The 55934-nt window shown below is 67.4% G+C and carries 56 protein-coding genes, 1 tRNA gene and 2 pseudogenes (1 of these 59 running past the window's edge); 34 read left to right on the forward strand and 25 right to left on the reverse strand.

Annotated features, from left to right (window positions below):
• Positions 1-52 precede the first annotated feature (52 nt).
• Entirely contained in the window at positions 53-475 is a 423-nt protein-coding gene (gene arfB, locus F6X51_RS19725; protein ID WP_407658653.1) for an alternative ribosome rescue aminoacyl-tRNA hydrolase ArfB, read from the reverse strand.
• 35 nt (positions 476-510) lie between these two features.
• Positions 511-795, reverse strand: coding sequence for a BolA family protein (locus tag F6X51_RS19730; RefSeq protein WP_150965391.1), 285 nt, complete (start codon positions 793-795; stop codon positions 511-513).
• A 115-nt stretch (positions 796-910) separates the two neighbouring features.
• Here F6X51_RS19730 and F6X51_RS19735 point away from each other — a divergent pair, with 115 nt between their 5' ends.
• The 3 genes from F6X51_RS19735 (at position 911) to cobT (ending at position 4816) form a co-directional block, all read left to right on the forward strand.
• On the forward strand, positions 911-1534 hold the full coding sequence (locus F6X51_RS19735) for a J domain-containing protein (RefSeq protein ID WP_150965392.1): 624 nt from the start codon (positions 911-913) through the stop codon (positions 1532-1534).
• Positions 1535-1785: 251 nt separating this feature from the next.
• Positions 1786-2769 (forward strand): cobaltochelatase subunit CobS, encoded by a 984-nt coding sequence (cobS, locus tag F6X51_RS19740; protein WP_150965393.1) that lies wholly within the window; start codon positions 1786-1788, stop codon positions 2767-2769.
• Positions 2770-2905: 136 nt separating this feature from the next.
• Positions 2906-4816 (forward strand): cobaltochelatase subunit CobT, encoded by a 1911-nt coding sequence (gene cobT, locus F6X51_RS19745; protein ID WP_150965394.1) that lies wholly within the window; start codon positions 2906-2908, stop codon positions 4814-4816.
• A 108-nt stretch (positions 4817-4924) separates the two neighbouring features.
• Here the strand turns inward: cobT and rpmB are convergent, their stop codons facing one another.
• Positions 4925-5233: a 50S ribosomal protein L28 gene (gene rpmB, locus F6X51_RS19750; RefSeq protein WP_150965395.1), complete on the reverse strand. Its 309-nt coding sequence runs from the start codon at positions 5231-5233 to the stop codon at positions 4925-4927.
• A 294-nt stretch (positions 5234-5527) separates the two neighbouring features.
• On the opposite strand from rpmB, the gene F6X51_RS19755 reads away from it, so the two are divergent.
• The 8 genes from F6X51_RS19755 to F6X51_RS19790 all read left to right on the forward strand — a co-directional run bounded on the left by F6X51_RS19755 (position 5528) and on the right by F6X51_RS19790 (position 14122).
• Positions 5528-6421, forward strand: a complete 894-nt coding sequence (locus F6X51_RS19755; protein ID WP_150965396.1) for a DUF3108 domain-containing protein — start codon at positions 5528-5530, stop codon at positions 6419-6421.
• An 8-nt stretch (positions 6422-6429) separates the two neighbouring features.
• Positions 6430-6792 (forward strand): hypothetical protein, encoded by a 363-nt coding sequence (locus F6X51_RS19760; RefSeq protein ID WP_150965397.1) that lies wholly within the window; start codon positions 6430-6432, stop codon positions 6790-6792.
• Between the two features lie 106 nt (positions 6793-6898).
• Complete coding sequence (locus F6X51_RS19765) at positions 6899-10342, forward strand: helicase-related protein (protein WP_150965398.1); 3444 nt, start codon at positions 6899-6901, stop codon at positions 10340-10342.
• A gap of 10 nt (positions 10343-10352) precedes the next feature.
• Positions 10353-10658: an RNA-binding S4 domain-containing protein gene (locus tag F6X51_RS19770; protein WP_150965399.1), complete on the forward strand. Its 306-nt coding sequence runs from the start codon at positions 10353-10355 to the stop codon at positions 10656-10658.
• 253 nt (positions 10659-10911) lie between these two features.
• Positions 10912-11250, forward strand: coding sequence for a ferredoxin FdxA (fdxA, locus tag F6X51_RS19775; RefSeq protein ID WP_150965400.1), 339 nt, complete (start codon positions 10912-10914; stop codon positions 11248-11250).
• 463 nt (positions 11251-11713) lie between these two features.
• Positions 11714-12310, forward strand: a complete 597-nt coding sequence (locus F6X51_RS19780) for a CarD family transcriptional regulator (protein ID WP_150965401.1) — start codon at positions 11714-11716, stop codon at positions 12308-12310.
• A gap of 298 nt (positions 12311-12608) precedes the next feature.
• The gene (locus tag F6X51_RS19785) at positions 12609-13484 is read left to right on the forward strand and encodes an RNA polymerase factor sigma-32 (RefSeq protein ID WP_150965402.1); all 876 of its coding nucleotides are present in this window, start codon (positions 12609-12611) and stop codon (positions 13482-13484) included.
• A 377-nt stretch (positions 13485-13861) separates the two neighbouring features.
• Entirely contained in the window at positions 13862-14122 is a 261-nt protein-coding gene (locus F6X51_RS19790) for a hypothetical protein (protein ID WP_150965403.1), read from the forward strand.
• Between the two features lie 18 nt (positions 14123-14140).
• Here F6X51_RS19790 and F6X51_RS19795 read toward each other — a convergent pair whose 3' ends face one another.
• Entirely contained in the window at positions 14141-15445 is a 1305-nt protein-coding gene (locus F6X51_RS19795) for an MFS transporter (RefSeq protein ID WP_246696906.1), read from the reverse strand.
• A gap of 159 nt (positions 15446-15604) precedes the next feature.
• Here F6X51_RS19795 and F6X51_RS19800 point away from each other — a divergent pair, with 159 nt between their 5' ends.
• Positions 15605-16357 carry a 4'-phosphopantetheinyl transferase family protein gene (locus F6X51_RS19800; RefSeq protein ID WP_246696907.1) on the forward strand — a complete coding sequence of 251 codons (753 nt, stop codon included), beginning with the start codon at positions 15605-15607 and terminating at the stop codon, positions 16355-16357.
• A 95-nt stretch (positions 16358-16452) separates the two neighbouring features.
• Positions 16453-16529 (forward strand) — tRNA-Pro (locus F6X51_RS19805).
• Between the two features lie 107 nt (positions 16530-16636).
• Here the strand turns inward: F6X51_RS19805 and F6X51_RS19810 are convergent.
• Positions 16637-18118: a site-specific integrase gene (locus tag F6X51_RS19810; protein ID WP_150965405.1), complete on the reverse strand. Its 1482-nt coding sequence runs from the start codon at positions 18116-18118 to the stop codon at positions 16637-16639.
• A gap of 555 nt (positions 18119-18673) precedes the next feature.
• Here F6X51_RS19810 and F6X51_RS19815 point away from each other — a divergent pair.
• Positions 18674-19255, forward strand: a complete 582-nt coding sequence (locus F6X51_RS19815; RefSeq protein WP_150965406.1) for a metallophosphoesterase — start codon at positions 18674-18676, stop codon at positions 19253-19255.
• 36 nt (positions 19256-19291) lie between these two features.
• Positions 19292-19771 carry a hypothetical protein gene (locus tag F6X51_RS19820; RefSeq protein WP_150965407.1) on the forward strand — a complete coding sequence of 160 codons (480 nt, stop codon included), beginning with the start codon at positions 19292-19294 and terminating at the stop codon, positions 19769-19771.
• On the opposite strand, the gene F6X51_RS19825 is transcribed toward F6X51_RS19820, so the two are convergent.
• From F6X51_RS19825 to F6X51_RS19860, 8 genes are all read right to left on the reverse strand, one after another.
• On the reverse strand, positions 19772-20176 hold the full coding sequence (locus F6X51_RS19825) for a hypothetical protein (RefSeq protein ID WP_150965408.1): 405 nt from the start codon (positions 20174-20176) through the stop codon (positions 19772-19774).
• Positions 20173-20865, reverse strand: a complete 693-nt coding sequence (locus F6X51_RS19830) for a hypothetical protein (RefSeq protein ID WP_150965409.1) — start codon at positions 20863-20865, stop codon at positions 20173-20175. The genes F6X51_RS19825 and F6X51_RS19830 overlap by 4 nt, the downstream gene beginning before the upstream one ends.
• Positions 20866-20889: 24 nt before the next feature.
• Positions 20890-21105 (reverse strand): hypothetical protein, encoded by a 216-nt coding sequence (locus F6X51_RS19835; protein ID WP_150965410.1) that lies wholly within the window; start codon positions 21103-21105, stop codon positions 20890-20892.
• Positions 21106-21416: 311 nt separating this feature from the next.
• Complete coding sequence (locus tag F6X51_RS19840) at positions 21417-21599, reverse strand: hypothetical protein (RefSeq protein ID WP_150965411.1); 183 nt, start codon at positions 21597-21599, stop codon at positions 21417-21419.
• Complete coding sequence (locus F6X51_RS19845; protein ID WP_150965412.1) at positions 21596-21976, reverse strand: hypothetical protein; 381 nt, start codon at positions 21974-21976, stop codon at positions 21596-21598. The genes F6X51_RS19840 and F6X51_RS19845 overlap by 4 nt, the downstream gene beginning before the upstream one ends.
• A gap of 56 nt (positions 21977-22032) precedes the next feature.
• Positions 22033-23853, reverse strand: coding sequence for a ParB/RepB/Spo0J family partition protein (locus F6X51_RS19850; RefSeq protein WP_150965413.1), 1821 nt, complete (start codon positions 23851-23853; stop codon positions 22033-22035).
• A 72-nt stretch (positions 23854-23925) separates the two neighbouring features.
• Positions 23926-24225 carry a hypothetical protein gene (locus tag F6X51_RS19855; RefSeq protein ID WP_150965414.1) on the reverse strand — a complete coding sequence of 100 codons (300 nt, stop codon included), beginning with the start codon at positions 24223-24225 and terminating at the stop codon, positions 23926-23928.
• Entirely contained in the window at positions 24216-24488 is a 273-nt protein-coding gene (locus F6X51_RS19860; RefSeq protein WP_150965415.1) for a transcriptional regulator, read from the reverse strand. Before F6X51_RS19860 ends, F6X51_RS19855 begins: the two co-directional genes overlap by 10 nt.
• Before the next feature lie 235 nt (positions 24489-24723).
• Between F6X51_RS19860 and F6X51_RS19865 the strand changes: the two genes are divergently transcribed.
• Together F6X51_RS19865 and F6X51_RS19870 are read left to right on the forward strand one after the other, a co-directional pair.
• Positions 24724-25446 carry a hypothetical protein gene (locus F6X51_RS19865; protein ID WP_150965416.1) on the forward strand — a complete coding sequence of 241 codons (723 nt, stop codon included), beginning with the start codon at positions 24724-24726 and terminating at the stop codon, positions 25444-25446.
• A gap of 95 nt (positions 25447-25541) precedes the next feature.
• Positions 25542-26312: a hypothetical protein gene (locus F6X51_RS19870; protein ID WP_150965417.1), complete on the forward strand. Its 771-nt coding sequence runs from the start codon at positions 25542-25544 to the stop codon at positions 26310-26312.
• A gap of 77 nt (positions 26313-26389) precedes the next feature.
• On the opposite strand, the gene F6X51_RS19875 is transcribed toward F6X51_RS19870, so the two are convergent.
• On the reverse strand, positions 26390-26701 hold the full coding sequence (locus F6X51_RS19875; protein WP_150965418.1) for a hypothetical protein: 312 nt from the start codon (positions 26699-26701) through the stop codon (positions 26390-26392).
• Positions 26702-26915: 214 nt separating this feature from the next.
• Positions 26916-27284 (reverse strand): hypothetical protein, encoded by a 369-nt coding sequence (locus F6X51_RS19880; RefSeq protein WP_150965419.1) that lies wholly within the window; start codon positions 27282-27284, stop codon positions 26916-26918.
• Positions 27285-28246: 962 nt separating this feature from the next.
• On the opposite strand from F6X51_RS19880, the gene F6X51_RS19885 reads away from it, so the two are divergent.
• The 4 genes and pseudogenes from F6X51_RS19885 (at position 28247) to F6X51_RS19900 (ending at position 32472) form a co-directional block, all read left to right on the forward strand.
• The gene (locus tag F6X51_RS19885) at positions 28247-28828 is read left to right on the forward strand and encodes a DEAD/DEAH box helicase family protein (RefSeq protein WP_150965420.1); all 582 of its coding nucleotides are present in this window, start codon (positions 28247-28249) and stop codon (positions 28826-28828) included.
• Positions 28829-28880: 52 nt separating this feature from the next.
• A protein-coding gene (locus F6X51_RS19890; RefSeq protein ID WP_246696908.1) for an IS3 family transposase occupies positions 28881-30232 on the forward strand; the annotation gives its coding sequence in 2 pieces (ribosomal slippage) (positions 28881-29225 and positions 29228-30232; 1350 coding nt in all).
• A 73-nt stretch (positions 30233-30305) separates the two neighbouring features.
• A pseudogene (locus tag F6X51_RS19895) lies at positions 30306-31130 on the forward strand (MBL fold metallo-hydrolase); the annotation flags it as partial.
• A gap of 1087 nt (positions 31131-32217) precedes the next feature.
• Positions 32218-32472: a hypothetical protein gene (locus F6X51_RS19900; protein ID WP_150965423.1), complete on the forward strand. Its 255-nt coding sequence runs from the start codon at positions 32218-32220 to the stop codon at positions 32470-32472.
• A gap of 101 nt (positions 32473-32573) precedes the next feature.
• Here the strand turns inward: F6X51_RS19900 and F6X51_RS19905 are convergent, their stop codons facing one another.
• Both F6X51_RS19905 and F6X51_RS19910 read right to left on the reverse strand, forming a co-directional pair.
• Positions 32574-32933 carry a hypothetical protein gene (locus F6X51_RS19905; protein ID WP_150965424.1) on the reverse strand — a complete coding sequence of 120 codons (360 nt, stop codon included), beginning with the start codon at positions 32931-32933 and terminating at the stop codon, positions 32574-32576.
• A 272-nt stretch (positions 32934-33205) separates the two neighbouring features.
• Positions 33206-33406: a hypothetical protein gene (locus F6X51_RS19910; RefSeq protein WP_150965425.1), complete on the reverse strand. Its 201-nt coding sequence runs from the start codon at positions 33404-33406 to the stop codon at positions 33206-33208.
• A gap of 369 nt (positions 33407-33775) precedes the next feature.
• Between F6X51_RS19910 and F6X51_RS19915 the strand changes: the two are divergent.
• The 4 genes and pseudogenes from F6X51_RS19915 to F6X51_RS19935 all read left to right on the forward strand — a co-directional run.
• A pseudogene (locus tag F6X51_RS19915) lies at positions 33776-34171 on the forward strand (alcohol dehydrogenase catalytic domain-containing protein); the annotation flags it as partial.
• 545 nt (positions 34172-34716) lie between these two features.
• Positions 34717-34881 carry a hypothetical protein gene (locus F6X51_RS28070; RefSeq protein WP_191970185.1) on the forward strand — a complete coding sequence of 55 codons (165 nt, stop codon included), beginning with the start codon at positions 34717-34719 and terminating at the stop codon, positions 34879-34881.
• Positions 34882-35429: 548 nt separating this feature from the next.
• On the forward strand, positions 35430-35900 hold the full coding sequence (locus F6X51_RS19930; RefSeq protein ID WP_210250325.1) for a PAS domain-containing protein: 471 nt from the start codon (positions 35430-35432) through the stop codon (positions 35898-35900).
• 126 nt (positions 35901-36026) lie between these two features.
• Positions 36027-36434, forward strand: a complete 408-nt coding sequence (locus tag F6X51_RS19935; RefSeq protein ID WP_246696909.1) for a helix-turn-helix domain-containing protein — start codon at positions 36027-36029, stop codon at positions 36432-36434.
• Between the two features lie 174 nt (positions 36435-36608).
• Here the strand turns inward: F6X51_RS19935 and F6X51_RS19940 are convergent, their stop codons facing one another.
• A complete protein-coding gene (locus F6X51_RS19940; protein ID WP_150965427.1) occupies positions 36609-40691 on the reverse strand; it encodes an FG-GAP-like repeat-containing protein in 4083 nt (1360 codons plus the stop codon).
• 545 nt (positions 40692-41236) lie between these two features.
• Here F6X51_RS19940 and F6X51_RS19945 point away from each other — a divergent pair.
• Positions 41237-41605 (forward strand): helix-turn-helix domain-containing protein, encoded by a 369-nt coding sequence (locus F6X51_RS19945; protein WP_246696910.1) that lies wholly within the window; start codon positions 41237-41239, stop codon positions 41603-41605.
• Between the two features lie 208 nt (positions 41606-41813).
• Here the strand turns inward: F6X51_RS19945 and F6X51_RS19950 are convergent, their stop codons facing one another.
• The 3 genes from F6X51_RS19950 to F6X51_RS28705 are packed head-to-tail and all read right to left on the reverse strand — an operon-like array spanning position 41814 to position 42822.
• Positions 41814-42095, reverse strand: coding sequence for a hypothetical protein (locus F6X51_RS19950; RefSeq protein WP_150965428.1), 282 nt, complete (start codon positions 42093-42095; stop codon positions 41814-41816).
• Between the two features lie 32 nt (positions 42096-42127).
• Complete coding sequence (locus F6X51_RS19955; RefSeq protein ID WP_150965429.1) at positions 42128-42343, reverse strand: hypothetical protein; 216 nt, start codon at positions 42341-42343, stop codon at positions 42128-42130.
• 14 nt (positions 42344-42357) lie between these two features.
• A complete protein-coding gene (locus tag F6X51_RS28705; protein ID WP_246696911.1) occupies positions 42358-42822 on the reverse strand; it encodes a hypothetical protein in 465 nt (154 codons plus the stop codon).
• A 162-nt stretch (positions 42823-42984) separates the two neighbouring features.
• Here F6X51_RS28705 and F6X51_RS19965 point away from each other — a divergent pair, with 162 nt between their 5' ends.
• A complete protein-coding gene (locus tag F6X51_RS19965; RefSeq protein WP_150965430.1) occupies positions 42985-45684 on the forward strand; it encodes an excinuclease ABC subunit UvrA in 2700 nt (899 codons plus the stop codon).
• Positions 45685-46020: 336 nt separating this feature from the next.
• Here F6X51_RS19965 and F6X51_RS19970 read toward each other — a convergent pair whose 3' ends face one another.
• A complete protein-coding gene (locus F6X51_RS19970; protein WP_150965431.1) occupies positions 46021-47163 on the reverse strand; it encodes an ImmA/IrrE family metallo-endopeptidase in 1143 nt (380 codons plus the stop codon).
• Positions 47141-47569 carry a hypothetical protein gene (locus F6X51_RS19975; protein ID WP_150965432.1) on the reverse strand — a complete coding sequence of 143 codons (429 nt, stop codon included), beginning with the start codon at positions 47567-47569 and terminating at the stop codon, positions 47141-47143. Before F6X51_RS19975 ends, F6X51_RS19970 begins: the two co-directional genes overlap by 23 nt.
• A gap of 392 nt (positions 47570-47961) precedes the next feature.
• On the opposite strand from F6X51_RS19975, the gene F6X51_RS19980 reads away from it, so the two are divergent.
• From F6X51_RS19980 to F6X51_RS20010, 7 genes are all read left to right on the forward strand, one after another.
• Positions 47962-48591, forward strand: coding sequence for a tyrosine-type recombinase/integrase (locus tag F6X51_RS19980; protein ID WP_150965433.1), 630 nt, complete (start codon positions 47962-47964; stop codon positions 48589-48591).
• 740 nt (positions 48592-49331) lie between these two features.
• Complete coding sequence (locus tag F6X51_RS19985) at positions 49332-49565, forward strand: hypothetical protein (RefSeq protein WP_150965434.1); 234 nt, start codon at positions 49332-49334, stop codon at positions 49563-49565.
• Positions 49566-49705: 140 nt separating this feature from the next.
• The gene (locus F6X51_RS19990; RefSeq protein WP_150965480.1) at positions 49706-50530 is read left to right on the forward strand and encodes a cytochrome b/b6 domain-containing protein; all 825 of its coding nucleotides are present in this window, start codon (positions 49706-49708) and stop codon (positions 50528-50530) included.
• Positions 50527-51444, forward strand: a complete 918-nt coding sequence (locus tag F6X51_RS19995) for a molybdopterin-dependent oxidoreductase (protein ID WP_150965435.1) — start codon at positions 50527-50529, stop codon at positions 51442-51444. The genes F6X51_RS19990 and F6X51_RS19995 overlap by 4 nt, the downstream gene beginning before the upstream one ends.
• A 394-nt stretch (positions 51445-51838) precedes the next feature.
• Positions 51839-52456 carry a ferritin-like domain-containing protein gene (locus F6X51_RS20000; RefSeq protein ID WP_210250326.1) on the forward strand — a complete coding sequence of 206 codons (618 nt, stop codon included), beginning with the start codon at positions 51839-51841 and terminating at the stop codon, positions 52454-52456.
• A gap of 41 nt (positions 52457-52497) precedes the next feature.
• Positions 52498-53160: a ferritin-like domain-containing protein gene (locus F6X51_RS20005; RefSeq protein WP_150965437.1), complete on the forward strand. Its 663-nt coding sequence runs from the start codon at positions 52498-52500 to the stop codon at positions 53158-53160.
• A gap of 386 nt (positions 53161-53546) precedes the next feature.
• Positions 53547-54176: a tyrosine-type recombinase/integrase gene (locus F6X51_RS20010; protein ID WP_150965438.1), complete on the forward strand. Its 630-nt coding sequence runs from the start codon at positions 53547-53549 to the stop codon at positions 54174-54176.
• A gap of 175 nt (positions 54177-54351) precedes the next feature.
• On the opposite strand, the gene F6X51_RS20015 is transcribed toward F6X51_RS20010, so the two are convergent.
• Both F6X51_RS20015 and F6X51_RS20020 read right to left on the reverse strand, forming a co-directional pair.
• On the reverse strand, positions 54352-55035 hold the full coding sequence (locus F6X51_RS20015) for a class I SAM-dependent methyltransferase (protein ID WP_150965439.1): 684 nt from the start codon (positions 55033-55035) through the stop codon (positions 54352-54354).
• A gap of 64 nt (positions 55036-55099) precedes the next feature.
• Positions 55100-55934, reverse strand: the 3' portion of a protein-coding gene (locus tag F6X51_RS20020) for a glycosyltransferase (RefSeq protein WP_150965440.1). 224 nt of this gene lie beyond the right edge of the window; 835 of the gene's 1059 nt are visible here — the last part of the coding sequence; its start codon lies beyond the right edge, outside the window; it ends in the stop codon at positions 55100-55102.

Consider the following 55934-nt stretch of genomic DNA (forward strand, 5'->3'; position numbering starts at 1 on the left):
TCCAGGCGGCGGACCGGCTCAATCGGTCAGGCCGTCCAGGCGGCGGACCGGCTCAATCGGTCAGGCCGCCGCCGCGCAGGCGCTTCGTGGCGCCGCGCTTCGCCTTCGAGTCGAGCCGGCGCTTCTTCGAGGCGAGGGTCGGCCGGGTGGCGCGGCGCGGCGTCGGGGGCACCGCGGCCTCGGCTACCAGCTCGGCGAGGCGCTCGCGGGCATCCGCCCGGTTGCGCTCCTGGGTGCGGAAGCGCTGCGCCGTGATGACGAGGATCCCCTCGGAGGTGAGCCGGCGCCCGGCGAGCCGCATCAGCCGCACCGCCACCGCGTCCGGCAGGGATCCCGAGCGGCGCACGTCGAAGCGCAGCTGCACCGCGGTCGAGAGCTTGTTGACGTTCTGGCCGCCGGGCCCCGACGCGCGGATGAAGGTTTCCTCCAGTTCCGCCTCGTCGATGGCGATGTGGGGGGTGCATTGCAGGGCCACGATCGCCATCTCCCGGAGGGGCTGCCAGGGAGCCGTCAGGCCGCCTCGGACGGGGTGCGGGCCCGCACCGCGAGCGCGTGAAGCCCGCGCTTGAAGGCGTCGTCCAGCACCGTGTTGACGAGCCTGTGGCGCTCGACGCGGCTCTTGCCCTCGAAGGCCGGCGAGACCACGTCGAGGCGGAAATGCGTCTCGCCCGATTCGCGCCAGCCCATATGGCCGGCATGGAGGTGGGATTCGTCGATCACGTCGAGATGCGTCGGCGTGAGCTCCGCGCCGAGGGTCTCGGCGATCCAGGTCTTCAGGGGTCCAGCCTCGGTCATCCGCGTTCCTCCGGGAGGCCGGGATGCGCCGATCGCGTCAAGCCCCGTTCTCCGCATGCGTCATCAGGCCCAACGGCCTTGTGTCTCCGGTCCACCCCCTCATAATCGCCCCATCATGGATCTCAACTCGCGCCTGTTCGACAGCATCCGCATCAAGCCGTCCTGCGACGAGCCGAAGAAGGCCGAGTCCGGCACCTGCGAGACGCCCGGCTGCCAGAACCCGGGCCTCTACCGCGCGCCGAAGGGGCGCAAGGCGGAGGGGCAGTACTGGCGCTTCTGCATGGACCACGTGCGGGCCTACAACGCGACCTACAATTACTTCGACGGCATGAACGACGCCGCCGTGCAGGCCTTCCAGAAGGATGCCATCATCGGGCACCGGCCGACCTGGGCCATGGGCGTGAACCGCCCGGCCGGGGCGGACAAGGCCAAGCCCGAGGCGACGCGGGACTGGGCCTATGTCGATCCGCTGGGCATCCTGCGGGCGGAGGGCGTCGGCGCGACCCGGGCCCGGACGAAGCCCGAGCCGCAGCGGCCGCGCCACTCGGCGGCGGTGCGCCGGGCGCTGGACGTGCTCGGCCTCGACGAGACGGCGGACACCGCCGCCATCAAGGCCCAGTACAAGACCTTGGTGAAGCGCTTCCACCCGGATGCCAATGGCGGCGACCGATCGTTCGAGGAGCGCCTGCGCGACATCATCCGGGCGCACGACGCGCTGCGGGCGGCGGGCCTGTGCTGACGGCTCCGCGCCGGACGCCGCCGGGGGCCGATGCGGCACGATCGATGCACGTTTGTCGCTTTCCGTGGGGCCGGGAGGCGGAAATCGCCGCGAAACATCCTATATCCCGGTCTCGCCCCCCAGTGGCGCCGGCCGGCGCCGACGATTAAGGAAGGCCGATGACCGCGGCCGCACGACCCGCGGGCAAGAGCCTTGAGACACCTGCGAGGCGCCGCGCTCCCGCGGCGGTGCCCGCCCCGACGAGGTCCCGTATGCTTTCTGACGACACGCCCGCCTCGCTGCCCGACCGGACCGTTTCCGTGCGCGAGGTCTTCGGCATCGATCTCGATCTCAGGGTTCCGGCCTTCTCCGAGACCGACGAGCACGTGCCGGACCTCGACAGGGACTACATCTTCGATCGCGAGACCACCCTTGCGATCCTGGCCGGCTTCGCGCGCAACCGCCGCGTGATGATCACCGGCTACCACGGCACCGGGAAATCGACCCATATCGAGCAGGTCGCCGCGCGCCTGAACTGGCCCTGCGTGCGGATCAACCTCGACAGCCACGTCTCGCGCATCGATCTCGTCGGCAAGGACGCGATCGTGCTGCAGGACGGCAAGCAGGTCACCGCCTTCCAGGACGGCATCCTGCCCTGGGCGCTGCAGAACAACGTCGCCCTCGTCTTCGACGAGTACGATGCGGGCCGCCCCGACGTGATGTTCGTGATCCAGCGCGTTCTGGAGCTCTCGGGCCGGCTGACGCTCCTCGACCAGAAGCGGGTGATCCGCCCGCACCCGGCCTTCCGCCTGTTCGCCACCGCCAACACGGTCGGCCTCGGCGACACGTCGGGCCTCTATCACGGCACCCAGCAGATCAACCAGGGCCAGATGGACCGCTGGTCGATCGTCACGACCCTGAACTACCTGCCGCACGACCGCGAGGTCGACATCGTCCTGTCGAAGGCGATCCACTACAAGGGCGATGCCGGCCGCGACGTCGTCAACCGGATGGTGCGGGTCGCCGACCTGACCCGCAACGCCTTCATGAACGGCGACCTCTCCACCGTCATGAGCCCGCGCACGGTGATCACCTGGGCCGAGAACGCCGACATCTTCCACGATATCGGCTTCGCCTTCCGGGTGACCTTCCTCAACAAGTGCGACGAGCTGGAGCGCGCCCTGGTGGCGGAGTTCTACCAGCGCGCCTTCGGCAAGGAGCTGCCGGAGAGCGCGGTCAACGTCGCGCTGACCTGAGCCGGGCGGAGGCGCCTCAGACCTCGACGTCCGGCCTCCCCCGCGGGCGTTCCGGTGTCGCGGGGCCGGGTCGCGGGGCCGCCGCCGTGCCGGCCCGCGCAGCGCCTGAGACTGGGATCGGGAAATACGGGAAACCATGTCCATCTCGAACCGCAAGCCCGGTGACCGCCGCGAGCCCGTCGCCGAACCCCTCAAGCGCTCGGTCGCCGGGTGCCTGCGCGCCATCGCGCGGCGCCAGGAGGTGGAGGTCACCTACGCGAGCGACCGGCCGGCCCTGACCGGCGACAAGGCGCGCCTGCCCGAGCCGCCCCGCAAGCTCTCGGCGGCGGACGTCGCGGTCCTGCGCGGCAACGCCGACTCGATGGCGCTGCGCCTCGGCTGCCACGACGCCGCGGTGCATCGCCGCCTCGCCCCCGAGAACGCCGCCGGCCGGGCCGTCTACGACGCGGTCGAGCAGGCCCGCGTCGAGGCGATCGGCTCGCGCCGGATGGCCGGGGTGGCGAGCAACATCGCGGCGATGCTCGAGGACCGCTATCACCGCGGCGGCAAGTACGAGACCATCACCGACCGCGCCGACGCGCCGATGGAGGATGCGGTCGCCCTGATGGTGCGCGAGCGCCTCACCGGGCAGGCGCCGCCGCCCGCGGCCCGCAAGATCGTCGCGCTCTGGCGCGACGACATCGAGGCCAAGGCCGGCAAGAACCTCGACGGGCTCCTCGGCGCGCTCGAGAACCAGCGCGCCTTCGCGCGCTCCGTGCGCGACCTGCTCTCCTCCCTCGACATGGCCGACGACACGCCCTTCGACCCGGAGGACGACGACAGCGAGGACGAGAACGAGGCGCAGGACGACGAGCAGTCCCCGAGCGAGGGCGAGGCCGAGGAGCAGTCGCAGGGCGACCGCGCCGAGATCGACGCGTCCGAGGAGGCCTCCGACGACATCGAGGAGGGGGCGACCGAGGCCGCCGACGCGCCCTCCGGCGAGCTTCCGGAGGATTCCGAGGACGCCGAATCCGAGGAGGCCTCCGAAGCCTCGCGCCCGCCGAGCCCGCGCCCCAACGAGGTGCGCGGCCCCGAATACCGGGTCTTCAACCCCCGCTTCGACGAGGTGATCCACGCCGAGGAGCTGTGCGAGGCGGACGAGCTCGCGCGCCTGCGGACCTATCTCGACAAGCAGCTCGCCCATCTGCAGGGCGTGGTCGGGCGCCTCGCCAACCGGCTGCAACGGCGCCTCCTGGCGCAGCAGAACCGCGCCTGGGACTTCGACCTCGAGGAGGGCCAGCTCGACCCGGCCCGCCTCGTGCGCGTCGTGATCGACCCGTTCCAGCCGCTCTCCTTCAAGCAGGAGAAGGACACGAACTTCCGCGACACCGTCGTGACCCTGCTCCTCGACAATTCGGGCTCCATGCGCGGGCGCCCGATCACCGTGGCGGCGACCTGCGCCGACATCCTCGCCCGCACGCTGGAGCGCTGCGGCGTCAAGGTCGAGATCCTGGGCTTCACCACGCGAGCCTGGAAGGGCGGGCAGTCGCGCGAGGCCTGGCTCAATGCCGGAAAGCCCCCCTCCCCGGGCCGGCTCAACGACCTGCGCCACATCGTCTACAAGAGCGCCGACGCGCCCTGGCGCCGGGCCCGCAAGAATCTCGGCCTGATGATGCGCGAGGGGCTGCTCAAGGAGAACATCGACGGCGAGGCCCTGGACTGGGCCCACAAGCGCCTCCTCGGCCGGCCCGAGCAGCGCAAGATCCTGATGGTGATCTCGGACGGCGCGCCGGTCGACGATTCGACCCTCTCGGTCAATGCCGGCAACTACCTCGAGCGCCACCTGCGCTGGATGATCGAGGACATCGAGACCCGCTCGCCCGTGGAACTCCTCGCCATCGGCATCGGCCACGACGTCACGCGCTACTACAGGCGCGCCGTGACGATCATCGATGCGGAGGAACTCGGCGGCGCCATGACGGAGAAGCTGGCCGAGCTGTTCGAGGAGGATGGCGGCCCCGGGCTGTCCCGCGCCGCGCCCCTGCGGGCGGCCGGCGGGCGGCGCTGAGCGCCCGCCGCTCCGACGGGGCGCCCACGAAAACACCGCCGCGCCGGCGAGCCGGGCGGCGGTGTTTTCGTGATGCTCAGGTCCCCGCGCCGGGCGGGGATGCCGGCCTCAGGCGGCGGCGGCCGGGGTCTCGACCTCGGAGAGCTTCTTGTGGATCTCGCGCTTCAGGAGGCGAGCCGTCTGGGACAGCTCGATCTCGCGGGCCTTGACCAGGAAGGCGTCGAGGCCGCCGCGATGCTCGACCGAGCGGAGGGCGTGCGCGGTGACGCGCAGGCGGACGCGGCGGTTCAGCGTCTCGGATTGCAGCGTGACGTTGCAGAGGTTGGGCAGGAACCGGCACTTGGTCTTGCGGTTCGAGTGGCTCACGAGGTGTCCGACCTGCACGGCCTTACCCGTGAGTTCGCAGCGGCGCGACATAGCAAAAATCCCGTATCGTTCCGTGGGCGGTCAAAACTCGGACCCTCACGGCCAACGCAGCAAGCGCCGCGGGCCTTGCCCAAGCGTGATTCCAGGTCCAGCGGAGTCCTGTTGAAGGCGCGAGCCTATAGGGGACGAGGCCCGGTTCCGTCAAGGCGCAACCGAGGCCGGACTGTCCCCTTCGCGGGCTGGCGGGCCCCGAACACTCTGTTAACCATGGGTGCCGATAACTTCCAGCAGTGCCGCGGGTCTCGCCCGAGCCCCGCGCGAGCGTTGAGGATGCGAACCCGGACCATGTGCGCCACACGAATCCGCACAGACCGTTGCCTGCGCGCCGGCCTCGTCGCCGCGGCGCTCGTCGGGTCGGTCACCGCCGAGGCCCGGCCGCGCCTGGCCCGGGTCGTCCCCGCCGCCGTCAGCGTCGATTACGGGGTCAACCTCGCGGGCATCCCGATCGGCACCGCCCATCTCGCCGGCGCCTTCGAGGGCGCGCGCTACCGCATGGACGTCTCGGCGCAGCTCACCGGCCTCGTCGGGGCGATCACGGGCGGCATGGGCTCGGCCCGCTCCAGCGGCACGATCGCGGCCGGCCCGCAGCCCAGCACCTTCTCGATCGCCACCCGCACCGCCAATTCCGGCATCGCCGTGCGGATGGCGCTGGCGCGCGGCAACGTCGTGCAATCCGAGGTGACGCCGCCCCTCATCGACATGGGCGACCGGGTGCCGGTCACGGCCGCCAACAAGCGCGGCGTGATGGATCCCGCGAGTGCGCTGCTGATGCCTGCCCAGGCGCGCGGCGACCTGACCGACCCCGAGAACTGCAACCGGACCCTGCCGGTCTTCGACGGGGCGACCCGCTTCAACGTGGTGCTCAGCTACGCCGAGACCCGCGCGGTGGAGAAGCCGGGCTATTCCGGCCCCGTCCTCGTCTGCAACGCCCGCTACCAGGCGGTCGCCGGCCACCGCCCGGACCGGCCGGGCGTGCGCTTCATGGAGGAGAACCGCGACATGTCGGTCTGGCTCGCGCCGGTCGACGGCACGCGGGTCCTGCTGCCGATGCGCATCGCGGTGCGCACGACCCTCGGGACCAACATCATCGAGGCGACCCGGTGGGTCCGCTCCGGCGCGTCCGCCGAGGCGACCCCGACCGGCGCCGCCGGCGCGGTCGCGAGCCTCGGCCAGAACTGAGGCACGGGATGCGCCGCGACGCCCGCCTCGCCCTGCCGGTCCTCGCCGGCCTCGCCGCGGCGACGGGCGCGGTGGGGGCGCCCCTGGAGGCGGGCAGCACCTGCGGCGGCAACGCCTACTCGTCGGCCCAGGTGATCGAGGGCCGCAAGCCCCGGCACGGGCCGATCACCAGCGTCCCCGACACCCTCTGCGCCGATCTCGAGGGTCCGCGCTCGCCGGTGAAGATCGAGATCTACGGGGTGCCGGGACAGGCCGGCGGCACGCAGGGCAGCGACGGGCTCGGTACGAGCGGCAGTGGCGGGGATGAGCGTTCCGCCCCATATGAGGGGCTGCCCCGGCGTGGGGCGCGGACGCACGGCCCCCGGAACTAGGGAGCCGAGGCCGGCGCGTTCCCTCTCGGGCCCCGCACGCCGACACCCGCCTCCGACGCGCACGGCGCACCACCGGCCGCCCCGCCGAAGGGATCGCCCCGACCTGATGACCCGCCGTTCCCTCCAACCGCAGGCCCGCGCGCGCGGCGTCATGGCGGTGCTCGGGCCGACCAATACCGGCAAGACCCATCTCGCGATCGAGCGGATGCTCGCCCACCCGACCGGGATGATCGGACTGCCGCTGCGCCTGCTCGCGCGAGAGGTCTACCTGCGCGTCGTCGCCCGCGTCGGCGCCGACAAGGTCGCGCTGATCACCGGTGAGGAGAAGATCAAGCCGGATCGCCCGCGCTACTGGATCGCCACCATCGAGGCGATGCCGCGCGACCTCGACGTCGCCTTCGTGGCCATCGACGAGATCCAGCTCGGCGCCGACATGGACCGGGGCCACGTCTTCACCGACCGCCTGCTCTACCAGCGCGGCCGCGAGGAGACCCTGCTGATCGGCTCCGCGACGGTCCTGCCGCTGGTCCAGTCCCTGATTCCCGGCGTCCAGACCACGACGCGTCCGCGCCTGTCGCAACTCACCTTCGCGGGCGAGAAGAAGCTCTCGCGCCTGCCCCGGCGCACCGCCATCGTGGCCTTCTCGGCCGAGGAGGTCTACGCCATCGCGGAGCTGATCCGGCGCCAGCGCGGGGGCGCGGCGGTGGTGCTCGGGGCGCTCTCGCCCCGGACCCGCAACGCGCAGGTCGAGCTCTACCAGTCGGGGGACGTGGACTACCTCGTGGCCACCGACGCCGTGGGGATGGGCCTCAACCTCGACGTCGACCACGTGGCCTTCGCGGCCAACTGGAAGTACGACGGGACCCGCTTCCGGAAATTGACGCCCCCCGAGATGGGCCAGATCGCGGGCCGCGCCGGGCGCCACCTCTCGGACGGGACCTTCGGGTCCACCGGGCGCTGCCCGCCCTTCGAGCCCGAGATGGTCGAGGCGCTGGAGACCCACAGCTTCGACCCCTTGCGCGTCCTGCAATGGCGCAACCCCGACCTCGACTTTGCGAGCCTGGCGCGGCTGCAGCAGAGCCTCGACGAACATCCGCGGGAGAGCGGCCTCACGCGCGCGCCGATGGGCGAGGACCAGCAGGCCCTCGAGATCCTGATGCGCGAGGACGACATCCGGGACATGGCGTCGAACCCGAAATCCGTGCAGCGGCTGTGGGACGTCTGCGGCGTGCCGGATTACCGCAAGGTCCACCCCCAGACCCACGCGGATCTGGTGGCGCAGCTCTACCGGTTCCTGATGCGGGGCATGGCGGGACGGATCCCGAACGACTGGTTCGCCCAGCACGTGGCGATGATCGACCGGACCGACGGCGACATCGACGCGCTCTCCCAGCGCATCGCGCAGGGACGGACCTGGACATTCGTGGCGAACCGGCCTGACTGGCTTCTCGACCCGGAACATTGGCAGGGCGAGACACGTCGGGTAGAGGACAGGCTGTCCGACGCCCTGCACGAACGCCTCGCGAGCCGTTTCGTCGACAGGCGCACCAGCGTCCTGATGCGGCGCCTGAGAGAGAATACGATGTTGGAAGCCCAAATTACCGCCGGCGGGGACGTGACCGTCGAGGGGCAGCATGTCGGCCACCTCCACGGCTTCCAGTTCGTGCCCGACCCGGGCGCGGAGGGGCACGAGGCCAAGACGCTGCGCAGCGCCGCCGAGAAGGCCCTCGCCGGCGAGATCGAGACGCGGGCCGACCGGTTCTCGGCCGCGGCCGACGCCTCCCTCGTGCTCAGCCACGAGGGCATCATCCGCTGGACGGGTGATCCGGTGGCCAAGCTCGTGGCCGGCGACAAGCTGTTCGAGCCCCGCCTGCGGCTGATCGCCGACGAGGGGCTGGCCGGCCCCGCCCGCGAGAAGGTCGAGGGGCGCCTCAACGCCTGGCTCAAGGCCCACGTGGTGCGCCTCCTCGGGCCGCTGACGGAGATCGAGACCGCCGCCGACCTCACCGGCCTCGCCAAGGGCATCGGCTACCAGGTCGTCGAGGCCCTCGGCGTCCTCGAGCGCTCGAAGGTGACGCACGAGATGCGCAGCCTCGACCAGGAGGGCCGCGGGGCCCTGCGCCGCCACGGGGTGCGCTTCGGCGCCTATCACATCTTCCTGCCCGCGCTCCTCAAACCCGCGCCCCGCACCCTTGCGGCGCAGCTCTGGGCCCTGCGCAACGGCGGCCTCGACCAGCGCGGCCTCGACGAGATCGCGCATCTGGCCGGCTCCGGCCGCACCTCGATCAAGGTCGACCCGGAGATCGCCAAGGGCCTCTACCGGGCAGCGGGCTTCCGCGTCTGCGGCGAGCGCGCCGTGCGCGTCGACATCCTCGAGCGTCTGGCCGACCTGATCCGCCCTGCCATTGCCTACCGTCCCGGCACCACGCCGGGCGAGCCGCCGGCCGGCAGCGCGGATGCGGACGGCTTCGTGGCCACCGTGGGGATGACGTCCCTCGTCGGCTGCTCAGGGGAGGATTTCGCCTCGATCCTGAAATCCCTCGGCTACGTCTCCGAGTCCCGTCCGGGCCCCGCCGTCACGGTTCCGCTCCTGCCCGCCGCCTCGACCGAGCCGGTGCGTCCCCCGGTGCCGGCCGCCGCCGATGCGGCAGAAGCGGACGGCTCGGCCTCCGAGGCCCCCACCCCGGAGGTTTCCGCCGCGGCGGCCGAGGGCGAGGCGGTGTCTGGCGAGGCTGAGACCGCGACGGCCGCGGAGGCACCGCACGACGTGGCCGCCCCCACCGTGATCTCGGCGCCGGAGGGCATCGAGACGCACGACCGCGCCGCGGAGCCGGAAGTAGCCGAGGCCGCCACCGTCGAGGCGGCCGAAGCGGAGGCACCCGCCTCAGAAGTCCCTGCCGCCGAAGTCCCTGCCGTCGAGGCGCAGTCCCCGATCGGACCGGAGACCTTCGACGCCGCGGCCGAGGCCGCCCCGGAGGCATCCGACGAGACCGGCGCAGCCGATGCGCCCGCAACCGATGCGCGCGCGGCCGCTGGGACCGAAGCCGCCGAGGCCGGCACCGCCGAGACCGAGACGGGCGCGCCGTCCGAGGTCGAGACCATCGAGGTCTGGCATCTCCACCGGCACCAGCGCCAGCCGCATGCGCGCCAGAACCGTCCCCGCGGCGGCCAGGGCCGCGGCCGCGAGTCCGGCCAGGGCGGTGCCCCGCGTGCCGAGGGCGAGCAGCCCCGCCGCGACGGAAACCGCGACCGCCCCGAGCGTCAGCGGGCGCAGGGCGAGGGCCGCCGCGACGGCCCGCCGGAGCGCCGCGAGGGCAACCGGCCCGGGAATGAGGGCAACCGCCGCGGAGGCGAGGGCAGCAGCCCGCGCCGCGAGCGCTTCGAGGGCCCCCGGACCCGCCCCGACCGCCGCGACGAGGGGCGCCATGCCGGCCCCCGCGAGGACCAGCGCCCGCCCCGCCGCGAGCGGGCGCCCGATCCGGATTCGCCCTTCGCCAAGCTCGCCGCATTGAAGGCGCAGCTCGAATCCGGCGAGGGCGGCAAGCGCTGACCGCCGGGCGATGAAGGCGGAGCGGCAGCGGCTCGACAAGTGGCTGTGGTTCGCGCGCTTCGCGAAGACGCGCTCGCTTGCCGCCCGCCTCGTCGCGGACGGCCATGTCCGGGTGAACGGCAAGCGCGCCGAGGCTCCGGCCAAGGGCCTCGTGGTCGGCGACGTGCTCACCGTGGCGGCGGCCCACGGAACCGCGCTGGTGCGCATCGCCGATCTCGGGGTGCGGCGCGGTCCGGCCCCCGAGGCACGCCTGCTCTACGTCGATCTCTCGTCCGCCGACCCGGACGATCCCGGGGCCGGGGCGGAGGAGGTGTGAGCGGCGCCCGATATGGCAAGGTGGCGACACCTGTCGGCGGAACGGGCCTCGCAGGGCGTCTCGGCGGTGAGCGCGCTTGTCAGCCTCCCTGGCAGAGGCTAGAGCCGTTCGAATTCCGGGGCCGCCCGACCGGCCCCACGCGTGCGCTTCCCGCTGAGAGGACCGCACATCGGGAGCGAAGGCTGCGGCCGGGGCCCGTCCGGGGCCTTCAACCCGCCTCGCCGATGCGCGGATCGAGGACGAAAAACGGCCCATGACTTACGTCGTCACCGACAATTGCATCAAGTGCAAGTACATGGACTGCGTCGAGGTTTGCCCCGTGGATTGCTTCTACGAGGGCGAGAACATGCTCGTCATCCATCCCGACGAGTGCATCGATTGCGGTGTCTGCGAGCCCGAATGCCCGGCCGAGGCGATCAAGCCCGACACCGAGCCGAGCCTGGAGACCTGGCTGAAGCTCAATGCCGACTACGCCAAGAGCTGGCCGAACATCACGCAGAAGAAGGACGCCCCCGCCGACGCCAAGGACTGGGACGGCGTTTCCGGCAAGCTCGAGGCGCATTTCTCGGCCAATCCAGGCACTGGCGACTGAAGGTCGCGTCCCGCCCGCTGGGCCTCGCCCGCATGGGCGAAACCGGCGCGACGAGGCTGGCCCCGGGCCGGGAGCGGACCGCGCCGCTATCGCGTGCAAAACTGCTCCCCTCGTCCGTGTATGGGCAGGGTTGAGTCGGCAATCCTTTGATTCGGCGGCCGGATTGTGCTACACAATCGGCCTGCCGTCGCTCGTGCCTGACGTGCTCTCTCCGCCCGCTGATGCGGTTCCAGGCTTTCATGGAAACGGGGTTGCATGCGATCGACCGCTGGAGGCGTTCTGCTTTCGGTGGCCGTTCCGTCATGGTGCGTGTGGGGCTGCGCCTTGGGAACCGAAGGGCCGTCAGCACCTGGTGTTGAGGTCGATAGCTCGCGGTCGGTGGCAAAGGCCGGGGGTCCCATCCCCGGTTGAACGGTACTGCGCGACGTGAGCCGTCGCGCGATGTTCTGGAGGCCCTTCTCGCATGACCACAGCCAAGAAGACGACGGCAGGCCGCCAAGGCTTCAAGACCGGCGAAGCGGTCGTGTATCCGGCGCACGGCGTCGGTCGCATCGTCGCGATCGAGGAGCAGGAGATCGCCGGCTACAAGCTCGAGCTGTTCGTCGTCTCGTTCGAGAAGGACAAGATGGTCCTGCGCGTTCCCACCGCGAAGGCCAACAGCGTCGGCATGCGCAAGCTCGCCGAGCCCGATCTCGTCAAGAAGGCCCTCGACGTGCTGACCGGCCGCGCCCGGATCAAGCGCACCATGTGGTCGCGCCGTGCCCAGGAATACGAAGCCAAGATCAACTCCGGCGACCTGCTCTCGGTGACGGAAGTCGTGCGCGACCTCTATCGCTCCGAGGCTCAGCCCGAGCAGTCCTACAGCGAGCGTCAGCTCTACGAGGCTGCTCTGGACCGGGTCGTGCGCGAGATCTCCTCGGTGAACCGGATCACCGAGACGGAGGCGCTCAAGCTCATCGAGCAGAGCCTCGCCAAGTCCCCGCGCCGCGCCAAGAACGAGGCGGAGGCCGAGGGCGAGTCCGAGGCCGAGGGCGACGACATCCAGGAGGAGGCTGCCTGAGGCAGCCGACGCTCCCGACCGATTCTCCGAAAGGCCCGGCGCCCGCGCGCCGGGCCTTTTTCGTGGGCGGCGTCGCAAGCCCGTCATGGGGCCGCCGCATGCTGGTCTCCGGACCGCAACGCCCGGCCGGCCAGCGAGCTTCGTGCAGAGATGCCGGTTTCGTCATCACGCCGCACGGAACTTTCGCGCCCGCCCTTCCGTTGTCGGTTGCCTGGCATAGGTCCCTGCCGGTGCCATCGGCACCGTTTTGTGCGGTCTTTGCTGCAACAGCACTCGAACGAAAGAGGCGGAGGCGGGGATGGCGGATATTGCAGGGATACGTCGGCAGTTCATTCGCACGGCCATGGAAGCGCCCTTCCTCGCACGCGACGAGGAACGCGGCCTCGCGGTCCGCTGGAAGGATGAGCGCGACGAGCGCGCCCTGCACCGCCTGATCTCCGCCCATATGCGCCTGGTGATCGCGCTCGCCGGCCGCTTCCGCCACTACGGGCTGCCGATGGCGGATCTCGTGCAGGAAGGCCATGTCGGCCTCATGGAGGCCGCCGCCCGGTTCGAACCGGAGCGGGAGGTGCGCTTCTCCACCTACGCGACGTGGTGGATCCGTGCCTCGATCCAGGATTACATCCTGCGCAACTGGTCGATCGTACGAGGCGGCACGAGTTCGGCCCAGAAGGCCCTGTTCTTCAACCTGCGGCGGTTGCGCGCGCGCCTGATGCAATCGACCGAGGAGCGCGTCGGCGACGAGATCCATCGCCGCATCGCCACTGCGATCGGCGTGTCGCGGGAAGACGTCGCGCTGATGGATGCACGCCTCTCCGGGCCCGACATGTCGCTGAACGCGCCGGTCGGCGAGGAAAGCGAGGCCTCCTCCGAGCGGATGGACTTCCTCGTCGACGGCGCTGCCCTGCCGGACGAGACGGTTTCCGCCACGGTCGACGGCGAGCGCCGCCTCATCTGGCTGCAGCAGGCCCTGACGGTGCTGTCCGAGCGGGAACTGCGGATCCTGCGGGAGCGACGCCTCGCCGAAGACCAGGCGACCCTCGAAGCGCTGGGCCACCGCCTCGGCATCTCGAAGGAGCGGGTGCGGCAAATCGAGAACCGTGCCCTGGAGAAGCTGCGCCGTGCCCTGGCCGAGAAGTTTCCGCAGACCGCCGGCAGCGTTTATGCCGGATAGTATCCGGAGCCATGTGAACGCATCCGGTTAAGACGGACATCGTCGCTGTGACGCGGCGAAGCCTGGGGCTCTCGACGAGAGGCCCGGGCCTTTTCGTGCGATTGCGCTTCAGGCCTGAGACGCATTGAAAGACGATCGACGCGCCGGAATCCGGGACGATCGCCATCGAACGAAGATTGAAAACGATCCGCAACACCGCTGTCCCGAAGGGGAGAATTCGCGCGCGGGGATCGCGCCGGCCGCCGGGGATGGACTGGTTCTTCCGGGCTACGCGTCGGAATGATATCTGCCGGTTCCGTTGCCAAGGGTTGCATTTTCGGGATCGTCACCGGAAAATCCGCCGATGATCGCGGCAATCCTTACCGTCTGAACCGAATATGCTGGCGAGCGCTCTTCATCCAGCGGTCTGTCCGGTCCTGCTGGCTCCGATCCTGGCGATCGTCGCGATGCGGCTCACCCTGTCTCACGACCTCTCCTGGTACGCGGGCGTCGGCCTGTTCTACGCTGGACTGGGGCTGGCGCAGCTCGGCTTCCTGGCGATGGGCCTGTCGCGCGGTGCGGCGACGGGCAGTGCGTTCCGGGATCCCGCCGGCTACGGGCGGGCGCGCGGTGCCCCCGCCGGGCGCGAGCAGGCCTGACCCGAGGGCATCGCCGGCTCAGGACGCCGGAGACCCGCGGGACACCGGCCCGCGCGGCAGGATCAGGGCGGGACGCCGCACCAGGACGGCACTCCCCAGGAACACCAGGGCGACGAGGCCCGCCGCGAATGCGAGCGGCAGCACGGGCGCGAGGGGCCCGGAGGCGGCCCCACCCGCCACCGAACCGAGATTCATCGCGGCCATGAACACCTCGAACTGGGTGGCGGCCCCGGCCCGTCCGCGGCTTGCCCGCATGAGGGCCGGCACCAGCGCGACGATGACGAGGCCCGGCAGCACGGTGGTGAGGCCGAGAACGAGGGGACCGGCCGGCCCCACGAGGCCGCCGGCGATCAGCCCGGCCGCCACCGCGAAGCAGGCCGAGCCGACCGCCAGCAGGCTCCACAGGGACGCGAGCGGGCCGGCCCTGTCCGACCAGAAGCCGACCACGAGGGCCCCGACCGTTCCGCTCGCGAGCGCCAGCGCCGCCTGAAGGCGCGAGAGCCCGGCCGGGTCCCACCCCTGCGCCTGAACGAGGTCGACGCCGAAGCGAAGCTCGAACAGCCCGAGCGACGCGTCGATGCCGAAGCAGAGCGCGAGAAGACGCAGGGCGCTCGGCCGGCGCAGGCCGAGGCCCAGGCGCTTCAGGAAGCGGCGGAAGGGCCAGACCCGGCTGTGCGCGGAGGTGCGGCGGCGGAGGGAGACCAGCGCATCCCCGGGCGCTTCCCGGATCAGAAGCACCGGCAGCGTTGCCAGGAGACTGACACCGATGAGCCCGCGCACGCTGGCACCGAAACCCCAGACGGACAGGGTCCAGGCGAACAGGGCGGCGCTGAGGCTGGTCCCGGCGATGAAGCCCGCCCGGGTGCAGGCGCTCATCCGGCCGAGCTCGCCCTCGGGCACATGGTCCATGATCAGGCGGTCGCAGGCGGTGTCCAGCAGGGAGGCGAACAGGCTGTGCAGGAGGAACACGATCCCGATCGGCCCGAGTGCCTCCGCCCCCGGCACCAGGAGAAGCCCCGTGAGCGCGATCTGGCTGCCCAGGAACGCGAGCGCGACCCAGACCCGGCGCCGGCCCATGCGGGCACCGCCGGCACGGTCGACGAGAGGCCCCCACAGGATCGGCTGCAGGGTCCAGGGCAAGCCCGCGAGGGCGAAGTGCAGCCCGACCTCGGAGGCCGGCACGCCCTGCCCGGCGAGGTGGTTGGCGAGTGCCGTGAGCGAGAACCCGGCCACCAGCCCCTGATAGAAATAGGTGGCGAAGAAGACGCCGTAGCGGGCTCGCCGGTCCTTCAGGGTCGGCAGGGCGAAGCGCGGTCGCGGCACCGGCGCGGCGGTCACGCCGCGCGGCCAGGGTGGCGCTTGCACGGCGCGGCGGCGCGAGGGATCCTCGCCGCCCCATCCTCCCCGAGACCGTCCATTGCCCGCTTCCCCCCCGCGTCACCGGCACCTTAGCGGAGCCGCCGCGCCGCCGCGAGGCGCCCGGTGACGGCCTTTCCCCAGGCCGACGCCTGGAGCGTGGCGGAGCCCGGACGGGCGGGCGGCACGACGATCTGGTCGATCGATCTCGCGCCGGCCGACGACGCGCAGGCAGCCTGCGCGGCAGTGCTCTCGCCCGAGGAGCGCGCGCGGGCCGCGCGGTTCCTGAGGTCCGGGGACCGCGCCCGGTTCATCGCGAGCCATGCGGCGCTGCGGCTAGTCCTCGCCTATGCCCTCGGCAGCGAGCCGCGGGCCCTCGCCTTCGCGGCCGGCCCCGCCGGCAAGCCGGAACTCGTCGGCGCCGGTCTCGCGTTCAACCTCTCGCATTCGGGCGACCGTGCCCTCGTCGGCCTCTCGACGCAGGCCCGGATCGGCTGCGACCTCGAGGCCCTGCGGCCGGTGCCGGATGCGATCCGCATCGCCCGCAGCACCTTCGCGGCGGACGAGGCGGCCGGCCTCGCCGCCCTGCCGCCGGCCGCGCGCGACCGCGCCTTCATGGCCGTCTGGACTCGCAAGGAAGCCATCGTGAAGGCGATCGGCGCCGGCCTGTCGATGCCGCTCGACCGGTTCAGCGTCTCGCTGCCCCCCGGGCCCGCAACCTTGCTGCGGATCTCCGGCGGCCGGGAGGAACCGGCCGATTGGACGCTCGCCCATCTCGAACCCGGCCCGGGCTACATCGGTGCGGCCGCCATCGCGCAGGCCCACGCACCGCTGCGCCTCCACGCCCTGCCCCCCGGTTGGCCCCGCCTTATCGGCTGAGCGCGGCGCAGTTCCATCCCCCATTCGAAAGGTAGCGCTTGCGACCCAGCAGGGCGCTCGCTATAAGCCCGCTCGTCGGCTGCGAAGCCGGCCATCGGAGTGTAGCGCAGTCTGGTAGCGCACCACGTTCGGGACGTGGGGGTCGCAGGTTCAAATCCTGCCACTCCGACCACTATCCCCTAGGGGAACGGTCTTCCCGATATCCACAGCAAAGCACCGGCCACAGGTTCGGCCACAGGTTGGTGCGCTGTTGCGCGCATCACCGCATTCCGGGATGTGTCAGGCCGCGCGCTTCCGGCCTCGGCCGCCGAGCGCCGCCCGGGCGCCCTCCATGTGCTTCGGCGAGTGGTGGCCGTAGCGGCGCTCGATCATCTCGACGGTCATGCCGACGTAGCCGGCGAGCTCCCAGATATCGACGCCCTCCTGCATGCCCCAAGTCACCGCGGTGTGCCTCAGGCTGTGCCTCACGACGTCGTCGCCGAATCCGAGCTCGAAGCAGACGTTCGCGAAGGAGCGCTTCGTCGATCCTACCGGCTGCCCGTTCCACTCGACGACATAGGTCTGGCCCAGCTTGTGGCGCCACCGCCAGAGGTGGGCGACGAGGCTGTCGGGCATCCGGACCGTCGGGGCCCGCTTGTTGTCCGCCTCCTTCCGGCCGACCGCCTTACGGTGGAAGATGGCGACCCGCTTGATGACCGGGACCTGGACCTTGCGCTCGTAGACCGCTCCGTCGACGGTGACGCTCTCGATGCGCTCCTCGACCGTTGTCTCTGTCGTGAGCTCCATCCAGGGCTTGCCGATCACCTTCTCGAAGCTCGCGTTGCAGACGGGCCCCGACCGGGTGCCGGTCCGGAGCGCGACGAGCACGAACCGGGCGAGGTGCTTGCCGACCCGCCGGCCGACGACCCGCTCGCCCTTGCGGGCTCCGCGGTGCACGGTCTGGACCTCCGCCTTGCGCCAGGCGCCGCGCAGGATCCGGGCGGCCTCGGCCTTGGTCAGCCAGCGGTCGCGCTCCTGCCCCTTCTCGGGAAGCGTGACCCGGACGGTGTCGCGCGTCAGGCCGTCCGCGATCGCGGCGTTGATGGCGGCTCGAAGATCCTCCAGCTCGCGCCGGGCCCCGCCTTCGGTCACCACCCGCTGCTTCGTGGGCTTGGAATGCCCCCGGCGCTTCGCCTTGCCGTCGCCTGGGCGCGGGTCGCCGTTCCGATCCAGGCCCGCGCGGAGATGCGTCTTCCAGGGCGAGCCGACGCGGGACGCGACGTAGGCGGCGCAGGTGGCGCTGTCGACCTCCTCCAGCGTCCGGGTGCCCCACCAGCCCAGGATCGTTTCGACCCGCTGGGCGAGCTCGTTGTGGCGGGCGACGCCCCCCTTCGTCTCTCCGGTCTTGGGATCGAGCCTGCCCTTCTTGGCGGTGACGTACCTATCGAGGACCTCGGCGATCAGCACCTCGGACGCCGGCCTGTTCTTGCGGGCGCCGCCCATCTCCTCGGGGGCGATAACGTGGAGGCTCGCGGTGTAGTCAATCAGGGCTTGGAGCGCGCGGCGTTCCTCATCCGGGCCATAACCGCTGCGAGTGCTTCGGACCTGCTTTCCGCGGTGGACGATCCACCATACGCCGGAGCGATCGACCCCGTCCGCGTCGCTTCGCCCGGGGCGCCACCAGAGATAGGGCGCGCCTCGGCCGGACTTGCCGAGCGTTCGGGGCTTGGAGGCGGCGCGGCTGGGGCGGGCTCGCTTGGGCTTCGGGGCGTCGTCCTGCATCTGGCTCTCCATTCGCGGACGAGCCGCTTGGTGACGTACATCAACCGACCGTGCCGCTCGACGGCGAGGTCCCCCCGGTCGATCGCCCCGCGCAACGCGGCCGGGGTCCAGAGCGGCACGCGAGGTAGGAACTCGGCCTCGTCTGGTTGGCAGAGTTCGGGCAACCAGCACGCCTGTTCGAGCGTCAGGGGCGCATCCTCATGGGCGCCATCAGCGATCCGGCCGTGAGCCCAGAAATCGAACGTGATCCCGGTGTCGAGTATGTACGTCGGCATGCTGGGATTCTCGCCGGAAACCGTGGCCGGGGAAAGCGCTGCGCAGGTTGACGGTTAACGGTCGTTCCCCTCGCGGTCCCGCGCCCATGCGATCCGGCCAGGGGATCGTCAACCGTCGCTCGAATCCCGCCTTGCCGGAGGCGCCCCGATCGGCGAGGGTCCCGCCGATGATGACCGCCCTCCGCATAGGCAAACGCCGTCGCTTGGCCTGACCGGCCAGCCACCCGCCGCCGGGACGCCCCGGCCGGCACGCGTTCCCCTATGGATTTCGGAGGCCGTCATGGCCGTCACCTGGTTCGTCAGCGACACCCACTTCTCTCACCGCGGGATCCTGTCCGACAGGATGGACCGCCCCCGCCCGTTCGCCTCGATCGAGGAGCACGACGAGGTCCTGATCTCGCGCTGGAACGACCGCATCCGCGAGGACGACATCGTCTGGCACCTCGGCGACTTCGCCTACGGGGGCGGACACCAGCGGGCGCGGGAGATCTTCGACCGCCTCCGGGGCCGCAAGTTCCTCGTCGTGGGCAACCACGAGGCCCAGGGGCTTCGCCTGCCCTGGGCGGCCCAGCCTGTCATGGCCGCCACGGTGCACGTGCAGGATCCCGGGATGCCGAAGGCGCAGGCCGTCTACCTGGCGCACTGCGCGCACAGGGTTTGGCCGGGCATGCACCGGGGCGACCTGCACCTCTACGGCCACTCGCACGGCAGCCTGCCCGGCACTGCGTCGAGCTGCGACGTGGGCGTGGACTGTTGGGACTGGCGGCCCGTTCGGCTGCGGGAGATCCAGGAGGTCCTGGCCGAGACGGCGGCAAAGGAGGCGGGGGCCGCCGCAAAGGCGGCGCTCGCCGAGGCGGCGTAGACCTAGCAGTAACGGGCGCCCGGCTACGACGGGCGCATGCCCTGGCGCACCCGCACCGTCATCCCGCTCAGCCACCGCTTCCACGAAGCGGATCCCGTCCGTCGGCCTCCCCTGCGGCTCGTCGCTCGGCGCCTGCCGGACGGAGAGCGCTACGTCGACCATCCGCTCTGGCCAGTCATGGCGCTCAGCCCCGAGGCCCGGGATCGCCTCGCCGCCCTGGCGCCCGTCTGCGATCCCTGGGAGGCACGACTCGTCGAGGAGGCGGAAAGCTCCGCCCTGGTGCTGGGGTTCCGGCCGTGGCCCGAGGACCTACGCCTCCGGCTGTCCGATGTGCCCATCTACGGCGAAGCGTGCCGCAACTTCCCGAACATCGCCCTGACGCGGTTCAGCGCGACCGCCGTGTGGGGCGGGTCCGTGAATGTGGCGGCGTTCGAGCAGCTCGCCGACGAGGTCTATGCCGAGCGGGAGCGCCGCATCGCGCCGGACCTCGACGACTTGGAGACCCTGGCTCCCTAGTCACCAGTCCGCGATCTCATCCATGATCCTGGCCACGACCTGCTCTCGCGTCTCCGGCGGGCGCTCGGCCGGGGCTGCCTCGACAGCGCTGGGCTCCTGCGGCACGGGATCGGGCCAATACTGGAGCGCGCGGGCGCGGTCGGCCAGTGCGAACGAGATCTCGATCTGCACGTGCTGCAGCTCGCGCACGATGCCCTCGGGGACTGGTCGCTTGCCCCGGATCCAGGCGTGGACCTGCTCCTCCGCGACCTCGACCCCGCGGACCTTCGATAGGGTCCGGGCGAGCTCGGACTTCCAGTTCGGGCCGAAGGCGAGCTCGCCGAAGCGGACGACCTGGGCGCGGCGCTCGCGCTGTTCGTCGGACAGCTTCGACAGGTCGAGAGGGGCGGCGGGGCGGCGGGTCATAGGCGCAGGCCTTCCAGGGCGAGGGCATCATCCTCCGGCAGATCCGCCGGGCGATCGAGGAGCGCGGCCTCGCGCGCGTAGAAGCATGCGACGAAGTCCCAGGCGTACGGTGCCAAGACGGAGAACGCCGGCACCACCACCTCCACACCAAGCTCGAAGTCCTCCGCGACGAGGCGAGCGGCTTCGAGGGCGATCCGCGCGTGATCAGCCAGACTCATGCGGCTTTCCCACGTCCTGGCCCTGTGGAAGGCGGCTAGGCAGGCATCGGCCTCCTCCAACGCCGCCCTGCAGAGGGTGATGCCGTTCTCGCGCTCTCTGGTCGAGGCGGTTAGGCCGCCCTCCACATGCGCGGTCGAGCGGGCGGCACAGAGGGCACGCACGTTCGAGACAGGCACCGCGCGGGCGGTCACGAGGTGCGTCGTGCCCCTCGCGAGATGCTCCAGCTCAGCGTCGCGCAGCCTATGGACGAACCGCCGCCGGGGCTCGGACGCGCGAGGCGTTTCCACCGCGGCGTAGAGGATCCGGTTCGGGCCGATGCCATGGCCCCGGGTCCCCGGACGGGTCGGCCCGTAGACCGACGTCATCGAGGAGGTTTCGCGGAGATGCACGGGCTGGCGCTGAAAGGGCACGCACACCGCCGTACCGTGCAGGCGGGACAGGATCTGAGCGATGCGGGGACTGAACTTCATGGCTACCTCCAAAGCTTCGGGGGCTCAGGCGTCGAGCGCGGTGATCGGCGAGGGGAACGGGATCACCGGGCCGGCGCAGGGCTCGTCGCGGATCTCGGCGGCTTGGGCCGAGGCCATGAGGCTCACCATGGCGAAGAAGTCGGGCTCGGCCTCATCGACCTCGGCACCGGCCATCAGGGCGGCCATGGCGAAGAAGCTGGGCTCCGGCTCGGTGCGGGGGGTCTCGTGGGGCTGGGACATTGTCGGTCTCCGGAGGGCCTCTCCCTCTCTGGTTAGAACTTACTAACCAACACCGAGAACATCAAGCTTGTGGTTAGAGAAAGCTAACCGTCATGGCACCCCGATTAGATGGAGCTAACCGGTATGCCGCGCCTGCCTGAGCGCGGGGGCGACGGGCAGGTAGTGGGCTCGCCCCTCGTGCACGCGGACGAGCAGGACCAAGTCGGGCTCCCCGGGGCGGCCGGGCGTCCGAACGAGCTGGCCGTCCCGCTCGCCGGGCGCACCGGCGAGGGGCAAGGCCGCCACGGCGGCGCGCAAGGGGCCGCGAGGCGTCATCCGCAGAGGCAGTTCAGGCAGACCCGCGGCATCTCGGGATGCCGCTCCAGGACGACGGCCTCCTCAATGCCGAGCACCTCCTGGCAGCAGGGGCACTGGAACGCCGGGGGCGGCGTGTCGTCGTCGTCCCGGTCCCGGTGGAGGTCCTCGACGTAGCGGCGCATGGGGCGACTGATCACTCGTCGTCCTCCCCGGGATAGGGCCCGTACTGGCACCAGATGGCGGCGACGTCGTCCTCGGGCAGCGCGTCGATCGCCGCCGCGATGGCGGGCACGGCTTCGAGGATCCGCAGCTTGGCGCTGGCCTCGTCGTCCTCGGTGTGCAGATCGTCGTAGCGACTCTCGTGGCACCGGCCGAGGTCGTAGTCGATCCGGGCAGTCGTGGCGCGGAGCTCCTGGCCAAGGTGAGCGGCGTACCGGGCGACCTGCTCGGCGATGGGCGGCCGCCCGGCGGCGACCGCGGCGGCATGGGCGTCGACCAGGGCCTGGGGATCGTCGAGGTTGACTAGGGCCGCCATCACGGCGGGGACGGCGGCGTCGGTGTGCTGCTCGATCATGGGGGTCTCCGGTGCTGCAGGAATCCGGGGCGACCGGGTGGCCGCCCCGGTAGGGTTCAGGCGGCCTCGGCCAGGGCCGGCTCGGAGCCCGGGCCCGCGTAGCCCGGCCACCGGATTTCCCGGGGAAGCCAGCCCGTGGGGACGACCGTCGCCGCGGCGAGCTCGACCAGCCCGCCCTTCTTGAGCTTGCTGGCGCGGGCGGCCGCCTCCGATCCGCAGGCCTCCCCGATCGCCGAGACGATCGCCATGCGCGGGACGGCCTTGAAGAACGCCTCCGCGTCCCATCGATCGGAGAGCCGGGCCGCGACGACGGCCGGATCCAGCGCACCCGCCAGGGCCATCACGCCCGGGCGGTCGGCCGGCGCGGCCATCTTCGAATGCTTGGCCGAGCGCAGGTCGATGCTCCGCGCGAGGATCCTGCCCGCCGCGGCGAGGAGGTCCTCGACGCCCATGGCGAGGTATCGCCCGAGCAGCGTCTCGAACCGCTCGGCGTCCCGGACGCTGGCGTGCTCGCCGCCGAGGCCGTCGAGCCGGACGCGCGCCGGGGCGGCCCACTTGTCCTTGCACGTCGCCCCGGCGAGCAGGGCCGCGATCGCGACGCGGCCGTCCGTCGGGAGCGCGTCCTGCACGGCCTGCGTCAGCTGCTCGGAGACCCGCTCCAGCAGCGCGGCGAACGGGCCCGCGGCCTCGGGCTCGGGCTCGGCAGGGTCGGCGGCGGGCGCGGCAGCCGCCTTCACCGCCGGCGCGTCCTGGGGCCGGAGGACGTAGTCGCGGACGTGGATCTCGCCGTCCCAGCCCCACGACACGACGCACCCGGTCCGGGCGCGGTCTTCTGGGGTGGCCTCGATCGTCAGGGAGGCCTCGATCGCCTCGTGCTTCGTTTCCAGCGCATTCGTCTCCTCGTCCGAGACGGTGCCGTCCCCCTCGCCCTCCAGGACCGCCTCGATCTCGCGGATCCGGGCAGCCTCGGCCTCGGTCGGCTCGCGCTTGGAGGAGTGCAGCGTCGACCAGCTGTACCGGGCCTCCAAGGGCAGGTCGGATTCGAGCTCGACCCAGGCCCATCCGTCCGCCCGGAGCTCGTCCCGGCGGGCGACCAGGCGCTCGTCGGACAGCCGCTGCAGCAGCGCGCGATCCGAGACGGCGCTGGTGTCCCCGAACAGGTCCTTGATCACGGCGCCGCCCGCCGCCTTGTATGCGTCGACGCCGACCCGCTTGAGCAGCGTCCCCGTCGAGTGCCCGGCCCCGAGCTCCTCGCGGATCTGGTGGCTATAGATGCTGCCGCCGACCTTCGTGAGCTTGGCGTAGACGCGCTCCTGGTCGGTGACCGTTGGGGCCAGCGTGAAGGCCTTCACCGTGTCGATGCTGACCCCGTGCTTGCCGGTGCGCCAGGCGTCGAGGATGCACGGGGCGACCGAGCCGAGCGCCAGCAGCTTCTTCACGTGCGCGACCGAGACGCCGAACCGCGCCGCGATGTCCTTGGGCTTGAGGCCGCCGTCGGCGAGCTGGGCGAACCCGGCCATCTGGCCGGCCTCATGCATCGCCGACTGGGTCAGGTTGGCGGCGAGCCCCGCTTCCCGGGCCGTCGCGGCGTCGCGCTCGACGACATCGACCTCGTGGTCATCGGCGATCGTGCCGGCCGCCGCGAGGCGCAGCAGGGCGGCCAGCCGGCGGTTGCCGTCGGCGATGTAGGACAGCCCCTCGTGCCGCACGACAACGAGCGGCTGCAGCAGGCCGACCGAGGCGATCGAGGCGGCCAGCTCGTCGAGGCCGTCTTCGCGCCCGGAGATCCGGACGTTGCAGACGCCGGCCGGGGCGCCCTCGTCGGGGCCGTGGCGGAGGCGGTTCAGGGGGGTCAGCGGGAAACTGTTCTTGATCATGATGCAGCACCATCGATGAGGGGGGTGGTAGGCGGGGCGCCCCTGCCGCCGGGCGCGTCGACGAAGGGCGGCTCAGCGCTGGCCGAGGGCGGCCCCGAGCATCGCGACCGCGGCGGCGACGCCGGCATCGCCGGAGGCCTGCACGGCGAAGATCTGGATTCGAGCGGGCTCGCGGTCGCGCACGTCGCCCTCGGCGTCCCGCCACATGCCTGCGGCCTGCGGCAGCCTGTCGGGGACGTTCGCCCCAGACTTCGCGTGGCGCCCGACTTGGGAGGCGCTGATCCCGGCCTCAAGCGCGAGGGCGCGGAGGGTGCCGGCCCGGGCAACGGCCCGGTCGAGGCGGATCCGGATTTGGCGAGGCGTCAGCTGCACGACGCGTCCTCCCCGGCGGCAGGGGCCTCGTCGCGGACGACGAGGGCGCGCTCGACGCCGACGGCGCGGAGGTGGCTCGCGGCCGGCGCCTGCCGCCCGCGGAGGACCTGGCACAGGCCCGGCCCGTGCAGGCCGGCGGCGGCGGCATAGGCGCGCTGAGACCCGGCCGCCGCGACGCCGGCGCGCAGCCGGGCGACAACCTCGGCGTCCGTGACCACGCGCACGGGGGCACCCCCACGCGGGGGTGCGCTCGCGGTTTGCATCAAGCTCTCCATCATCGACTCCAAGCAACGAATCACATTCGAGCACTTGCGGATTTGCGCGCAAGTGGGAAAATGACTGAGAGGCAAGCTTTCTGATGGTTCTGGAAGCGAAACGCCGTTCGGTATCATTTGGTGAAGATTTGGAATGCCCGATCTTGCAAGGACAGATTGCCCGATCCTTGGCGTCTCTACGCTGTCGACCGGCGCGTCAACTCTGGAGCGCTCGCCGTCTTACTTGGATCTCGCGTGGCGCGAAGGTCCGGCGGGCCGTTGGATCGCCGATGCGACGCCGCTCGCGAAGGTCTCCTTCGAGCGGACATGCCGCGGCCCGCGGCAGGCCGGCCTGACGCTGATCGGCGACACGGTGAACTGGGACCTCTCCAAGGCCCCGGCCGAGCCGAGGCTGTCGTTCCTCCTGCGCGGCTGGGAGCGCATGGCGGCCGAGGAGATCGTCGCCCGCGCCGAGCGCGAGGCCCTGCGCCGGCCCGTCGACACTGACACCCTTTCGCGGATCCAGACCGAGTTGAAGGAACAGCTCGCCCGCAACGGCTGGGCGTTCCGGTCGAAGCGCCCGCTCGTCGAGGAGTTCGCGCACGCCGCTAGCCTCACGCCGGGCCAGCACCGATTCGCGCGGGCACTCCTCGGTGAGGCCCGCGATGTCATCGCGGCGGTCGACCGCCGACTGGCCGAGCCGGCCGCGCAGGAAGACCTCGCAGCGGCGCGGGATCCTGATCACCGGGCAGACCTGCTGGAGGCCTGCAGATACCTCACGAGCCTCGACGGCGACCGGGCGCACGACGCGAACAGCATGGGCTGGTCGGCAGTGGCGAGCCCCGCGGGGCACCGTCTTGCGGGGCGGGAGGAGCTGACTGCCCTGGAGGGCGGGCACGCGCGCGGGCTGGTCCACGCGCACCGGCGCCAGCTGCCGGCGGAGCTCCGGGGCCGCCTCGGCTTCTAGGCCGACATGTCACGCCTGGTGCCTTGCTACGCCCAGGCAGATCATCCTCTCAAGGCAGCGGCATCCCGACCCTGCCGTCGTCGTGGAGCACGAAAATGCTTTCTCTCGCAGACTACGCCGCCCGGGCCGCCAAGGCCTTCATCGCCGCGCTGGTGGCCATCATCCGCGCCATCTTCGGGGGCGCTAAGGAGGCCGCCCTCTCCCTCGCCGGGGACGCCCGCCGGGTCGGCCGGGCCGCCAAGGCCGTCGGGGAGGCGACCGGCCGCGCCGTCGGCAAGGGGCTCGACGGGCCGGCGCGGGTCCTGGACCTCACCGCCGATGCGATAGGGTCGACCCTCGGCGCCCTGCTGCCCCGGCCCCCCGTCGGGCCCCGCGACGTGGCGGACGCGGCGGTCGCGGCCGATCGCGTCCCTGTGTCCGCCCGCCCTCCGCAGGCATCCGGGCCGGTCCCGCTTGTTGGCGTCGCGGTGCAGCTGGCGGCGGCGTCCCTGCTGCACGGCGGCGACGCCGAGGTCGCGCGCAGGGAGCTTGCCGACGCCCCGCAGCACGTCCGTGACTGGTTCGGACGCCTCACTCCGTCCGATCTCCAGCGCCTCACTACGCTGCCGTCCCGCACGGTCCACCGCCATGTCACGGCGACCGACGCGTCCGACCGCATCGCCGACCTTCCGCCGGTCGGAGCCGCCCCTGGGGCCATGAGCGACGCCGAGCAGCGCGCCGCCCTGGCCGCCGCCCGCCGCCGCATGGCCGGCGAGCGCGCCGAGGTCGAGGCGATGGGCCGCCGCGGCGGCGTCCGGTCCCTCGCCGACGAGGGCTACGTCCCGGCCCAGACGTGGACGACCGCCCCCCGGCCCTCGATGCACTGAGCCGTACGCCCTCCGAAAACGACGAAGGCCCGCCGGGTGACCGGCGGGCCTTTTTCGTGGGGGAATTGCCTGTGGGCTCAGACGCCGACGATCGACCGGAGCTCCGCGCTGAAGGCTTGCTCGCGCCGGACCGCCTCGCGCAGCTGAGCGATCTCGCGCCGAGCCGCCAGCAGGGCTGCTTCAGCCGCGGCTGCCCGATCGAGCGCGGCGGCCTGATCCTCGCGGGCTTCCTGGAGGCGGAGGGCGAGCTCCGAAACGGAATCCACGGCCTGCTCCCGGCGTATGCGGGCATTCGCGGCGGCGCGCTCGATGCCGAGGTGGAGGGCCCCGCCAACGGTCGCCAGGCGGCCGGCGACATCGAGCGAGATGTGGGCTGCGTGGTTCGTCATGGCGGGCCTCCGTGAGCTGGTGTGCCCCCAAGATGGGCCTGGCCGGATTCCAACGTCAACGATGGCGGCCGAGGTTTCGAGAGGTATCCCTGGCCGTCGGTTAACGGCGGGACGTGTCGAGCCACCCCTGGAGAACAGCATGACCCCGCTCCACGTTACTCATATACACTGCAACGCCTATCCCGCTCGATGTAACGAGTTTCTCGAACTTGGATCAGGCCGCCTTCTGAGCCTTCGGACCGCCCCTCGCCGAGGCGGACAGGCGGGCGTAGAGGGCCTCCGACACGGCTTCCCGGGTGTAGTGGATCGGTTCGGCCCCGGCGTCGTGGGCAGCGTGGGCGCGCCGCAGCAGCTGGAGCGCTGCGACGCGCAGGAGGGCGTCGGGCGCGATCGGGCGGACTGACTGAGGATCGGCCGAGAAAAACGAGCGAACGGCCTCGACGATCGCCCGGTCGACCGTCGCCGGATCGGGGCGCCCAGCGTCCCGGGCCCGCTCGCGTTCGGCACGCTTCCGGTCGCGTCCGAGGTCGCGCGCATGGGCGATCCGCTCGGCCTCGCTCAGGGTCGTCAGCTTCGTGCGCATGGCATCCTCCTGGTGACCGGAGGATGATGCCGTGACGGGATGCAAGACGCCAGGACATGTCGCGCTGAAAATGCAGACATGTCGCCTCAGAAACGGCAGTACAACTCACTTGGGATAGTGTAACGCGAATCTCGCAAACCTACTCCGATCACCAACCCGAAATAGCGAGCAAGCTGAGTCGCTTGCGGGTCGTCCCTCGTCTACAGAGGAAGGCCTTCAAAAAAAGGGCGGAGGGCGCACAGAGGCGCACGTCAGCCTGACGTCGGGCGCACGTCAGCCCGCGGGCTCCAAGACGATGCGGGCCCGGAGGCCGAGGGAGGCCGCGACGGCGAGCTGGCGGTCGAAATCCCAGGCGCTGATGTCCCCACTGCGCAGGGCGTTCCGGACCTTTGAGGGAGGCCAAGCCGACTGGGTAGCGCTGGAGGGATGGGTGCCTCTCGGCGGCAAGCCTGGCCTCCTCGGTAAGGGCCTGCTCCAGCAGCCAGGGCCTCCCTGGCGGGGTATCCCGGATCTCGCGTCGGAGCATATGGACGGCCTGCTGCTCAGATTCCAAGAAACGCTGCGCCTCCATCGCCCGCGCGGCGACGCGGATATCCTCCCGGTCCATCGGATCGCCCTTCCGTTCGGAGGGCACCATGCGGTGCGGAGCGTTAACCGGGGACGCTGCTTCGCGTTGTCCGGGCGTCCCGATCAGGGCAATCTCACCTCATCCCGCTGTTCGCGGCTGGGCAAACCATTGGATCCCTCTACCCACGGCCGACGGTTTCCGTCCCACCGTTCGCGGTGGGGCACACTGGGTGGACGGTCTGAGGGCTTCATCGGCAACGGGGGCCCTTCGCTGTTCGGCGAGCCGGAAATCCAGCAGTCCATCACCGCAACCAGTGGATAGCCGGGGCCCCGCATTTTCTACTTGGCAGGGTCGCCCTATCTTGAACAGCCCAGCTCATTGATTCGGTGCATCATTGCCAAGCCCGTTCGTTGCCAGGCGGCCGTCCGTAAGCGGAAACACACGTATCCGAACACCACAGCAGGAGGCATTCGAGGCGATCTCGTCCTTTGCCTCCGAGGACGAAAGGGAGGCAGGCATCGTCCTGCCGGTGGGATGCGGTAAGTCGGGAACGATCACGCTCGCCCCCTTCGCATTTGGGTCCAGCCGGACGCTCGTCGTCGCCCCGAACGTGGCGATCGCCCAGCAATTGGTAGCCGACTTCGACCCGGCGTCGCCCGACATGTTTTACCAGAAATGCGCGGTCTTGCAGGGACCGCCGTGGCCCGAGCCAGTCGAAATCCGGGGCCGCACATCGAATCGCTCCGACCTGGACGAAGCGCACGTCGTCGTCACCAACATCCAACAGCTTCAGGGTACGGAGAACCGTTGGCTCCAGGGGCTGCCGCCGGACTTCTTCGACCTGATCCTGGTCGACGAAGGTCATCACACAGTGTCCGTCGTCAGATGCTTTGAGACGGTTTGGGACGCTCAGGGTTCGCCCTCACTAGAGAGCGCCCGCATGATGTCCGCCGTCAGCACTCCTGAGACAGATTGAGGGTCTTCACGAACGGAGGATGGCTGGTTCATCGTAGTCCCCAGGAGCGAAGATGAAGCAGACATCCGGGCCGGCACGGAAGCCGGCAGAGACCGTAATCAAGGACATCCGCCGGGCCACGCGTCGGCAGTTCTCGTCCGAGGAGAAAATCCGCATCGTGCTGGAGGGCCTGCGCGGCGAGGACAGCATCGCCGAGCTGTGCCGGCGGGAGCCCATCACCAGCTCGATGTACTACGGCTGGTCCAAGGAGTTCCTGAAGGCTGGCAAGAAGCGGCTGGCCGGCGACACGGCCCGGGCCGCCACCGCCGACGAGGTCAAGGAGCTGCGCCGCGAGGCGGGCGCGCTGAAGGAGGTCGTGGCCGATCTCGTCCTGGAGAACCGCCTGCTGAAAAAAAGTGTGACCGGGGCTGGGGGCGACGAGGCATGAGGTACCCACCCCCTGAGAAGCTGGAGATCATCCGGCTGGTCGAGCAATCCCATCTGCCGGTGCGCGCCACCCTGGAGAAGCTCGGCATCACCCGGGCGACGTTCTACCGCTGGTACGATGCTTATCAGCGCGGCGGCCCCGAGGCCCTAGCGGATCGTCCCTCCCGCCCGAGCCGGGTCTGGAACCGGCTGCCGGCCGAGGTTCGCGAGCAGATCGTCACCCTCGCGCTGGAGCAGCCGGAGCTCAGCCCGCGCGAGTTGGCGGTGCGCTTCACCGACGAGCGGCGTTACTTCGTCTCAGAAGCCACCGTCTACCGCCTGCTCAAGGCCCAGGACCTGATCACCAGCCCGGCCTACATCGTCGTCAAGGCTGCCGACGAGTTCCGCGACAAGACCACGGCCCCCAACCAGCTCTGGCGGACGGACTTCACCTATCTGAAGGTGGTCGGCTGGGGTTGGTACTATCTCTCGACCGTGCTCGACGACTTCTCGCGCTACATCGTGGCATGGAAGCTGTGCGCGACGATGCAGGCCAGCGACGTCACCGCCACGCTCGACTTGGCGCTCGCGGCCGCGGGGCTCAATCACGTGCAGGTGGTGCACCAGCCTCGGCTGCTCACCGACAACGGATCGAGCTACGTCGCGAGCGATTTGGCCGACTGGCTCGGCAGCCGGGGCATGACCCACATTCGTGGTGCGCCGCGCCATCCGCAAACACAGGGCAAGATCGAGCGCTGGCACCAGACGCTCAAGAACCGCATCCTGCTCGAACACGCCTACCTACCCGGCGAGCTGGAGGCGCGGGTCGCCGCCTTCGTCGAGCACTACAACCACGCCCGCGCCCACGAGAGCCTGGGCAACCTCACGCCTGCCGACGTCTACTTCGGCCGCGGCGAGGCTATCCTGCAGGAGCGGGCACGGATCAAGCGCCAGACCCTTACGCATCGCCGTTTGCGCCATCACGCGCAGGCTGCCTAACCTCTCAACCCAGGTGGACCAGAGCCTCCGTTCCTGAGCGTCCCAAACCGTCTCAAAGCATCTGACGACGGACACTCACGAGGTTGGGGGCGACCTTGCTTACCAACGCCACGCAATCGTCAACGTGATCTATTACGGCCGCCCTGGTGTAGGTGATCGCAGCTGGGTCTTGATCGACGCGGGTGTGATGGGCTCGAAAGCGGCCATCGTAAAGGCCGCCGAGAAGCGCTTCGGTGCGGGAGCTCGCCCGTCCGCAATCGTTCTCACTCACGGTCATTTCGATCATGTCGGTGCGGTTGAGGACCTCGCACGCGAATGGCAGGTGCCGGTTTGGGCTCACCCTCTTGAGCACCCGTATCTCAACGGATCAGCCACCTATCCGCTCCCGGACCCCTCTGTTGGTGGCGGCTTGGTAGCCCGGCTCTCGCCGCTCTTTCCACGTGCGCCGGTCGATGTATCCGACCATCTCCAAAGTCTGCCCGAGGATGGCTCGGTGCCGCCGATGCCGGGCTGGCGTTGGATTCACACGCCAGGTCACTCGGTCGGCCAGGTAGCCCTCTGGCGTGACGCCGATCGAACCCTCATCGCGGCAGACGCTTTTGTGACGACAGCCCAGGAGTCGGCCTACGCTGTCGTCGTGCAGGAATCCGAACTGCATGGTCCGCCGATGTATTTCACAGTTGATTGGGACGCCGCCCGGCAGTCAGTCGAAGCCTTGGCTGACCTCGAGCCGGAGCTTGCAATCACGGGGCACGGTCGTCCACTGCATGGATCCGCTCTTCGCGAGGCACTGCACACCTTGGCCCGCGACTTCGACATCGTCGCCGTGCCGAAGCAGGGTCACTATGTCGAGGAGCCTGCAAAGGCCGAGGATGGTTCTGCCTATAGAGGGTCGTGAAACGCCACCTTCGACATCGCGGGCGCCTCGATCTTGATGTGACTCTGCTGCCGGGGCGAAGATGACCCCGTCTATTAGGGGCACTCTATGCAAAACGTCAGGATGAGTCGTGGGCGGTCGAGGAGTGGATCAGAGCCCCCCAGATACGACGAAGCCCGCGCGGCGGGGGGAGCTGAAATGAAGAGCCCCGCGAGCCGTGAGGCTGCGGGGCGAAGTCGTTGAGGAAGAAGCGGTCGCGCCGTGGAACGCAGAAGGGCTGCCGGCGAGGCTGCTGCAGGCGGGAGAACGCCCGTAAAGCCAATGTGCGGCAACGGCCTGGTGCCGGTAGCCGCCATTTTGGAAAGCAGAGTTGCGCACAGGACGAAGAAGCCCTGCGGCCGAGGCCGCGGGGCTGAGTGCACGGGTAGAAAAGCGCGGCCTCGCCGGCACTGAGCACCGGGGAGGAGATGCCAGCGAGGCCATGTCAGATGGGCAGCACCTAACGATGCAACCCTGCTCTCTCTCGATGGGGTCTACACTGCTGCAGGTGAAACTGAGCCGAAAATAAAAGGCCCCGCGAGCCTGGGCTGCGGGGCCGAGTGAGTCTCGAAGAACGGTCCCACCTGCTCAGATCGGGGGATAAAGCCGATGGGGCCGCACCGGGTGGTCAACCCGGCCTGCCAAGCATAGCCGTTAAGCGCCTCCGGAAGTAAACATAGGTTCGGTGCGGATCGCACGAAAAAGCCCGCACCGGCTGGGCCGGGCGGGCTGAGTTCAGGGATAAAAATCAGCCCCACTGACGAGGCAGGACAGCTCCGCCAGCAGGGCCTAGCCGCGTCCGAGGGGAACTTGGCCTGCTTCGACATGGCGTGGTTGCGGCGCTCAACAATTAGGCCAACTGGAAAGCTGAATTGCCTTGCTGGTCACCCCTACCAGTCCCGCATGACCGCGAGGCCGATGGTGATGCCGGCGGGGAGCACCGCGGCGAACCGGTACCCTCAGCACGCCTGCGACTGCCCAGCTAGCTCTATCAGAAATCATTTACCACTTTCGGTTGTGATCGTCTTAGGGTTGCATCTTCTGGTTGATTCGCTCGCGAGAGACTACCGTGGACGCTTATCAGATGCTGAGTGCCGAGCTGTTGTTCCGCATCACCGATGTGGCCTGGGAGAATGAAATCGCCTTAGCGTTTGGGGACGACGCGGTATCCGAATATCGCGGCCGCGCGGAGGGGCGGGGAAACGAAGGAACCGCCTTGCGCAGAGCTTTCAACGATCGAGAGGCTGCTGCGCTCATCTGGCGAGAAGCGAATGAGGCCGTTCGACGGGCGCAGCTCTCCACGCGCCGGCGCGCTGCGGCCTGAGACCAGCTGTGGGAAGCTCGATGCGACCTGCTACGCGTCCTCGCCCACCTTGTGCCGCATCGGCACCCATTCGAGTTCGCTGACCACCTCTGTCACGATCGTCAGGCCGATGCCGAAGCGATGGGCATTCTCCGCCAGGAGCCGGCTGCGGTCTCGACCGCAGCCGGCTTGCTCTCGCAATGCTCCTCGATCGTGTCGAGCTCACGCGCCTCGGTCTTGGTGTCGTTCCAGTTCATTATGCGCAGGACGGCATATCGGGCACCCCTCCCCGCCCGGTGGCGGGCCTTAATCTCCCGCTGGTGATCCGCCGCCGCGGCGGCCGCGTCGTAGAAGCCTCGCTCGGCCTCGTAGAGCCGCCTGCAGCGCCGCAACTCATGCGCCAGCCCCTTCAGTGCCGGCTCGCTCAGCTCCTCGATATCCGACCCGATCTGGCTGACTTTCACCATGAAGTTGGTCAGCACCTCGCGGCCATCGCTCGTCAGGGCTTCTGCGCCGTGCCCTTGATCGCCGTGACGCCACCCTCCCCTCCGGCCGCTGACGGCTACAGGGCCCCGATGATGCGATCCAAATCCTCGCCCGTCACATCCCAGAAGGTCCTGCGCAGCCACTTCTTCCGCTCGATGTCCGGCCGGAGGTCGATCACCTTGCCCCGTGCCTTTTCGGCCAGGGGATCGTACCAGCGCTTGAACGAAGTGCGCTCCTCCGGATCGAGCCGGCCATCCGCGTCGAAGATCTAGTAGCGCCCGCGCGCATCGAAGAGCCTGGCCGGTTTGCCGTCCTCGTTCTCGACGATGACCTCGGCGATGCGTTGCTGCGTGCTGGCATAGGCCGGGATGGTGTCCTCGCCGGCATAGAGGCCGTCGCTGACGCGCCGTGGCACGTGCCGCAGAGGGCCAGCCTCCTCGAACACGTAGTAGCGGACGCTGATGGCCATGCTCTTCCCCGGCGCAGATGCCGGCGAATCCTGGCGGTAAGTTGGAGCGGCTGCAATGGAGGGATGATTGGCAGCTCGTGCGGTCGGCCTCGACGGTGGGGGGGCTCGGCGAGAATCGGCGCAGGTGGCGGACGCGGCCAAAGCCATGCCGTGAGGTCATGAAGCCGGACAGTCTAACGAACAGCGGTGAGCAATCACCTTATCCGTGGCGCGTAATGACGCCTGCCTAATTAAGGTTGCTGCTAAGGTGACACTTGAAAGAGAAAGTAATTCAATTACAATCAAATGTTGTCGACTAAAAAAATCATTCGCAATAGGCATGTATTCCCGGGATCACTCAATACTTCCCAAGTATTGCGGAGAAATTCTATGAGGGCAATCGTCTGGCACGGCACTCAGGACATCCGCTGCGATACAATTCCGGACCCCAAGATCGAGGATGACCGCGACGCCATCATCAAGGTGACCACCTGTGCGATCTGTGGCTCGGATCTGCACCTCTACGATCACGTCATGCCAGGCATGGAGAAGGGCGACGTGATGGGCCACGAGTTTATGGGTGAAGTCGTTGAGATGGGCAAAGGCGTCAACGGCGCTCTCCGAAAAGGTGAGCGCATCGTCGTGCCTTTCACGATCATCTGCGGCGAGTGCGACCAGTGCAAGCGCGGCTACTTCTCCGTCCGCGAACGCTCGAATCGCAACAAGCATATTGCCGACAAAGCCTTCGGGCACACCACTGCGGGCTTGTTCGGATACACGCACCTGATCAGCCGGATTGCCTCAGCTGCAGCCTCAGGCTGAAATCCTAGGGGTATTGTCATAGCATCCGCAATCGTTCCGCCGAAGTCCCAAGTTCCTCCCTGAATAAATTTAGGTACAGGCCGGCGTTCAGGAACGGCACAGCACAAATTCGGCTCGCGCTTGCGGCGGAATACATTGCACACGTCCCAATCGTCCATCACTTGCCCCCAAGCGAAGCCGTTAAGGACTTGTTAACCATGTTTTTCGAGAATGTACAGCGAACTCCACACGGGGTTTGATCGTCGGCTCTACAGGCCCTCGTGTCTGGGGAGCCGGTATGCCTGAGAGCAGGCTCTGGGAGGCTGGAGGGGGAGCTTGGCTCGCCGACCTCCCAGAGCTCTAACCTAACCCGGTGCCTCGATTCGCCAGTCGTGATCTGTTGAACGAGGTGTGCCGTGACTAACAGCCATGCGGCGCCAATCAGCAGTAGGCAATGACGTCGCGCCGCGCCACGTGACGTCGGTCTTTCTGCCCCCAGCGCCAGAGGCTGCAACGGAGAAGGCAGGGCTATGAAGACAGAAGCATCTGCGATCCGTCGGCAAATCGCTCAGCTCGAACGCGTGGTCGAGCAGGCTGAAGTTGACCAGCTCCATCCCGGGCGGGTGGAGGTCTTAGAGGCGCTGCTGGAGTTCCATGGCCGTCGCCTGGATGAGGCTGAAGAAGAGGCGCCTTGAACTCAAGCGCGCGCCGGCACGGCCAATCCCAGCCCTTCGACGTTCGGGGCGCACAGCCTGCGGGCCGGGTTCATCACCACCGCGGCCGAGCGGGGCGCCAACATGGCCCGCATCATGGACGTGTCGGGCCACCGCGATCCGCGGGCGGTCGTCGGCTACATCCGACGTGCCGCCGCCTTCAAGGGACATGCGGGAAGCAAGTTCTTGTAGGGGACTGCTGCATGGGGTAGCGACCGCCACCCTTACAGCGAGCGCTTGCCTGAAACGGGCAGTCGAGCTGAGATTTTCTCTTTAGTATTTTGTTAACTTTCTTTGCATCTACCATAGGTTGCATTATGGCGAGGCGGCACCAGCTCCCGGTAACGAGCATTGACCGATTGGTCTCGTGAGATCTGCGATGAGGTCTTTTTATGGGTAGGTTCAGAGTCAACGGTTCGCAAGCTTCCCAGCGCACTCCCGGCCCGATTGCTAATCCTTCAGATGAAGTTGGCAATTGGGAGTTGGACATGGTTGTAGACTGTGTCCATGCAGATGCGCTCGTCGCTAGCTTGTTCAACGTAGACCCGGATCTCGCCGAGGCCGGCGCGCCGCTCGCTGCCTTTGTGGCCGGCATGCATGCCGAGGACCGCGACCGTGTGATCGCGCTGATCAACCAATGCGCACAGCGGGGGGGATCCTACGTGGCCGAGTACCGCGTGTGCTCGGCCGATGGCGTAACCCGGTGGGTGCTGGCGCGAGGTAGCTTCGAACTCGACGACAAAGGGCTTCCCAGCCACGGGCGCGGCATCATCGTCGACATCACGCCATGCAGGGTGAGCAACAGCGCCTATGTGACGAGCGATGCTCCAGCAGCGGAGCACCCTTTGGAGCGCGCAGCAGATCAGTGTGTTGCTACTCATCAAGCCATCGCAGAGCTCGACGATCCGACCCTCAAGCTGCTGTCGGAAATGCTGCTTTTGGAAGTTGGACGGAAACTGGCCAAGCTCGACGTCGGCAGGCGGCGCAAGCACATGAACTGACGTGTCGGCAGTGCGGCGCTACGTATTCAACCCTTAAGATTCTCATAGGTATGCGACCGCAAGTTGTGTACCGCGAGCAGCGCACAGGCCTCAAAGACGAGGTCACCTAACTCCAACGGAAGCCAGATGCGCTCAATGCCCCCTACTCGAACTACAAAGCAGGCAACGACAGCCGATCATTCCATCGGCACTCGCATCGCGGAAATCCGCATTGCAAAGGGGATCAGTCAGTCTGCGCTGGGTCAGGCCATTGGGGTGAGCTTCCAGCAAGTGCAGAAGTACGAGAAAGGCCTCAACCGCGTTGGAGCCGTGCGCCTTCAATCGATTGCTGCCCTCTTGAACGTTCCCGTCTCGACCTTCCTGCCTGATGATGGCGTTGCAGTGAAGAATGAGGAGGAGAGCCTTAGTCTCCTGCGAGCGCCGGAGGCACTTGAACTCGTCAAAGCCTTCAGCAGCATCACCGACGTACAGATTCGCCGCGACGTGCTGTCGATTGTCAGGTCTGCTGCCCGTCTGTACTCGCACGAACTTTAGATTTATTCTCTTTTGTCAAGAAGTTATTGCATGTATTAGTCCGCCGCTAGTTATGTTATAACTAGTGCAAAATCACTGCTGAACTCAATCAAAGCAGAGTTTTGACGAAAAGAAACGTGCGATAAGCAAAATTATGGAAGAGGGCGACAGGAGCCGCCCCCCTCAATCCTGCAATTACGCAACGAGGTGCCAGCCTGCCTCGATCTGATTGACGAGGTGGATCTGAGCCTCAATGCTTTCTGAGATCCCAAGCGCCACGTCGGCGCGCGAGGTACCGTGCGCGAGGGCGTCCTGCCAGAAGCTCAGACCGGCCGTGTCAGCGTGCCGGCCCAACGCGCCCTCGTACAGCTCGACCACGAATTGCGCGTTCGTCAGAGAACCATGGGTAGCGGCATATTCCGGTGAGGCCAGCATAGCACCCGCCACGTCCTTCAGTGCCTGGATCGCACCCGGCACTCCGCTTGTGGCCGCACCCTGCTTCACGACCGTCTCAAAGCTCTGCAGACCGCCCGCATCCGGCGCACGCTCCAAGAGGCCGTAGTACAGCCGCGCGACCGCTGTCTCTGAAGCGTCGCCCACGAACACGCCCGCATCGAAGACCGGCTTGAGGACGGCCTGCGCCTCAGCCGAGGTCGCGACCTGCACGGCCACCTGCGCCTGGCTCACACCGTGGGTCAGTTCGTCGGTGAAGAAGGCGAGACCGCCCCCATCCGCGGGGCGGTTGAGCAGGTTGGCGTACAGGCTCTCCACATAGGTGGTGGTGCTGGCCGCTTGCGGGCCGTGCTCCGGTGAGGTCAGGAGCGCCTGCGCGATGTCCGCGAGGCTCATGCCGGTCTTGAGCGCCGTCGTGAAGCCTTCCAGCCCAAGCGGATCGGGGGCTCGGTCGAGAAGAGCCTCGTAGAGCGCGTAGACGCTCCCGGCCTGGCTCGCGGCGCTGTGCTCGACGGAGCCGAACAGATTGAGCACCGCCTCGCTCGGGCGCGTGACGTCGGTGAGCACGACGTCGTTTCCGTCGCCGCCGTGGTAGCTGATCTGGTAGCTGCGCGCGCCGAGGCTGAGGCTTGCTCCCTCGCTCAGCCCCGCGAAGCTACCGAAGACCGCATCTGTCCCATCGTTGTCGATGAACACGAAGCTGTCGCCGCGGACTGACACGAACGAGCCAAAGGCGTGGAGGTCGAGGGTCGCGCCACCGACGGCGACCATACCGGTCACCTTCAGCTGATCGAACTGACCCGTTGCCGTGCCGCCGATTTCTTCCTTGAGGACGGAGCCGGAAGCGAGGCTCAGGTCCTTGGTCGAAAGCAAGCCTGGCGAGTTGCCCGGCGAGAGCGTGCCGCCGGACTGGATCGTCACGGTGCCCGTCGAGCCGTGGCCACCGAGCGTGGCACCGCTGCCGACAGTCACGGGCGAGACAATCGAGCCGTCCACGATGAGCGTGCCAGCCTTCACCTCGGTCGGACCGGTGTAGGTGTTCGTACCAGTCAGGATGAGGGTGCCGGCGCCATCGACGGTCAGCGAGCCTGAGGTAAGGCCGGACAACGTTTGCGTCTGACCTGCAGCAGGGCTGACGGTGCCAGCCGCCGACGGATCGGGTGGGGTGTCGGGCACAGCAAGTATGAAGCTGAGTTGAGCCTGACCGGTGTTGCCAGCGAGGTCTGCCCCAGAAGCCGTTATGGTGTGCGCACCATACGCCCCCAGATTGATCGAAGTGCTCCATGTGCCATCGGTTTGCACCACCGCTGTGCCGAGCGTGGTCGCACCCTCCTTCAGCGTTATGATCGCGCCGACAGGGACATTCGAGTCCGTGACCGTGCCAGCCACCGTCTGCGTCGCAGCGTAGGTGCTGCCACCTTGAGTGGTGAAGGCCAGGACAGGGGCAGTCGTGTCGAGTGTGATGGTCAGGGCCTCAGAGGCCGAGCTGACGTTGCCGGCGGCATCCGCGGCGGTGGCGGTCAGCGTATAGACGCCCTCGCTCAAGGATGCCGTCGGCGTGTAGCTCCAGTGTCCAGTTCCATCCACGGCGATGGTGCTGGATAGGACCGCGCTGCCATTCCTGAGCGTGATGGTGCTGCTGGCCTCGGCCGTGCCCTGTATTTCTGGCGTGGTGTTGCTGGTGATGCCATCCGTGGACGAGCTGCCCGTGTCGGAGCCCGACGTCAGCGCGGGTGCAAATGGAGCGTTCGGTGCTTTGGTGTCGTAGGTCAGGCTCGGCGCAGCACCCGGCCCGCCGTTGTTGCCGGCCGCATCCGTATAGCTGCCCGCCGCCACGGTGATCGAGGCCGTGCCACTGTCGGTGCCGGCGGTCGGCGTGAAGGTGGCCGTGCGCGTCAGTCCGGTACCGGAGATCGCCGACAGGCTGCCGCCAGAGACCGTCACGGCGCCGCTGGTGCCGTCCCAAGCGAAGGTGGTGCCGGGATCCTCGCTGAAGGTGAAGGTGATCGTGGCCGTCTGGCCAATCTTCAGCGTGCTGAGATCGCTGGTGATCGCTAGCGTAGGCGCGACAGCATCCACCCGCACGCCCGCGGTGCTGGGCACGCTGTTGAGCATCAGGTTCGCGTTGTTGCCAGCCGCATCTTGGATTGTGCCGCCATTCAGCGTCAGGGTGCTGGCCAGCTCGATCCCGTCCGCGTCTTGTTGACCGGGGGGAACGGTGGTCTTGAAGGTGAGCGCGTTCGAGCCCGTGGCGGAGACGTAGTTGGCGTGAACCGTCGTGCTGCCAATCGTCAGATTGAGCTGCGGTGTGCCGGTTACCGTTACCGCCTCGTCTATATTGACGGTGAAGACGAGCGTATCACCGGCCTTATAGGTGCCGTTCGCAGGAACTGCGACCGAAGCCACGATTGGCGCGACCGTGTCGATGGCGAGATGCGTGTCGCGCCCTGTCGCAGAAGTGAGGCTCGCTGCGTCGAGGATCCCCGCCGTGCTTGATCTATTCAGCAGCACCCCGACCGCATTGCCACGGAGATCTGCCACAACGACATCGAGGGTGTTGTCGCCATTTAGATCCGCAAGCGCCACGGAACTCGGGAAGCTACCAGCTGCATAGGTGCTGAGGCCCCCGAAGCTGCCGTGGCCGTCGCCGAGCAGGACGGCGATCTGGTTGGTTTCGCGGATCGCGGTGACGATGTCGACGTTGCCATCCCCATTCACGTCGCCCAGCGTCAGAGCGAAGGCACCTGCTCCGACGATGTAATTCGTCGCCGCGCTGAAACCACCACTCCCGTTACCGAAGAGCACAGATACCGTGCCGCTGGTGTTGTTTGCGGTAACGACGTCGAGCCTGCCGTCGCCGTTTAAATCCGCTGTGACGAGCGAGAAGGGGGGGCCGCCAACAGAATAGGTGGTCGGTGCGCCGAACCCGCCAGAACCGGCGTTGAGTAGAACAGCGATGTTGTTGTTACCGTAGTTCGCCGTGATAATGTCCGGCTTGCCGTCACCATTCACGTCGCGCACGACGGCATTGTAGGGCGAAGCGCCACTCGGGTAGTTGGTGGGGGCACCAAATCCGCCAGAGCCATTGCCGAGAAGGACCGAGACGTTGCCTCCGTAGACGTTTGGGACGATTAAATCGAGCTTCCCGTCGCCGTTGATGTCGACGACCGAGATCGACTCCGGGCCGTTGCCTACGGGGTAGAGCGTCGCCGGGCCAAACCCACCACTGCCATTGCCGAGGAAGATAGAAATACTGCCACCATCTTGGTTGGCGGCCAGAATGTCGAGCTTACCGTCATTGTTGATGTCGACGAGCGTAACCCGAGAAGGGTACTGCCCGCCCGTCTCGTAGGTGGTCGCGGCACCGAATGTGCCGTCACCATGACCAAATAGAATGGAGACAGTGCCTGGTGTCGTATAATTGGCAGCAACGACATCAAGCTTACTATCGCCGTTCAGGTCGGCCAGAACCGCCGTCAGTGGACTTGTACCTGCAGGGAATGTCGTAAACGCACTGAAGGAGATATTGCCGGTCGCACTGATGGTCGCGCCATTCAAGTCCAGGCTCGAGACTTGCAGATCGGGCGTATCGTCTCCGGATGCGACTGTATAGCTGAAGTGCAGGCCAGCTGCGTCATAGCGTGAATAGATCGCTGTCATGCCGTTGCTAAGCGAGAGCGTTGGAGGCAAATCGCCTACAAGGGCAACGCTGCTGACGGCCTGGGATGTCGCGAGGACCAGATCAATCGTATCACCCGCCTTAAGGGGGCTGCCGACGTTCGAATGTGCCGCGGTGATACCCGTGATGGAAAACGTCGACGACATTTGTGCCTCGCCCCCTCGGCCCTGAGCGTACGCGTTTATACGGACCGATGCCTCTCGCGCAGGGATTGTGGAGTCAATTGGTGAAAGCTCCCCCACATAGAGAGTGCGCGCCTGTGCTCTCAAAAGAGTTGAAGCATGTGCTGTGAGAGCCACACGGTAGGAGGCGAGGCGAGGCCTAACGAATAGATAAAGGCCCAAGCCAAGATTTCACTCGGTCTGCTCTGTTTCGACTGCGAAGGCTTTCCGACCGGCCCAAAAGCGTGGCCATTTGCGGCCAGGCCCATCCGGCGCGAGCTCCGCCTCCTCGACCCGATTGGATGGCCGCAGCTCTCAGCCGTGATCCGGTACCTGCGAGCCGGTGGTCGCTGCAAGGGAGGCGGCCGCCGGTACAGGTAGCGCGTCGCCATTTAGAGAGGGCTAACCCTCATCGAAGGAAAAACTGCCAAACCGCTCGTAGGCGGCGGATACCATTGACGGTATTGGCAAAAGGCGGTCATTCGTGACCGGAGCTGCGTAGCTGACGCAGTACGAGAGCGTCAAGTCGCGTGCTCATCAACCCGCACTACATATCGATTTGGATGTCTATGACCGATCACGCTGACACTTCAGTTTGTCGGGATCTGCTGCTGAGCGAGTTCAACGACGTGGTAGATCGGTCAGGCGATGGCTTGTCGAAACTTCCCGCCATAACCGCTGCGCAGTGCCGGGCGGCCCGAGCCTTTCTTGGTTGGTCGCAAAAACGTCTCGTCAAAGCGTCCGGTGTTGGTCTCTCGGCGATCGTTGCCTTCGAACACGGCGGAAGCCGTTGTGTTTCTCGGGAGACAGTAGCTGAGTTGAGGGGAGTCTTGGAGGAGGCTGGCCTCGATTTCATCTCGCTAAGCGGTGGGGTTGGTGTTCTTTTCCGCGAAGCCTAAGGTCCGGACACACACCTGATAACTACGTCAGGCTTCAGTTTGCTCGTCGGCAGCTTGGCGGATCTCAGTCAGAAAGTGGCGGCGGCGGTCGGGATCGTCGGCTGCTACGCCACAGCCCGCCGCTCGATCTCAGCCTTGAGACCATCGATGACGATGGGAAGATCCAAGGGCTATCCCTTGTCGCCTCTCTCGTGTGGTCGAGGCCACCCTACACCCGAATCGCCGGTCGGCGTGGGATGCGCACCCGGATCTTCGGTGGCGCGGGCTGCGGGGCCGACAGCGCGGCCGCGGGACGGCCCTCGACCTTGTGGGCGACGATGATGGCCTTCGCCACCTTCAGGCCGGTTTCGAGGTTCGTAACCGCCTCGGCCAGCCGGCAGTTCTCCTGTTTCAGCAGGGCGACCTCGACCCGCAGGGCGTCCGCTTCCTCTGCCGCGGCCTTCTGCCGAGCCCGGAATGCCGCCTGCTTCTTGCGGCCTGTCATCGCCATGCTGATGCTCCTCGGGTGGTAGCGGGGGCCGGTCAGTAACCGTCATCCGTTGCCGGATCCTGAAACGACTCACCCGTGAGAATGATGAGCGGCCAGCCCGGCTGGTGCCTGCCATCGGCCTCGTGCTCGGCGAGGAGCCGGGCCGCGGCCTCCGGGGTGCGAGCTTCGATGATCGTGCCCCGCATCGGCGTGGCCGGCTGGCGGGGCCGTTGCGCTCGCGCGACGGTGGCCATCTGCGCGCCGTTCATCCGCGGATGCATGCTCAGCGCGAGCGCTGACCGTAACGACCGTCGCCCTGGGCCTCGAAGTAGCGTCCGAAACCCACGCGGACGTCCATCTTCTTCTTGGGAGTGCCCGGTGTGAGAGGCTCCTTGTGCAGGGCTGCGCCCCGGATGGTCACGCCCCTGAGTTCCGGAAGGATCTCCGCCGGGGTCAGGGCGCCGCGCTCGGCGAGGATCTCGGCTATCTCCCGCATGACGCGGTCCCAGAATTCCTCGGCGCGGAAGCGGTCGAGTTGGTTCTCGATCTTCGACAGGCGGCCTTGGACGCGGCACGCTTCGGTCTCGGCCGTCTCGGCGCGGGCGGCGAGCGCGGCGTTCCCCGCCTGAAGACCTTCTAGCCTCCCTGCCCGACCATTCCGTGAGGAGACCGCTTGCGGGCGAAGAGCGGTCATTCCAGCGGCTGTGGCAGAGGGTCCGGAAGTGGCGCACAGCCGAACAAGCGGCATGCAAACCTCTGAGCCCTTCCGAACCACAAACCTTGTGGATTGGGAAGTCGGCTCCAGCCTGACGACAGTTTCCCGCAAGGGGTAGCTCCCGCACTCCTGAACCTCTAGTGGCGCGGCTACGTTCGGTGTCCTGCGAGAAAGGACGCGTCGAGAGGAAGGCCCATGGATCAGCCGAAGCCCAGAGAACTGGTCAGGATTGCTCGGGCAGGCGCGGGACGGCCGGGCTACGTCACGGTGAAGGGAGCTAGGGAGCACAATTTGCGCGACGTCGACGTGGAGCTGCCGCGTGACGCCCTCGTGGTGTTCACCGGCATCTCCGGCTCCGGCAAGTCCTCGCTCGCCTTCGGCACGCTCTACGCGGAGGCCCAGCGGCGCTACTTCGAGTCGGTCGCACCCTACGCGCGGCGGATGATTGATCAGGTTGGGGTGCCCGATGTCGATGCCATCGAGGGTCTTCCCCCCGCCGTCGCCCTCCAGCAACAGCGCGGCACACCCAGCGCCCGCTCCTCGGTCGGCAGCGTCACTACCCTGTCGAGCCTCGTGCGGATGATGTACTCGCGCGCCGGCACCTACCCGCCGGGCCAGCCGATGCTCTACGCGGAAGACTTCTCGCCCAACACGCCGCAGGGCGCTTGCCCGTCCTGCGGTGGGCTTGGGCGGGTCTACCAAGCGACGGAAGCGTCGATGGTGCCTGACCCCTCGCTGACGATCCGCGAGCGCGCCGTTGCGGCTTGGCCGCAAGCCTGGGGCGGCCAAAACCTGCGGGACATCCTGGTGAGCCGTGGCGTTGACGTCGACACGCCCTGGAAGGATCTGCCACGGGCGCTCCGGGACTGGATCCTATTCACGGACGACCAGCCGCAGGAGCCGGTCTATGCCGGGCTCTCCCCGGAGCAGACGCGGCTCGCCCGCCAGCGTCGCCTGGAGCCAAGCTACATGGGCACATTCACGAGCGCCCGCCGCCATGTGCTCGGCACCTTCACCAACTCGCAGAGCGCCCTCATGCGCCGCCGCGCCGCGAGCTACCTCTTGAGCGAGGACTGCCCCGCCTGCCAAGGTAAGCGCCTGAAGCCTGAGGCGCTCTCGGTCACCTTCGCTGGCCTCGATATCGGAGAATTGTCGCGCATGCCGCTCTCCGAACTCGCCGAGGCGATGCGGCCGGCGGCCGAGGACAGGCTGCCCGACGACTACCTTGCCACCGGTGCTGCTCAAGAATCCCTCGACCGCGAAGCGGGCCAACGGGATCGCGCCCGGCGCGCTGCCTCTGGGGCGTCGGCCCATGCGGGTGCGCCGGACGTGCGCGTGACACCGAACCTCTCTATCGAGAAGCGCCTCGCCGCCCAGCGCCTCGCCGCTGACCTCGTCGACCGGATCGGGACGCTCACGGAGCTTGGCCTCGGCTACCTGTCGCTTGATCGAGTCACCACGACCTTGTCGTCGGGCGAGCTGCAGCGCCTGCGTCTCGCCACGCAGCTCCGTTCGCAGCTCTTCGGCGTGGCCTACGTGCTCGACGAGCCTACGGCCGGGCTGCACCCCGCCGACGGTGATGCGATGCACGAGGCGCTCGCCGGGCTGCTCGCCTCGGGCAATTCGCTGTTTGTCGTCGAGCACGACATCGGCACGATGCGCCGCGCCGATTGGCTGGTCGATGTCGGCCCGGCGGCGGGCGAGCACGGGGGTACCGTGCTCTACAGTGGCCCGCCGGAGGGTTTGCGCGCGGTGGAGGCGTCGCGCACGCGCCTCCACCTGTTCGGGTTGGTCGAACCGCCGCGGCGTCCACGGCGCGAGCCTTCGGGATGGCTGCGCCTGGAGGGCATTGTTCGCAACAATCTGCGCGATGTCTCGGCCTCGTTCCCGCTTGGATGTCTCACCGCCGTGACCGGCATCTCCGGCTCCGGCAAGTCGAGCCTCGTCAGCCAAGCCCTGCTGGAACTCGTCGGCGACCGCCTCGGACGGCCTATCGACACCGACGACGAGCCGGAGGATCCACTCGACGACGTGCCGGGCCCGACCGAGGGCCGCATCGTCGGCGGCATGGAAGGTGTCCGGCGTCTGGTCAAGGTCGATCAGAAGCCGATCGGGCGCACGCCCCGCTCGAATCTTGCGACCTATACCGGCCTGTTCGACGCCGTCCGCAAGCTGTTCGCCGCCACGCCCGAGGCGCGCAGGCACCGCTACGACGCCGGCCGCTTCTCCTTCAACGTCGCCAAGGGCCGCTGCCCGGCCTGCGAGGGCGAGGGGTTCGTCAGCGTCGAACTCTTGTTCATGCCGAGCGTCTACGCCCCCTGCCCAACCTGCCACGGTTCCCGCTACGCGCCGGAGACGCTGGAGGTCACATGGAACGGGCTGACTATCGCGGACGTGCTCGGGCTGACCGTCGAGCGCGCCTGCGAGGCCTTCGCTGACGAGCCGTCCGTGCTGCGGCCGCTGGTCGTGCTGCGGGATCTGGGCCTCGGCTACCTGCGCCTGGGCCAGCCGGCGACTGAACTCTCCGGCGGCGAGGCCCAGCGCATCAAGCTCGCGACCGAGTTGCAGAGGGGGCAGCGCGGGGGCACGCTCTACGTCCTCGACGAGCCGACGACCGGGTTGCACTCGACCGACGTGGATCGCCTCATGCTCCAGCTCAACGGCTTGGTCGATGCGGGCAATGCGGTGGTCATGGTCGAGCACGACATGCGCGTCGTCGCAGCGGCCGATCACGTCATTGATGTGGGGCCCGGCGCTGGAAACTTGGGTGGCACCGTGGTGGCGGCCGGCCGCCCCGAGGTGGTGGCCGAGGCGTGGGCGAGCCGCACGGCATCGTATCTGCGGGAAGAGCTTGATGCCTACGAAGGCAAAGGCTCGCTGCCGCAGCATCCCTGATGACCCTGAGCGGACTCTAGAGCTGCATCCGATGAAAGTCCGTTTGGGGTGGGTAGTCACCCTCGGCTCTCTGCCCGAAAGCGGACCTTCCGCTTCGCACCCATTTTGGTCGTTTGTCATCGCACTCTTGAAAGCTGGAAGCTGCCCTTTACAGCGATGTAATCGAAGGCCGACTCTCTCGGAGAACGCTCGTCCGCTGCATATTGCGTTAACGTCTGCAAATCGAAGAAGCGCCCCTCGCAGCATCGCGGAATCAAGCCAACCGGCTCCGGACGACGCCGTCAGGCGCATGGTGCTGAAATTCTCCGCGCCCAAACTCTGAATTCAGAATTGAGATTAGGGTCTACCGTTCATTTCTATAAATATATTTTGAAATAGCTCGTACTCGGTCTGGAGCGGGCCCCGACGGCCATTGGGCTTGTCGAACATATTCGGTGGTGAATGCGGATGCGCATGGCACGCGGCCCTGAAATTCTGGTATCGCGCCGCGGCATTCGGATAGCCCGGCCCAAAGTCCAGCCCCGCAGCCCGGGCTTCAAACTCGACCCGGCTCCAAACATTGAAGAACAGTGCGATCACCGACACCGAAACGGCACGGGCGGCCTCATACTCCGACGTGTAAACCGCATTTGGCGCGCTGCCGGCCTGTGATATTGCCTCGAACATGCTTTCGAGGCTGCCTTTGCGCCACTTGCTTTCTTGCTCGCGGTACCAGAGACCAAGCATAATCATGTCCGCAATCGGCCCCTGACCGGTGACCGGTAGTTCCTCAGTAAAGACGGTTGGTGGAATATATAAGTAATCGAGGACCCATCTCGCGGCGATTTGGTCGGCTTCTAATTCCATGTGCTCCCTTGATTTGCGGCGACGCAGCGGGTTCCACGACGGGCGGTGGTGCAGGATATGGGCGAGCTCATGGGCGATGACGAAGCAGGCGAGTGAAATGAGCTTGAGAAAGAAATGCGGAGCGGTTTGGCGGGTGGTGCGCTCGCCCATGTCCCGCTGCGTTCGTTCCAGGCAACACTGCCTTAGCCTTTCATCCTCCCGCCAAACACCAGACTCGCTTCGAACAAAGCTTCTCGCCGAGCGGGTGACAAGGCTCTTGATCTCCTCGTTCGTCAGGGTCGGCCCGTGAAGGATGCTGCCGTCAAAAGCATGGAGCGCCTCATAACCACTGTGGAGCTCGGAAATGTCGCGAAAAAGCGACATAACACCCCGGCGAATGGTGATTATCCCACTTCTCAGCTCCGTGTTGGCATAGTATCCGGGCGTGTTCTCAAAAACGAGTCTGAAGGATTTAGGCGGGCGAATGGAGTTATCCGCATGGCGAGAGGTTGACATCAACCTTTCAAGTGCACTGTCGAAGAGCGGCGCGGGGTTCTCGGAAATTGCATCGATGAACGCGGGCATACACACGATATCCTCAGAGGCCGCCAGTGCCAGAGCTTCATAGTTTTTACGCGCTTCTGGGCTTGTCATCTTCCCGCGTTTCCAGCGCAGCTTTCCGTGCTTTCGAAAGTTCCTCACGGGCGACGCGAAGCGCCTCCTGCGTGTCGGACAGGGTCTGGTCGGCTGTATTCTTGCCAGCTATATAAATATTGAACGTCCTGGCTGCATTATTTTCGGTCAGCCAAACACCTACCAACCCGCCCGTGAGGAGTTCAGCCGCCGTGCGGGCTAGACCCGCAAGTTCAGCGTAATCATTGTGCGAAAGAAACCACCACAACAGAGCAAGCACAACTATCGCTAAAAAAGCTATGATGATCCGGCCATACAGGGCGACAAACTTGCCCTCTGGCTGCCTCTGGCCCGGAACAGGGGTGAACCCCATGGCTTCCTGTTTTTTAAAAAACAGCATGGTTCCCACCTCTGCGGACAGCCACACTCATCTATCCTACACTAAATTCAGGGACGATTCACGCGCTTTGCGCAATGAACCGCGCCGGGTTTGCCGAAGGCTCAAACCCGTGAGAAGGATGGAGTATTAAGCGTGTTGATCTCGGTGGAGATCGGTGGTGCGGATCGGGGATCTGAACGGCCGCTTTCGCAAGGCGACATCCACGACCTGCCCTTTCGCATTCGCCCAATCTTTGGTCGGTTAAGGTCAACCAGCCTGCTCGTGAGCGGACCTTCTGAGCTTCCGAGAAGGGTCGCAAGCAGCGGTTCAGGCCCTGCGAGCCCGATGTCAGCTTTTGCTGCAACGGGCCGCCATTTGAGGCTAGGCTCAATGGTCTCGACGGGCTCCTCGTGACGCGCTCCTCAACCCAGGAGCTTGTCATGCCAGAAATCGCGACTATCCCCACCAGCGCTCGTGTTCCCTGGAACCGTGGCCGTATCGTCGGACCCAAACCACCTCTGAAGCCGAAGCACATCTGGGCCCTGCGTACCCGCCTGCAACTCGCCAATCTCGCGCGTGACCTCGCCCTCTTCAACCTCGCGGTCGACAGCAAGCTGCGCGGGTGTGATCTCGTCCGCCTGCGCGTGAGCGACGTTCACCTCGGCGATGCGGTTCGGCTGCGAACGACAGTCTGCCAGCAGAAGACCGGCAGGGCGGTTCCGTTCGAAATCACCGAACCGACGCGGGAGGCACTCGCGGCTTGGCTGACCGCGCGCAGCGTGAAAGCGGGTGACTGGCTGTTTCCAAGCCGCAGCCGAAGCGGGCAGCACCTCACGACGCGGCAGTACAGTCGGCTGGTCGGCCGCTGGGTCGCCTTGATCGGCTTGGACCCGTCGGCCTTTGGCACCCACAGCCTGCGGCGCACGAAGGTCGCACTGGTCTACAAGCGAACCGGAAACATCCGAGCCTGCCAGTTGCTGCTCGGCCATACCAAGCTGGAGAGCACGGTGCGCTACCTCGGCATCGAAGTCGATGATGCGCTGATCCTGTCGGAGCAGACCGAGATCTAACGTCGGGCGCCGCGGTCGAAGTGGCCGCGGCGTGTCGGTATATGGGCTCGCTCTCCAGGGTTCCAAATGACCCCAAGCGGACATTCGAACCGCTGCCGCCGAAGGTCCGAATGGAGTGCAGGCTGTGTGAAAACTCAGTCGCGCCCTAAAATTGTAGAACAATCTTCTTCGATGCAACCATGCGTGCATCCTGGGTGGCGGCACAAATCCCGTCAGGATGCCTATACCGGTGCTGCTCAAGGTGTGTGAGGGAAGATCCTTCTACAGCCTCTGCGTTTTCACACACCCTCGGTGGCAAACGGACCCTGGCCCCTCGCCCCGAAGCGGACGTTCCGCAGCCGAGCCGACCCAGTCGTTCAGGTGCCCCGACGCGATGCCCGGGAACGGACATTTCGAGCCCGGCATAACCCGTCCTGACCAAGGCCTTCGTCATAGAGGCGCTCGGGAGTCGGACCGGGGAGTTGATCGCGTCGACCTAACAATGGAACGGTGACCTTGGGGTCCTGGTCACCGCCCTCGAACGGACGGCCTGGAGAACCTGAAACTTATCATCAACCTATCCCGTAGCGATGCGTGACGACGGATCGTTCCCGTGCTCGAAGCCTTTGGCTTCCGTGCGCGATGAGTATTGTTAAAATATTATACTGTAAAACATTGATATGCTTTTTTTGGAACCATCGTAGAAGGATTTTGTTGCCGTTGGGGTAGAATAAGACATTCGCCTCTACAGGAGATACTTCATGAAGAAATTTACGCTTGCCCTGACCGCGTTGACCGCCCTGGGCGGCATCGCCCTAGCTGCCGGTTCGGCCACGGCCGCACCGATGTCCGTCAACGGCCTTCAGTCCGAGAGCGGCGTCACCCAGGTCCGCATGATGCAGGGCGACCGGATGATGATGAAGAAGCGCATGATGCGGAAGCAGATGATGAAGCGTCGCATGATGAAGAAGCGGATGATGAACCGCGGCATGTGATTCCACGCGTCCGACAAATCCGGAGGTCCCGATCCAGGGGCCTCCACCCCGGCAGCTACGACTTCGAGGAAGCCCGTTTGGCGCGTACCTACCTCACCCGCTCCGCTCCCGAGACCGGTGAGGTTGAGCGTCGCCGATGGATGTTCCGGCATCCCGTCATCATCCGCATCACGCACTGGATCAACGCGATCTGCCTCCTCGTGCTGCTTATGAGCGGCCTGCAAATCTTCAACGCCCACCCGGCCCTGTACTGGGGCAAGGTCTCGACCTTCGACACGCCGCTGATGGCAATGTCTTCCACCGAGGACGATCCGCCCAAGGGCATGACGACGGTCCTGGGTCGCAACTTCGACACGACGGGCTGGCTCGGTTCCTCGGCCGGCTCCGACGGCGAAGCCGTCGACCGCGGCTTCCCGGCCTGGGCGACCCTGCCGAGCGACCAGGACCTCACCGGCGGCCGAAGCTGGCACTTCTTCTTCGCCTGGACCTTCGTCCTGAACGGCCTCGCCTACCTGATCTATGGGCTGGTCAGCGGGCAGCTTCGGTTCCGGGTCATCCCGTCGCGCGATCAGATCCGGCAGTTCGGCGCGTCGATCCGAGAACACCTGACGCTACGGTTCCCGCAGGGCGACGAGGCCAAGCGCTACAACGTCATCCAGAAGCTAGCCTACCTCGTGGTGCTGCTCGTGCTCCTGCCGGTGCAGGTTCTGGCCGGTCTCGCGATGTCGCCGGCGATGAACGCGGCCTTCCCATTCCTGCTGACGCTGTTCGACGGGCGGCAATCGGCCCGGACGGTCCACTTCGTCCTGGCGGCGCTGCTCGTCCTATTCGTCATCGTGCATGTCGTCCTCGTGCTGCTCTCGGGCTTCTGGAACAACATGCGCGGCATGCTCACCGGCTGGTTCGTGATCGAGCGCAGGGTCGAGCCGCTACCAAGCCAGGGATCGACGGGAAAAACAGCATGAAGGGGCCACCCAGCCGACGGAGCCTCATCCTCGGCGCCGCCGCGGCGGCAGGCTCGGCGCTGCTGAGCGGCTGCGATCGGCTCGGCAACGCTGAGTGGTTCAGGCGCACTCTGAAGACGGGCGAGGACGCCAACATGTTCGTCCAGCGCCTCCTGCTGACCGAGGCGAAGCTGGCGCCGGAATATGCCGAGTCCGATATCTCGCCGTGGTTCAAGCCGAACGGCACCGAGGACCCACCGGACCGCACCTACAAAGCGTTGGCCAAGCGCAAGTTCGCCGATTACCGCCTGGAGGTTGGCGGTCTCGTCGAGACACCGCTCAATCTCTCACTCGCCGAATTACGCAAGTTGCCGGTCCGCGCCCAGATCACTCGGCACGACTGTGTTGAGGGCTGGAGCTGCATTGGCAAGTGGACCGGAGTGCCGCTCTCTGAACTCCTCAATCGGGCCCGCTTGAAGCCAGAGGCGCGCTTCATCGTGTTCCATTGCGCCGACACCATGGACCAGGGGCAGGACGCGGGCGGCGAAGAGGCCGAGGACGGAGGGGAGCCGGCCGGCAATGCTAACCCAAGCATGACGAAGCAATCGGGCGCCGGCGAGAGCAAGCGGGACGCGGGCGGGCAGCAAGCCTTCGAGGACAGCGCCGCCGAAGGTGGTTCGCCGGTGCGGTTCTACGAGAGTATCGACCTTGTAGATGCCTTCCACCCGCAAACCATTCTTGCCTACGACATGAACGGGCAGGCTCTGCCGGTCTCCAACGGAGCGCCACTGCGCCTGCGCCTGGAACGCAACCTCGGCTACAAGCAAGCCAAGTATGTGATGCGGATCGAGGTGGTTGAGAGCTTCGCCCATATCGGCCAGGGCAATGGAGGATACTGGGAAGACCAGGGCTATGCTTGGTATGCTGGGATTTGAGCCCGTGACAGTTCTATTAGTCTCAATTTACTGGGCTCGCAAGGTTGATCTGAATTGAAAATGCATTCTGTGTCGCCGCAAAAAGATAAACGTCACGCAGCCAATTTGCCTCACATCGGCGCGGCTTCCCCCACGCTGCAATATAACATGCGTTAAAATGGCGAGTAACTTCGGCGCCCCCTTGCTCTGACATGGAGTTTTCTTGCAACGGCATGGAATTTAACGCCGTTTGACGGGAACCGTACGAAAGCGTGGCGCTTTTCTTACTGCCAAGGTTGGTGGCGGCTCGTCACTGAGGCAGGGAAGCGCAATGTCACAACACTCGAAACTACAGAACAGCAGGAAGGCGACATCTGCGCCGCGTCGGGCGTTCCTGAAGGGAGCTGGGGTCTTAATGGCCTCGGCTTCATTTTTGGAATTGAACCTCGGCAAGGCGTTCGCCCAGCGCGGCGCCTCGCTTGCCGGCGGCGCCCTTGATCTCGGCCGCGGCGACTTCGCTGTCCTCAACTATGCCTACGCACTGGAGCAGCTGGAAGCCGCCTTCTACACACAGGTGCTGCAGCAGCCCTATCGCGGCTTCAACGCCCGCGACGAGCAGATCCTGACCGGCATCCAGCAACACGAAGTGGCCCACCGCGAGTTCTTCCGTTCGGCGCTCGGCGGCAACGCGATCCCGGATCTGCAGGTCGATTTCCAGCGGGTCAATTTCAGCAGCCGGCAGAGCGTGCTGACCACCGCCAGGACTTTCGAGGATCTCGGCGTCGCCGCCTACAACGGGGCTGGTCAGCTCCTGAGCAACCCAGACTTTCTCGCCAAAGCTGGCTCTATCGTGTCTGTTGAGGCGCGCCACGCCGCCACAATCCGAGACCTGCTCAACCCATTCAGCCCTGCCTTCGCCGGCAACGACGTCGTGGATGCCTCCGGCCTCGACGGCGCGCTGCTGCCCTCGCAGGTGTTGCCGAAGGCCACTCCATTCGTCGTCACCCCGGTCAGTGCGAGCCAGCTGCCATGAACGGCCTGCCTGCACCTGCTCTCCCTGCCAAGGATGATGACATGACCACACAGCCCACGCTTCTCGACACTCTCGATCCTGATCTCACCGCACGGTTGACCTCACGACGCGGGCTGTTCAGCCGCGCAGCCGGCTCACTCGGTGCTCTGGCCACCGCACCGACGGTCTTGGCCGTCGCCTCGACCGAAGCGTTCGCCCAGGGCTTGCCCGGGCAGGTGGTGGATGTTCTCCGTTTCGCGCTGACCCTCGAATACCTGGAAGCGGAATTTTACCAGACCGCGCTCGCCTCGCGTGGCCTGATCCCGGGCCGGTACAGGCCCGTGTTCCAGCAGATCGCTAAGCACGAAGTGGCCCACGTGCGGTTGTTGCAGGGCGCACTCGGCACGGCCGCAATCCCGAAGCCGACATTCGACTTCACGGCTCGCGGCAAGTACCAAGACGTTTTCGAGAGCTTCGATACCTTCACCACGCTGTCGAGCACGTTCGAGGATCTTGGCGTGGCAGCTTACAAAGGACAGGCTGGCAACCTGCAGGGAACGCCTGTGCTGACGACCGCGCTGCAAATTCATTCGGTCGAAGCGCGCCACGCTGCTGAGGTGCGGCGGGTTCGTGGGTTCATCGGATGGGATGGAGCTTTTGATGCTCCGCAGACCAAGGCCCAGGTCTTGGCCGCTGCAATGCCGTTCATCGCAGGCGGCGTCTAAGTCGTTCGGCATTCAGAGCTGGGGTGCCGTGAGCACCCCAGCCATGCAGGCATCAGATCCCACGGTTGCCGCCGGCTCGCGGGCGTTTCGCGCCACCTGCTGAGTGAGCAAGCCTGTCCGCACTTCGATAGACGAGGCGAGGATGATGATAGGCTGCACGGAAGCGCTGTCGCTGGGAGCGCTGGGCACACGGCTAGACCCAGGCGCGCAGGGCTAGCTAACCTGCCAGCAACCGGACTTTCCGAAGGCCCGAGAAGGGTCGGGAGAAGCGGTCCAGGCCCGCCGACGCCAATGTCGGCTTTCGCTGCTTAGAGCCGTCATTCGACATTGGGCTCAGAGGCAGCATCGGGTTCCTCATGACGAGCTCCTCAACCCAGGAGCTTGTCATGCCCGAAGTCGTTACCGTTCCCACCAGCACACGTGTTCCCTGGAACCGCGGCCGTATCGTCAGACCCAAACCGCCGCTGAAGCCGAAGCACATCTGGGCCCTGCGCACGCGCCTCCAGCTCGCAAACCGCACGCGAGATCTTGCCCTGTTCAACCTTGCCGTCGACAGCAAGCTGCGCGGGTGTGATCTCGTCGGCCTGCGCGTGAGCGACATCCACCTGGGCGACGCCGTGCGTCCCCGAGCGACCGTCTGCCAGCGTAAAACCGGCAGGCCGGTTCCGTTCGAGATCACCGAGCCGACGCGCGAAGCTCTCACGGCTTGGCTGACCGAGCGCAGGTTGAAAGCCGGCGACTGGCTGTTTCCAAGCCGTAGTCGACTCGGAGACCATCTAACGACGCGGCACTACAGTCGGCTGGTCGACCGCTGGGTTGCCCTGATCGGCCTGGACCCCTCGGCGTTCGGCACGCACAGCCTGCGCCGTACGAAGGTCGCGCTGGTCTACAAGCGAACCGGCAATATCCGAGCCTGCCAGCTGCTCCTTGGCCATACCAAGCTGGAGAGCACGGTTCGCTACCTCGGCATTGAGGTTGACGACGCGCTTATCCTCTCAGAGCAGACCGAAATCTGAACCGGACGCCGCGGTCGAAATGGCCGCGGCGTGCCAGCAGGATCGTCGCCCCCAGGGTGCCGAATGACCCCTTGCGGACATTCGAGATGCGGCCGTCGAAGGTCCGGATGGGGTGGGGGAACGGACCCTGCCCCTCTATCCGGAAGCGGCCCTTCCATCAGCTTCACGTCACGGTTTATAGCCGCTTGATAAACTTGCATTTTCCGCCCTGTGACCAGGGGCCTTGCACCCGTTCCGCGACGCAGAATGCGTCGACCGCGCGGGTCACGCCGGGGAAGCGACCGCCCAGGCTGTCGTAATCGTCGGCGATGAGGAGGCCGCCGGGGCGCAGGACCGGCCACCATGCCCGGAGATCCGCCGCCACGGAAGCCTCCTCGTGGCCGGCGTCGAGATGGATGACGTCGGCGGTGAGGCCGCGCAGGCGCATCAGTTCGGCGGCATTCACCGAGTCCAGCGGAAGGGGCACGACCCGGTCAGCCAGCCCTTCCCGCAACACGTTGGCCAGGAAGGTGCGGTACAGGCTGGGATACCCGTTCTCCATGGCGAGTTCGCCGAACAGAGTCGCATCGGCCCAGTGGTCGACGGCCCCGAGCCAAGTATCCACCGCGATGACGATCCCCTCGACGCCGTGCGCCTCCAGGCTCCGGGCCAGGTGCAGGGTGCTGGCCCCCTTCCAGGCGCCGATCTCCACGATCACGCCGGGGCGGAACTCTGTGACAGCCTCGTCGAGGAAGGGATGAAGGCTGCGCCAGCCCTGGAGATCGGGGGGGCGCAAGCTGTCGGGCGGGTTCGTGAACGGATCTCGGCCATGCCAGAGCGCGTCGATGATGGCGCGGCGGTTCGTCGGGAGGTGGCTCATCGGAGGGCGACTCGCGATAGAAGATGCGCACGCCCGGGATCGGGCGCGCGTCGGGCATTCAGCCCTAGGCGGCCCGCCGCGCCAGCCCGTAGAGGGCTTCGCAGCGCGCGAGCCAGAGATCGCGTGTGAAGAGGCGCAGCACGCGTGCGTGCGGGATTGTCCGGGGAATCGCGAGGGCGTCGCCGATCGCCCGGACCAGGGCGGGGGCGTCGTCGGGCGGGACCAGATGGCCGGCCTCGCCGACGATCTCGGCGGCCGCCCCCATGGCGAGACCCGCCACCGGCACCCCGCAGGCCATGGCCTCGATGGCCACGAAGCCGAAGGGCTCGTCCCAGCAGGGCGTGAACAGAAAAACCGATGCGCGGCCGATCTCGCCCGCAAGGGCCTCGCCGGAGAGATGGCCGCCGTAGCGGATCGATCCACCGAGCTGCGGGGCAATCCGCGCCTCCCAATAATCCCGCTCCTCGATCGGGCCGAACAGGGTGAGGGGGATGCCGGTGCGCTGCGCCGCCGCGACGGCGAGATGCGTGCCCTTGATGGGTGTGATCCGCCCCGACCAAACGGCGCTGCCGTCTCCCCGATCCTGGAAGGGCCAGACTGCGGGATCGACGCCGTTGTGGAGCACGGACACCCCCGACGGAGCGCCCTCGGGCCACCAGATCTGGCGCTGGGACTGCGAGGTCACGGTGATCTGGTGTCCGGGCACGAGGCTGTCCGTCACGAACCAGCGCAGGGCGTCGTAGGGCGGGACGTGCAGCGACGTGACGGTGGGCATCTCCGCGAGACGCCGGTGCTCCAACGGCAGGCGGCTCAACGCATTGTTGTGCAGTACGTCGAAGCCGCCGGCCGCGATCCGGTCGCAGGCGGCGGCGTATCCGGCATCCACATGGGCGACGAGG

This window comes from Methylobacterium planeticum (genome assembly GCF_008806345.1).
Taxonomy (GTDB): domain Bacteria; phylum Pseudomonadota; class Alphaproteobacteria; order Rhizobiales; family Beijerinckiaceae; genus Methylobacterium; species Methylobacterium planeticum.

Coding starts and splice junctions, on each gene's coding strand:
- F6X51_RS19935 (WP_246696909.1), top strand. CDS start 36,027: ATGCGCTCAATGCCCCCTACTCGAACTACAAAGCAGGCAACGACAGCC.
- F6X51_RS28705 (WP_246696911.1), bottom strand. CDS start 42,822: ATGCCGCTTGTTCGGCTGTGCGCCACTTCCGGACCCTCTGCCACAGCC.
- F6X51_RS19880 (WP_150965419.1), bottom strand. CDS start 27,284: ATGCGCACGAAGCTGACGACCCTGAGCGAGGCCGAGCGGATCGCCCAT.
- F6X51_RS19735 (WP_150965392.1), top strand. CDS start 911: ATGGATCTCAACTCGCGCCTGTTCGACAGCATCCGCATCAAGCCGTCC.
- F6X51_RS19850 (WP_150965413.1), bottom strand. CDS start 23,853: ATGATCAAGAACAGTTTCCCGCTGACCCCCCTGAACCGCCTCCGCCAC.
- F6X51_RS20005 (WP_150965437.1), top strand. CDS start 52,498: ATGACCACACAGCCCACGCTTCTCGACACTCTCGATCCTGATCTCACC.
- F6X51_RS19860 (WP_150965415.1), bottom strand. CDS start 24,488: ATGCAAACCGCGAGCGCACCCCCGCGTGGGGGTGCCCCCGTGCGCGTG.
- F6X51_RS19785 (WP_150965402.1), top strand. CDS start 12,609: ATGGCGGATATTGCAGGGATACGTCGGCAGTTCATTCGCACGGCCATG.
- rpmB (WP_150965395.1), bottom strand. CDS start 5,233: ATGTCGCGCCGCTGCGAACTCACGGGTAAGGCCGTGCAGGTCGGACAC.
- F6X51_RS19820 (WP_150965407.1), top strand. CDS start 19,292: ATGCCCTGGCGCACCCGCACCGTCATCCCGCTCAGCCACCGCTTCCAC.
- cobT (WP_150965394.1), top strand. CDS start 2,906: ATGTCCATCTCGAACCGCAAGCCCGGTGACCGCCGCGAGCCCGTCGCC.
- F6X51_RS19780 (WP_150965401.1), top strand. CDS start 11,714: ATGACCACAGCCAAGAAGACGACGGCAGGCCGCCAAGGCTTCAAGACC.
- F6X51_RS19760 (WP_150965397.1), top strand. CDS start 6,430: ATGCGCCGCGACGCCCGCCTCGCCCTGCCGGTCCTCGCCGGCCTCGCC.
- fdxA (WP_150965400.1), top strand. CDS start 10,912: ATGACTTACGTCGTCACCGACAATTGCATCAAGTGCAAGTACATGGAC.
- F6X51_RS19835 (WP_150965410.1), bottom strand. CDS start 21,105: ATGTCCCAGCCCCACGAGACCCCCCGCACCGAGCCGGAGCCCAGCTTC.
- F6X51_RS20010 (WP_150965438.1), top strand. CDS start 53,547: ATGCCCGAAGTCGTTACCGTTCCCACCAGCACACGTGTTCCCTGGAAC.
- F6X51_RS19870 (WP_150965417.1), top strand. CDS start 25,542: ATGCTTTCTCTCGCAGACTACGCCGCCCGGGCCGCCAAGGCCTTCATC.
- F6X51_RS19990 (WP_150965480.1), top strand. CDS start 49,706: ATGTTCCGGCATCCCGTCATCATCCGCATCACGCACTGGATCAACGCG.
- F6X51_RS19845 (WP_150965412.1), bottom strand. CDS start 21,976: ATGATCGAGCAGCACACCGACGCCGCCGTCCCCGCCGTGATGGCGGCC.
- F6X51_RS20000 (WP_210250326.1), top strand. CDS start 51,839: ATGGCCTCGGCTTCATTTTTGGAATTGAACCTCGGCAAGGCGTTCGCC.
- F6X51_RS19995 (WP_150965435.1), top strand. CDS start 50,527: ATGAAGGGGCCACCCAGCCGACGGAGCCTCATCCTCGGCGCCGCCGCG.
- F6X51_RS19770 (WP_150965399.1), top strand. CDS start 10,353: ATGAAGGCGGAGCGGCAGCGGCTCGACAAGTGGCTGTGGTTCGCGCGC.
- cobS (WP_150965393.1), top strand. CDS start 1,786: ATGCTTTCTGACGACACGCCCGCCTCGCTGCCCGACCGGACCGTTTCC.
- F6X51_RS19830 (WP_150965409.1), bottom strand. CDS start 20,865: ATGAAGTTCAGTCCCCGCATCGCTCAGATCCTGTCCCGCCTGCACGGT.
- F6X51_RS19940 (WP_150965427.1), bottom strand. CDS start 40,691: ATGTCGTCGACGTTTTCCATCACGGGTATCACCGCGGCACATTCGAAC.
- F6X51_RS19980 (WP_150965433.1), top strand. CDS start 47,962: ATGCCAGAAATCGCGACTATCCCCACCAGCGCTCGTGTTCCCTGGAAC.
- F6X51_RS19790 (WP_150965403.1), top strand. CDS start 13,862: ATGCTGGCGAGCGCTCTTCATCCAGCGGTCTGTCCGGTCCTGCTGGCT.
- F6X51_RS19825 (WP_150965408.1), bottom strand. CDS start 20,176: ATGACCCGCCGCCCCGCCGCCCCTCTCGACCTGTCGAAGCTGTCCGAC.
- F6X51_RS19950 (WP_150965428.1), bottom strand. CDS start 42,095: ATGGCGATGACAGGCCGCAAGAAGCAGGCGGCATTCCGGGCTCGGCAG.
- F6X51_RS19970 (WP_150965431.1), bottom strand. CDS start 47,163: ATGACAAGCCCAGAAGCGCGTAAAAACTATGAAGCTCTGGCACTGGCG.
- F6X51_RS19985 (WP_150965434.1), top strand. CDS start 49,332: ATGAAGAAATTTACGCTTGCCCTGACCGCGTTGACCGCCCTGGGCGGC.
- F6X51_RS19765 (WP_150965398.1), top strand. CDS start 6,899: ATGACCCGCCGTTCCCTCCAACCGCAGGCCCGCGCGCGCGGCGTCATG.
- F6X51_RS19875 (WP_150965418.1), bottom strand. CDS start 26,701: ATGACGAACCACGCAGCCCACATCTCGCTCGATGTCGCCGGCCGCCTG.
- F6X51_RS19815 (WP_150965406.1), top strand. CDS start 18,674: ATGGCCGTCACCTGGTTCGTCAGCGACACCCACTTCTCTCACCGCGGG.
- F6X51_RS19910 (WP_150965425.1), bottom strand. CDS start 33,406: ATGGCCATCAGCGTCCGCTACTACGTGTTCGAGGAGGCTGGCCCTCTG.
- F6X51_RS19965 (WP_150965430.1), top strand. CDS start 42,985: ATGGATCAGCCGAAGCCCAGAGAACTGGTCAGGATTGCTCGGGCAGGC.
- F6X51_RS19810 (WP_150965405.1), bottom strand. CDS start 18,118: ATGCAGGACGACGCCCCGAAGCCCAAGCGAGCCCGCCCCAGCCGCGCC.
- F6X51_RS19955 (WP_150965429.1), bottom strand. CDS start 42,343: ATGAACGGCGCGCAGATGGCCACCGTCGCGCGAGCGCAACGGCCCCGC.
- F6X51_RS28070 (WP_191970185.1), top strand. CDS start 34,717: ATGAAGACAGAAGCATCTGCGATCCGTCGGCAAATCGCTCAGCTCGAA.
- F6X51_RS20015 (WP_150965439.1), bottom strand. CDS start 55,035: ATGAGCCACCTCCCGACGAACCGCCGCGCCATCATCGACGCGCTCTGG.
- F6X51_RS19755 (WP_150965396.1), top strand. CDS start 5,528: ATGTGCGCCACACGAATCCGCACAGACCGTTGCCTGCGCGCCGGCCTC.
- F6X51_RS19730 (WP_150965391.1), bottom strand. CDS start 795: ATGACCGAGGCTGGACCCCTGAAGACCTGGATCGCCGAGACCCTCGGC.